This window comes from Acidobacteriota bacterium (assembly GCA_035471785.1).
Lineage (GTDB): Bacteria > Acidobacteriota > UBA6911 > RPQK01 > DATIPO01 > JANQFM01.
On record DATIPQ010000093.1, the window covers coordinates 1 to 47838 of the forward strand.

The following is a 47838-nucleotide window of genomic DNA, read 5'->3' on the forward strand; positions in this document are numbered from 1 at the left end:
GACGGCACTCCCCGGCCATCTCCGGCGCCTCCACGGCCAGCAGATAATTCTCGTTCCCATAACCTTCAGCGCCCACCACCGCCGCCACGCAATTCCCGCTCATCGCGCCGAGAATAGCACACCCCCGCGACCCGCCCGAAGCACGTGGGCAATTCTCCCCAAGAGGCTGCAGATCAAAAGCTCTTTGATGTTCAGTGCGTTGGGGTAGAGTGGCAGGATGAGGTTTTTGCATACCGGGGACTGGCATGTGGGGAAGATGCTGCGAGGGAGGTCGCGGATTTGGGAGCAGGAGGCGGTGCTCAACGAGATTTTGGAGATTGCTTCCTCGCGTCAAGTCGACCTGGTGTTGGTGGCGGGGGATTTGTTCGAGTCGCATGCGCCTTCGCCCGAGGCCGAGCGGGTGGTTTACGGGTTCTTGGCCAGATTGGCCCAGCGGCATCTGCCCACCTTGGTGATCGGGGGGAATCATGATCATCCCAAGCGGTTAGCGGCGCTGAGCGCCTTGCTGCAGCCGCTGGGAATCTTTGTGCGCCCTGAGCCGGCGGCCGCCAATGAGGGAGGAGTCATCGAGTTGGAGGCGGGCGGAGAAAAGGTCAAGGTGGCCTGTCTGCCCTTCGTCAGCGAGCGGCGCGTGGTGGACGCCTGCCAGCTCATGGGTCCGGAAGAAGAGTGGTTTCAGGAATACAAGGACCGGGTAGGCCAGATGTGCCGGATGCTGGCCGAATCGTTCCAGGAAGATACGGTCAACATCCTGATGGCCCACCTGCATGTCTTCGGAGCCGAGACCTCGGGGTCGGAGCGGGCCATCCACGTGGCCCACCCCTACGCCGTGGACGCAGGCGAGTTCCCCGAGTCGGCTCAGTACGTCGCTCTGGGACACCTGCACCGTCCACAACAGATCCACTGCCCCGTGCCTTGCCACTACTGCGGATCAACCTTGCAGCTCGACTTCGGCGAACAGATGCAGGAAAAGCGGGTGGTGGTGGGGACGGCCGAGCCGGGGCGGCCAGCCGAGTTGGAAAGCGTGCCGCTCAAGGCCGGACGTCCGCTGCGAGACGTCTCAGGCACGCTGGACGAACTGAAGAAGCAGTCCGAGGAATGGGCCGACTCCTACCTGCGGGTCACGGTCAAGTTGGAGGAGCCGGTCCCCGGCATCGCCGACCAGGTGCGCGAAGCCTTCCCCAATGCCATCGACGTGCGGGCCCGTTATCCCCGCACCGAGGAGCCCGTGCGCCATCGCAGCGTTTCCAGCCTGGCTCCGGCTGACCTCTTTCAGCATTTCTACCGCAAGCAGCACGGCGCCGAGCCGCCGCCCGCCGTGGCCGCGCTCTTCAGCCAGCTCTACGAGGAGGTCCTCGATGCGTCCGATTCGGCTTGAGCTGGAAGGCTTCACCTGCTTCAAGAGAAAAGTCGAGATCGATTTCAGCAAGCTCGATCTCTTCGCCATCACCGGACCCACCGGCTCGGGAAAGACCTCGCTGCTCGACGCCGTCATCTTCGCCCTCTACGGACGCACGCCGCGTCTGGGTCCGGGCCAGGCCTCCGACCTCATCAGCCAGGGTCTGCTGCGCCTCTCGGTGTTGCTGGAATTCCAGGCCTCTGGACGCCGCTGGCGCATCGCCCGCACCCTGCGCCACACCGCCCGCGCCACCGTCAGCAAACCCCGGTTGGAAGCGTGGAAAGAAGAAGAGTGGGAACCGCGCTCCTCCAGCGTAAGCCAGATCAAGGACCTGGTGGAGAAAATCGTAGGACTCGACTTCGACGGCTTCACTAAGTCGGTGGTGCTGCCCCAGGGCGAGTTCGACCGCTTTCTCAAGGGATCTCCCACCGAGCGCCGAAAGATCCTCACCGAGTTGCTGGGCCTGCACATCTACGAGCTGATGGGCAAGCGGGCCCGGGAACTGGCTGAGATCGCCCGCAATACCGCCGATGTCAAGCAAGAGCAGCTCGAAAAGTCCTATGCCGAGGCCACCCCCGAAGCCCGCAGGGACCTGAAAAAGCAGCTCGCCCGGCTGAAGGGCGAAGCGGAAGACCTTGAAAAGCGTCTCAAGGCCGTTCAGGAGGCCGAGCCGCTGGCCGCTGCCCTGCGTCTGCACAAGTCCAAGCTGAAGGAAATCAGCCAGGACATCGAGGAGATCTCGGATCGCCGCCAGGAGAACCAGAATGACCTCGAGAAGGCCGAGAAAGACCTGCAAGAGCAACAGTCCAAGATCGCCGAAAGGGAAAAACAGCTTGAAGAAAGCGGCTATGAAGAGGAGCGATTCCTGCAACTGGCCCAACTGAAGTCCGAGGCCGAGGAATGGGAGCGGCTGGGAGAACGGGAGACGGCGCGCAGCCGGGAGTTGAGGGAATTGGAGGAGCGGAGGGAAAAACTCGACGAGGAGCGCCTGCAGGCCGAGAAGTCCCTCAAAGCGGCTGAAGAATCGCTGCAGCAGGCCCGCCGGCAGGAGGAACGCCGCCGGCAGCAACTCGCTCAGGCCGTCGAGCTTCACGGATCGGCTGAAGCGGTGGGGCAAACCTTGCAACGCGCCGCTGAGCTGGGGCGGCTGCGCAGCGATCTGGAAGAACGCAGCGTCCAGCTCGATCAGGCCGTCAAGCGGAAGACCCAGACCCAAGAGAAACTGAAGTCGGCCGAGCGAGAGATGGCGCGCGCCGAACAGGCTCTCAAAGAGGCCGACAGGGAGTATGAGCGTTTGCGCAGGTTGCACAGCGCCGAAGATCTGCGCAGGCATCTGCAAGAAGGAGAACCCTGTCCAGTCTGCCTCCAGGAGGTGGGACGCCTGCCGGGCCAGGTCGAACACCAGGCTCTGGAGGAAGCCCAACAAGCCCGGCAGCAGGCCTCCCAGGCCGAGCGCCGAGCCCGTGAGCAGGTGAGCAGCCTGAAAGGCGACCTGCAGTCGCTTCCCCGCCAGATCGAAACCCTGGAGCAGTCCGTGGGCGACCACCGGCGCAGCTTGCAGGGCATCGAGAAGCAGGTGGAAAGCGCGCTGGGAAGCCGTCCGGAAACCGATCCCGCACCCAGGCTGAAAGAACTGTTGCAACGCCTGCAGGACCTGCACAAGAAAGTCGATGAAGCCGCCCAAGAAGGCACTCGTCAAGAGCGCCGGACGGCTCAAGAACGGGAGTCCGCGCAGCAAGCCGCACACCGGCTTGAATTGGTCGCCGGAGAGATCAACGCCAGGCAGTCGCAGCAGGCCGACGATCGGCGACGCCGGCAGCACCTTCAGTCCGCCCTCAAGGAGTGGCTGGACGGGAGCGGTTCGATCCAAGCCTTTCGCCGTCAGTTGCAGGCTCAGCAGAAAGCCCGCGCCTTGAGCCGCAGGTTGCAAGCGGAACTCGCCGCCCTCAAGGAAAAGCAGCGGGAAATACACAGTTTGCTGCAACGGCTGGGGGATCGCCTGGAAAACGATGCCCAGCAACTCGACAAGCAAAGGCAGCGGCTCAGGGACGAAGAAGAGTCGCGTGACCAAGTCGAAAAGAAGCTGAAAAAGGCGTTGCGGGCGCTCTTCGAAGAATTGCCCCTCTTTGAAGAGGGAACCGATCAGGAAGCGGTCGAGGAAGATCCCGCCGCTCAATTGGAAAAGGAGCGGTCACAAGTGGAAGAGCGCCTCAAGGCCTCGCGTTCTCAATCGGCCCGCGGCGAGGAGCGGCTTGAGCAGCTTCAGCAGCGCATCGAGCAGGCAGGCCAACTGCGCAAGGAGATCCAGGAAGAGCGGGAAAACGCCTCGGTGGCCCATGAGTTGGGATTGGCCCTCAGGGCCAACCAGCTCATCTCCTTCATCCAGGAAGAAGCCTTCCGGCGCCTGGCCGAGGACGGCACGCGCCACCTGCGAGAACTGAGCTCCCAGCGCTATTCCTTCGAGGTGGAAGGCGACCGCTTCGCCGTCCTCGACCACTGGAACGCCGACGAGGCTCGCCCCGTCAACACCCTCAGCGGGGGAGAGAGCTTTTTGGCCTCCCTCTCGCTGGCTTTGGCCTTGGCCGAGAGCCTCTCCGAATTCGTGGGCCAGCGCCGGCAACTCAGCCTCGACTCGCTCTTTCTCGACGAGGGTTTTTCCACCCTCGATCAGGAAACACTCGACGTTGTGGTTCAAAGCGTAGAGACGCTGGCGGGAGGCGAACGCCTGATCGGCGTCATCTCCCACGTGCCTGAACTGGCGGAACGCTTTCCCTCCCGTATCGTTGTCAGCAAATCCATCGCCGGAAGCTCTATCGAAGTGGAATGAGCGGGGGCGCGGCGCGCCCCCAGGTACCACATTCCGACCTCAGACCTCCCGCAGCTTCCAGCCTCCGCGCCGAAACATTTGCAGGAAGACCACCGCCAGGGTGGCCTGGGCCAGTGCGATGGCGTAGAAGACGCCGTTCTCGCCCAGTCCCAGCGGCACCGCGAAGAGGTAGGCCAGCGGGACCTGCAGCAGCCAGTAGCCCAGGAAGTTGATCCAGGTGGGCGTCCAGGTGTCTCCGGCCCCGTTGAAAGCCTGCGAGAAGACAATGGTGGCGGCCAAAAAGACATAGCTGCTGGAAAAGATCCTCAGGCTATAGCTTCCGATGGCGATGACCTGGGGATTATCCGTGAAGAGGCGGATCATCCAGCCGGCCCCCACCAGATAGACCGCGGCCGTCAGGGCCAAAAAGCACACCGACCAGACCGAGGTGATCCAGACCGATTTTTCGGCCCTGTCAGGTTGTTTGGCTCCCAGGTTTTGTCCCACCAGGGTGGCGGCGGCGTTGCCCAGGCCCCAGGAGGGCAGGATGGCGAAGATGACCAGCCGCACGGCGATGGTGTAGCCGGCCACCGCCTGGGAACCGAAGATGGCCACGATGCGGACCATGGCCAGCCAGCTCGCGGTGGAGACCAGGTACTGGAGAATGCCGGTCCCCGCCAGCCGCATCATGCGCCGCATCAGTGCGGGCTGGATGCGCAGATAGGCGCCGTTCAGCCCCACGCGGCCATGGCCCCGCCAGAGCAGGATGAGCTGAATGACGATGGCCGTGGAACGTCCCACCAGCGTGGCCGCTGCGGCGCCCGTGACTCCCCAACCCAATCCCCAATCGAAGATAAAGATGGGATCGAGGATGATGTTGAGCAGATTGGCCAGCCATAGAATGCGCATGGCCACTGCCGCGTCTCCGGCGCCGCGGAAGACGGCGTTGAGGACGAAGAGCAGGATCACCGAGGCGCTTCCGCCCAGCGTCAAGGCGCAGAATCCCATGCCCAGCTCTGCCACCTGGGGCGTGGCGCCCATCAGCAGCAGCAACTGGCGTGGAAATAGGATTCCCGCCAGGGTGAAGGGCAGGGAGGCCAGCAGGGCCAGCAGCAGTCCCTGGCCCGCGGCACGGCTGGCTTCCTCGCCCTTGCGTTCGCCGATGCGCCGCGAAACCACGGCGGTGGTGGCCATGCTCAATCCGGTGGCGGCGGCATAGATCAGGGCCAGCAACCCCTGCGTCAGTCCGGCGGCGGCAACCGCTTCGGCACCCAGGCGGCCCACGAAGAAAATGTCGACCACCTCGAAGACCGCCTGCATGGAGACTTCTAACACCATGGGGATGGCCAGAAGGGCCACGGCCCACCCCAGGCGTCCGCTGGTGTAGTCGCGTTCCTCCCCCCGCAGCCCGGCGCGCAGGGAGGACCAGAAAGAGGGTTCCTTGTTGTTCATCGCTCACATCTCCATGCGTTGGCAGAGGAGCCTGCGGATCAAAGGCGCCGGCGAGTCCCCGAAGGAAGAAGGAAGGACATCCTCGTCACGCACTGGCTCCGCGTGAGAGTTGTCGGGGACCGAAAAGAGGGAATGAAGGGAAGGCTTGAGAGCGGCCCGACCGGTTACAACGGCAAAGTCCGTCGCCCGGCTATTCCAGGGATTCGTCCCCGAAAGCTAGCAATTATCTACCATGGTCGGTCGCATAAAACTCACCTCGAAAAAAGCAGTATGCCCGATGGAATCTGAGAAGGCAAGAACTATTTCGGAAAAGGACCGCCTGCGGCTTATCGGCAGTGCTCACGGGGGCATTAGCTCGGAAATCTGCTTTTCACCTAGTCTTAATTCTCCCTTCACATTGTCGGAATAGGTTTGCCGCGTTCTCGCAGCCGGACTGTGCGGGGACGGCCTATGCCGGGTCTTCCAATGAATCGATTAAGGAGAATCCAAATGAACCGAGTTTCGAAGCTGTTGATGGGAGGAGTGCTGTTGCTGGCATGTCTGGCGCCCGCCCTCGGCCGGGAGAATTCCGACGTGACCGTGTGGGTGCTCCACGGCGCCACCGGCGACCTGATGGCCGACGTGAGGGTAACGGTGACGCCGGGAGACATCGTCAAGAAAACCGACTTGGACGGAATGGTCCAGTTTTCCCTGCCGCCGGGCACTTATCAACTCCGATTCGTCAAAGAGGGCTTCATCGACAAGGTGCTGCAGGACGTCGCGGCCGAAGATGGCAATCCCGTCGACGAAACCCTGACACTCAATCCGCAAGGACTGGAAGTCGAACTTGAAGAAAACGAGATCGTAGTCACCGCTCAGAGTGACCGGTCATCGGTGGAATCCATGCTGGTCGAGCGACGATCGGCGGCCACTTTGAGCGACAGCATCGGTCGCCAGGAAATGTCCCTCAACAGCGGCTCGGACGCTTCCGACGTCATGCAGCGGGTGACGGGCGTCTCCATCGTCGACGACAAGTTCGTGTACGTGCGCGGACTGGGCGAGCGCTACAGCGCTACCCAATTGAACGGTTCGGTACTGCCTTCGACCCAGCCGGACAAGAAGGTGGTTCCCATGGACCTCTTTCCGGCCAGCCTGCTGGAGAACATCCAAACCGACAAGTCCTACAGCCCTGACAAGCCCGGCGAGTTCGCGGGCGGCGTGGTCAAGGTCAACACCATCGACTTTCCCACGGCGGCGACCTTCAAGCTGACCTATGGCAATAGTTTTGCTACCAATACCACCTTCAAGTCCTTCAAAGACTATCCAGGCGGCGATTATGAGTTTTGGGGGTTCGACGACGGCACGCGCGACCTGCCTGACATCATTCCTTCCCAGCGGATTGTCCCGGCCACCCGTTTTTCGCCGGGCTTCACACCCGAGGAATTGCAGCAGTTCGGACGGGCGTTCTCCAATGTCTGGAGCTTTGATTCCAGCAACGACGCCATCCCCAACCAGAAGTTCAACGTCATTGGGGGCAACACCTTCGGCCGGCTTGGCGTAGTCGTGGCTTTGAGCCACAACACCGATTACCACTCTCAGGAGGAGGTGCGCAGGGTGTTCGCTCAGCGGGGCGAGGAGCTGGCTGCCGCAAACGACTACGATTTCGAGTTGAGCACTCAAACGAACACGACAGCCGCCACGGCCAACCTCGCCTACCGGCTTACCGACGCCAACCGCATCCTTTTCCGCAACTTCTACACCCACAACTCCAGCGACGAGGCGCGCCGGTTCGAGGGATTCAACGCCGATTTCACGGTTCCCCTGCGCAACTTCCGCCTGCGCTTCGAGGAAGAGTCCATCTACAGCGGACAGTTGGTGGGAGAACACTTCTTCAGCCTCTTCGGAGACAACCTGTTGGAGTGGTCGGTCACCCGGGCCCGCTCGACCCTGGAGCAGCCCGATCTCAGGGAAACGCTCTACGAGTTCGACCGCAGCAGCCAGCAGTTTTTGCTCTCGGATGAGAGCCAGAGCGGATTCAGGCAATTCAACAACTTGGCTGAAGTGATTTGGGAGCCCAAGATCGACCTCTCGACCTTTCTCTACGGCAACGGCTACACCCTGACGATCAAGGTCGGTGCGCTGTATCGAGACCGTGAACGCGACTTCAGTTCACGCCGCTTCCGCTTGGTTCCGCTGAACGTTTCCGGCATTGATTTGTCGGCTGATGCTGAAGACATCTTCATCCCCGAGAACATTCGTCCCAACGGCTTCCAGTTGCGCGAAGAGACCCGAAACACGGACACCTATGAGGCCTTCCAGATCAACCGGGCGGCTTACGGCATGGCCGACTTCACCGTGGGACGCTGGCGCTTCGTGGGCGGTCTTCGGGTTGAGAACGATGACCAAGAAGTGCAAACCTTCGATCTCTTTAATCCTGAGCGCATCCAGGAAACCACGCGCCTCAGCAACACCGACATCTTGCCCAGCGCCAACGTCATCTTCAAGCTGAGCGGGAACATGAACTTGCGGGGATCGTTCAGCCAGACCCTCAACCGCCCCGAGTTCCGCGAATTGTCGCCTTTCGACTTCACCGATGTAGTGGGCGGACGCTCGGTGGTGGGCAATCCCGACCTGTTGCGGGCTAAGATCCGCAACTATGATGTGCGCTGGGAGTGGTTCCCAGGCACTGTGGATTTGGTTTCGGCCAGCTTTTTCTATAAGACTTTCGAAGATCCCATCGAGCGCGTTGTGCGCGCTCAGGCCCAGTTGCTGACTTCATTCGCCAATGCCGAGAGTGCCCGCAACTTCGGGTTCGAGTTGGATTTTCGGCGCAACCTGAAGTTTCTCACCTCAAAGTTGGAAAATTTCAGCGTCAACGTGAACTACACTTTCGTCGATTCCGACGTGGAGATCATCGATGACGCCAATTTGGCTTTGACCTCTTTGTCGCGGCCTCTGCAAGGCCAGTCGCGGCACATCCTCAACACCATCTTCGAGTATGCCAACCCCGATTGGGGAACTTCGGCGAGGCTGCTGCTGAATTATCAGGGCGACCGTATTAGCGACGTCGGGTCCTTCGGAATCCCCGACATCCTCGAAGAGGGGCGTCCAACGCTGGACGCGGTGCTGATTCAGCCCCTGGGTTCCTCCCGCAAGTGGGGTCTCAAGTTCAGCGCCGAAAACCTACTTGACCGAGCTGTCGAATTCACCCAGGGCGGCCTCATACAGCGCGCTTATTCGCTGGGGCGCAAGTTCGGCATCTCGCTCTCTTACTCGTTCTTCGACGAGTAATTGTCTTCGAACTGCATCCAGAAAGGAGCTTTCAAGCCGTGAAGAAAATCATCATCGCATTCGCTCTCGTCACCCTCTTTTGCGCGGGAGCCTTTGCCAATAGCGGACGCATCGACCTGCGCAGCCAGCGCACCGTGGCCGATGGACCGCATCCGCGCGTCTTCGTCTATTCAAACGCCGTCGTCTTCGGAGCCCCCGGCAATCCCGACAACCTCTTGACCGACATCGAACTCCGGGTCAGCATCGACCCCAACGGGAACTCGGCGGCGCGCGTCTTCATGCTTTCTCTACGCGATCAGGAGACCGGGGAAACCCGTTTCATCGACGACAGCGGACTGCTGGACCCCGGCCTGATCCGAGCCGTTGACGGAAGCGGACCGGACAACTTCAATTCCCTCGCCGTAACTCCCCTCCAGGACGACCTTTTCATCGGCCCGGGAGGCAGATTCACGGAAGCTATCAGCGCCGGCGATTTGGGCACGGGCAACTACCAGTTGTGCCTGGACCTGCGCGAAGGCTCCGGACAGCGCACCATTACCAAGGGATGCTTCGGATTCGCCGTCGTCGACGCCGTCGTCGAGGTGATGGGCAACATCACGGGCGAAGATACCTGGACCAGCAACAACGCTTACTTCATCAATAACCGAGCTATCTTTGTAGAGGATGGCGGGGTCCTTAATATCGAACCCGGCACTCATGTCTTAGGAACCGGTCAAAATTCCGCTCTGGTCGTGGACCGCGGCGCCCAGATCTTCGCCAGGGGAACCCAGGCTCGTCCCATCGTGATGACCTCGGCTGACGACGTGGGCTCCCGCGGACGCGCCCAGTGGGGAGGGCTCATCCTCAACGGACGTGCTCCCATCAATACCGGCGAGCAGGCCGGCGAAGGCGGAACCGGACTCTTCGGCGGCAACGATCCTGACGACAACAGCGGCGTGCTGTGCTATGTACGGGTCGAGTTTGCCGGTATCGAATTCAGCCCCATGAACGAATTGAACGGCATTGCTTTTCAAGGCATAGGGCGGGGCACTGAAGTCCATCACATTCAAGTCCATTTCAATTTTGATGACGGAGTGGAGTTCTTCGGGGGCACCGTCGATGCCAAGTACGTCCTCACCACGGGAATCGGCGACGACAACCTGGACTGGGTCTTGGGATGGCAAGGACGCGTGCAGTTCTTCATCGCCTCGCAGAGGCCCGACGACGGCGACCAGGGCATTGAGGCCGACAACAACGAAGACAACAACAACCTGATGCCCATCTCCAATCCCACCATCTACAACATCACCTTGGTGGGGGTGCCTACCTCAGGCACCAGTGACATCGGAATGCTGCTGCGCGAGGGTACCGCAGGCACCTTGCGAAACGGAATCGTAACCGGGTTCAACGAGTTGGCGGTTGATGTCGACCACGTCCCCACCACCGACCGCATTGCGGCCGGGGACCTGACGGTCGCCAACTTCATCTTCTGGAACAACAACGGCGCCAACGACGACACCCAGTTCTCGGATGAAGCTGACGACGATTCCGGCATCAACCCGGCCAACTTCACGACCAGGGAGTTCATCACTTCGGAGCCCAGCAACCGGTTGGTGAACCCGGCTCTGCGCGATGCCTTCTTCAACGATGCGCCCGACTTCCGGCCGCAGTTGAACTCGGCCGCTTTGAACAAGAACTTCGTGGCCACGCCGCCTGACGACGGTTTCTTCGATACCACCGTCACTTACCTGGGCGGCATGGATCCGACCAAGGACTGGACCAAGGGGTGGACTTACTTTGGCCAGTTCTAAATCATCACGGGACTCCCTTCGGGCCGGGGCGCCCAAGCGCCCCGGTCGGCGAGTACTGTGGATTTCGCTCTTGATGGCTTTGCCGCTCTTGGTTGGTTCTCTATGGCTCATAGGGGACGCACTCCGAATCGATTCACCCGGCATTACGGATGAGCGGCAATTGACCGGGTCTAGGGACTCAATCGAGTCCCTGGCCCGGCACTTTCTGGACGTCCTCCGAGAAGGGGACCGTGGCCAGATCAAGGCTCTCGCCCTGACCCGCGAGGAGTTCGAGAAGTTCATCTATCCGGCACTGCCGGCCAGCCAGCCGGGAAGCGGACTAAGCGCCGACTTTCTCTACAACCAGTCGCTGCTGCGCAGCCTGGGAGGTTTGCAGAAAGTCATGGCTTGGCATGCCCGACGCAAGTACGAGTTCCGAGGAATCCGTTTCCAAGACGGAGTGAAGGAATACAAGGGGTTCACCATCCACAAGAGCGCGATGTTGTCTATCGAGGATGAACGCGGAAATGTACGTGAGGTACAGCTTTTCGACGGCGTACTGGAGATGGACGGTGAATTCAAGATCTATGGTTTCAATCTTGATTAGGAGTGATCAAAGTGGCACAGCGACTGATACTGATACTCAGCTTCTTCTACTCGGCCGCCATGGCCCAGACGGAAGTTTACATACCACAATTCGCCCATGGCGGTGGGTTCACCAACATCTCAACCACCGTCACCATCGTCAACCAGGATGACGGCATCCTCAATCCCGCCCGCGTCACGGTGCAGGCTTTCGATGCCGACGGCAATCCCGCCGACCTGCTGCTGCAATCGGCCATCACCGGAGACACCGCCGTCAGCGAAGTGCAAGTCGAAATCCCCGGCCGCGGAACGGCGCTGGTGGAGAGCTTCTCCAACGACCCCGGCCAACTGAGCCTAGGATATGTGAAGGTCTCCAGCGAAACCGCCGTTTCAGTGGAAGTCATCTTCAAGATCTTTGCCGGCATGGCGCTGCAGACTACCACCAGCATTCTGCCTTCGGATCCGACCGATGCGGCCACCTTGCTGGTCAACGTAGACTCCTCCGAGAACATCGTTTCGTCGGTGGCCGTGGTCAATTCTCCTGATGCCGGCGAGACGGCCACCATCAGCGCCACCATCTACGACCAGTTCGGCCAGGAAGTCGGGAGCGGCAGCTTCGACCTCGATCCGGGCCAGCGCGTGGCGGCCAACTGGGCCGAATTGGTTCCCGCGTTGGAGGGACTGGTGGGTTTCGTGGGAACGGCCGAGGTGACCGTCAATGTTCCTGTGGCCATGCTCCCCTTGCGTCAAGACAACATCGAGTTGACCACGCAAGGGATCCTTCCAGCCCGCTAGCCCGCATTATGCATAAATTTTCTACTGCGGCGACGCTATCATCCGCCCTGACTGCGTTGCGCTCGGTCGGCCTGCTCGCAGTACCAGTACAGTACGACTGCGCGGGCCTCGGTCGCGACGCCTTGTCAGGACGGCGCGATTCGCCGCCTCGCTACGAAAAACCGATGCATAACGGGGCTAGAACGGCCTCAGCCTTGCTTCCATGCCTCCGGACGTCGCGGTCTCCTTATCGCGACGTCCGGTGCGGCGCATCCCCTCATTCCTGCGAGCGACGGATTGGAAAGGAGAGGTCTGGCGCCCAAGATCTCGTCCCGTACCATCGACACCCACGTCTACCGCCTGCGCCGCAAACTGCCCATCGAGGAGGCCTACCTCCGAACCGTGCGGGGAGTCGGCTACCGACTATTCCACAAGACTGACGGCTGAAGGCGGCGGTCTGCTACCATCAGCCGATGATCCAAGGCTCGCTCAAATCGTCCTTCACTCTCGACTACGTGCTTCACACGCCTGCCGCCGAGCCGCCCTGGCCGGTCTTCATCGTCCTTCACGGCTTCGGGCAGACCGCGCTGGACTTCTCGCGAAGCTTCTTGCCGCTCGTGGAGAAGGGAATCATGGTGGCCGCGCCTCAGGCTCCACACCCCACTTACCTCAACCGCGAGCGGGAGCTGGGATTCAGTTGGCTGACGCGTTACCAGCGCGACCGGGCCGTGGAGGAACTGGCCGATTACCTGACCTCTTTTTACCGGCTGCTCAAGGGCCGGAACGACATCGACCCGGAGCAGGTGGGACTCTTCGGCTTCTCCCAAGGCAGCTCCATCGCCTACCGTCTCTGGATTCGCCGCGCCTTTCCCGTCTCTCGGCTCTTCTCCTGCGGCGGAGATCTGCCGCCCGATGTCGAAGATCGACTCGAGGAGGCCGATCCTCTTCCCGTGTTCGTCATGCATGGGGCTCACGATCATCTGGTGCCTGCGTCCAAGCCCATCCATGCCCACCACCGCCTCAAAGCTCACGGCATTCCCGCAACCCGGCTCGAATACTCCTGCGGGCATGAGGTCGCACCCGAAATGGTAAGAGATGTAGCCCGACAGTTCAGGGCCTTGAATTGAGACGGCCTTCGTCCTCCCACTGGCTCAGGCGGGCCTCGATGCGGCGCCGAAGGTCGGTCGAGACCAGACGCTTGTCGCTGCCCCGGAGGAATCCCCGAAAGTGCTCTGAGGCCAGATCGAAATCCCCCTGCTGAGCATGGCTGTTGGCCAGGAAGAAGCGGCTGAGGGGAAAGGCGTCGACGTGAGGTCCGTCCGCTACCTGTGAAAGGTGCAGTTCGGCAGCCTCCCAGTAGCCGCGGTAGTAGCAGACCAGTCCGTGATAGAAGCGTACCGCGGGATCATCCGGGGCCAGTTCCAGCAGACGGGTGGTGGCCAGGGAAGCTCGAAACCACTCCTGTTGGCGAATCTCCAGCATGGCCAGCGACCAATGGCCTGATGGGGCTGAGGGGTCGTGCTCGATGGCCTTGTGAAAGGCCGCCCTGGCGTCGTCCAACTGGCCTTTGCCAGCATAGACGGCTCCCCGCAGGTTCCAGGCGGCCGCGAATTGGGGATAGATCTCCAGGGCCTTGTCGAGTTTCTTTGCGGCTTTCTTGAGGTTGGGGCCGCCTTCCCGGGCCATGGCCTGCCGCGCTGCCTTGAAAGCCTTCAGGGCCTCTTCAGGCGCCTGCAGGGTATTGGCCCTCACCGTCCCGCCGCCATGACTGCGCTCGCGGCCGTAGAAGGTGATGCCGCCGTAGTCGGGTTGGTGGTGAGTGCGGGGAGCGCGTGAGGCGGCGTAGATGGTCATGACGGCGTGGCGCGATTCGGCGCTGGGGGGAGTCTGGCCCAGGCCTGGAGTGATACCCGCAAGCACCACGACCAAAGGAATCAGGACTGCCGGTCCAATTTTCAGCATACCTGGGAGGCGGAGCATGATGGGGGCAGCTTAGCGCATCCGTCGAGGGTCCATCAAGCGTCTCGCGATTTCGGATGTGGCGGGCGGTTTAACGCCGGCGATGGGGTTGGTAAGATATCTTGAATTTCAAAAACCGGGGAGGGTTTAGATGTTGCGACGTACAGTGGCAGTTTTCATGGGACTGGTTCTGGGTTCTCTTTCGACGCCGCTTTTGGCCGCCGGGCCTGGCGAAGGGACGGATGAGAGCGTGGAGCCGCGTTTCCAGCCGGCTTTGTTCTCGGCTTTGGAATACCGGCTGATCGGACCCTACCGGGGCGGACGCGTGACCGCCGTGGAGGGAATACCCGACGAGCCCCATACCTTCTACATGGGATCGACCGGAGGAGGCGTGTGGGAAACTCGCGACGCCGGACAGACTTGGCACAATATCAGCGACGGCCAGATCGGGGTGGGGTCGATCGGAGCTGTCGCCGTCGCTCCTTCCGACCGCAACGTCATCTACCTTGGCACCGGATCGTCCCAGCCGCGAGGCAATATTTCCATCGGGGACGGCATCTACAAGTCGCTGGACGCGGGCAAGAACTGGCACCACATCGGCTTGCCCGAAGCCGGACTGATCTCGCGCATCCGCATTCATCCCAAAGACCCCGACCGTCTCTACGCAGCGGTGATGGGCAACATCTTCGGGCCCAATCCCGAGCGGGGCGTCTATCGCAGCAGCGACGGCGGCGCCACCTGGGAGAAGGTTCTCTACATCGACGACAAGACCGGATGCGTCGACCTCTCCATGGACCCCTCCAATCCGCGCGTCCTCTACGCCGGCATGTGGCGGGCCGAGCGCAAGCCCTGGACTCTCATCGACGGCGCTGAAGAAGGCGGTGTCTACAAATCGGTGGACGGAGGCGATAGCTGGGAGAAGCTGAGCAAGGGATTGCCGGGCGGCGTGCTGGGACGGGTTGGGGTTGCCGTCTCGCCGGCCGATCCGCAGCGCCTCTGGGTCATTCAGGAAGTGGCCGAGGTGGGCGAAGGAGGCGTCTTCCGCTCCGACGACGGCGGCGAGTCCTTCAGCAGGGTCAACCGCGAGCGCAAATTGCTGCAACGACACTGGTACTACTCCCGCATCTACGCCGATCCCCAGGACGAGAACACCGTCTACGTGGTCAACACCGGCTTTTACAAGTCGGTGGACGCGGGCAAGACCTTCCAGCGCATCCGCACCCCCCATGGAGACAATCACGACCTGTGGATCAATCCCGCCAACACCCGCATCATGATCGAAAGCAACGACGGCGGAGCCAATGTCTCGCTCAACGGGGGCGAGACCTGGACCACCCAGTACAACCAGCCCACCGCCGAGATGTACCGGGTCACGGTCGATAACCAGTTTCCCTACCGTGTCTATGGGTGCCAGCAGGACAATTCCTCCATTTCGGTGCCTAGCTGGTCTCCGGGGGGCATCGATCCCAAACAGCACTGGAAAGAGGTGGGAGGCGGCGAAAGCGGACACATCGCCGTCGATCCCCGCGATCCGGACATCGTCTATGCCGGCAACTACATCGGACAGATCGACCGCTACGACATGCGGCGAGAGCACCGCCGCGACATCGTGGCCTATCCCCAAATGCACGACGGCCGGGCGGGACGCGACATCCGCTACCGCTTTCAGTGGAACGCCCCCATCCGTCTCTCGCCCCACAACCCCGACGTGCTCTATCACTGCTCGCAGTACGTTCACCGCTCGACCGACGGCGGACAGAGCTGGGAAGTCATCTCGCCCGACCTGACCACCGACAACGACGCCTACCAGGACATCCCGGGCGGGCCCGTCCAGCACGACCACACCGGCGTGGAGCTCTACACCACCATCTTCGCCTTCGAGGAATCGACCCATGAAGCGGGCGTGCTGTGGGCCGGCAGCGACGACGGCCTGGTGCACATCTCCCGCGACAACGGAGCCAACTGGAGCGAGATCACGCCGCCTGACATGCCCGAGGGCGGGACCGTCAACATGATCGACCTCTCGGCTCACGGCCCGGGACGGGCCTTCCTGGCCGTCTACCGCTACCGCGAGGCCGACTTCGCGCCCTATATCTTCCGCACCGACGACTACGGCGCCTCCTGGGAACTCATCAGCCAGGGACGCGGCATCCCCGACGACCACTTCGTGCGGGTGGTGCGCGAAGACCCCAAGCGCAAAGGACTGCTTTACGCCGGCACCGAGTTCGGCATGTACGTGTCCTTCGATGACGGAGGCTCCTGGCAGGAATTTCAACTCAACCTGCCTCGTACGCCCATCACCGACCTGGCCGTCCACCGCGACGACCTGGTGGTGGCCACCCAGGGACGCTCCTTCTGGATACTCGACGACCTCACTCCACTGCATGAGCTAAGCGACGAGACCGCCTCCAAGGACTTCCATCTTTATGGGCCCCGCACCGCCTACCGAACCCAGTTGCGGGGCTTTCGCGGCGGCGGCGCCTCTCCTGAGCCGCCGCCCCGGGGAGCGCTCATCCGCTACCACCTGGCCGGAGTTGAAAAAGACATGCAGGCAGCCGAGGACGGCGAATCTGAAGAACAGGACCAGCCTGAGGTGCGTCTGGAGATCCTCGACGACCAGGGCAACCTCATCCGCACTTTTACGGCCAAGCCGGAAGAGGACGAAGACTCCAAGCCTGCCGGTCCCGATCCTGAAGATCCCGAGGCCGTTCTGGAAGCCGAGCCGGGGATGAACGCCTTTACCTGGGACTTGCGCTACAAGCCTCCTCACCTGGTCAAAGGGACTGTCATGTCTCTTTCCTTCACGGGCGGACCCACGGCTCCGCCTGGCACCTACCAGGCCCGTCTGACGGTGGACGGACAGGAGCAGACCCGCACCTTCGAGGTCGAAAAAGATCCCCGCTGGGCGGTGACCGACGACGAACTGAGCGAGCAGTTCCGGCTCACCCTGGAGATCCGCGACTTGCTCACCTCATCTCACGACGCCCTGCGTACTCTGCGTTCTCTGCGCGAGCAGGCCGAGGCTCTGGCCCGGCGGGCCAGCGAAGCCGGCAAGGATGATGAGATCAAAGAGGCCGCCAAACAACTGGGCGAGAAATTGACCGCCGTCGAGGACGAACTGTTTCAAAGCAAGCACGAAAGCGGGCAGGACCCCATCAATTTTCCCTCCCGCATCGACAACCAGATCGCCTATCTCTACTCGGTGGTCAACGGACAGGACGCCCGTCCCACCGAGGGCTCCTACCAGCGCTTCGAAGACCTGCGGGCAGAGCTCGACCCCGTGCTGCAAAAGCTCAATGAGATCGTGGAAAACGACCTGCAGGCCTTCAACAGGCTGCTGGAAGAGAAAGGCGCCCAGGGCGTGATGCTGCCGAAGGACTGAGACTCTCGAGCCGCCCCGTGGCATTCCCTCCATCGCCAAGCCCTCCATAGCCTTGCCTGCCCTCCGTAGCCCTGGCGAAGGAAGGGCGAAGGAGGGCCGCAAGGAAGCGCCTGCCACGGGACTTTTCTTAGCTCTCTCCAGCATGGCTTGTCACTTCCCGGCACTCGACAAAGCGTCCCTGGCTCATGGAGGCGGATGCTACCCCCCTCCACCCATCTCCCCCACATCGCGGAAATGTCCCAAATCCGTCACAATAGGGAGGAGCGATGAAGAAACGGCTTCCCGTCTATATTGTCGTGGCCCTGGCTCTGCTCATTGCCTTCCTCTACCTGCCGCGAGAGGAGCGCCCGACCGACGGTCCGTCTCAGGAGAGAGCCAACGAGCAGGCGTTGCAGCAGGGAGGATCTGCATCGGACGGGAATGCAGCGACAGCCGGCGTCAGGGGGTCGAGGCTAGGGCGAGAAGGGCAAGAGGTAGGAGAGGCAGGCTTCAAGACCGACCGGGCACGTCTTGGAGAGCCCCGCTACTCCCTCGAGTTCAGCGGTAACGAGGTCTTTTCAGATCGGATTCTGAGGTCGGCTGTCCGGTTGCCGGCGGTGGCCCAGGACCGGGAAACACTGGGTGCAGTCGTCGAGCGGGACTTGACGGACTTTTATCGCAACCGTGGCTACATGGCGATTGCAATCCGCCGGATTGAGATCTCTATGGGCCAGCCCATCGAGATCGTGTGCGAATTGAGCGAGGGGGATCTGTTCACCTACGGCGAGGTCACCGTCCTTTCTCCCGATGCGGAACTGGCCGAGGCCTTGAAGCGGGCAGCCCCCAAGGGTGCGCCGCTCAACAACCTCGAGTTCAGAGAGTTCGTCAATCAGATCACCCTGCAAAAGCAGAGCGCAGGATACCTTGACTTCGAGGTGCGCACCCACATCTTCGTCGGCCAATCCCCCACCGTTCCCGACCTCGAGATAGAGGTTATTCCCAGTGAACGCTACACCGTCGGCGAGATCACCTACTCCCAAGGGGTGCCTCCCATCGAGGGAATCGAGCAGCTCTCCGGCCTCCCCTACTCGCGGTCCGCTCTGGAACGCTTCCTGCAAAGGGCCGGTCTCCCCTGGGAAGTGGTTTGGCTGCGCAAGAACCGGTCAACCGCCGTCGTCGACATCCGCATCCGCAAGCTTCTTCCCGGAGAAGGTCAGGAGTGAAAGCGAGAGCCTGATCCTTTCAGCGTTGAATTGTTTTCTATTCTCGCCGCATTAACATTCAAGATCGACTCGCATATCAAATCTTGTCAGACGTCCAGACAGTCAAGGTTCTTCGTAGGTGGACTCATTACGAGTGAGGTTAACCGCCTGAGCCGGCTCTGACCGGCACAGGAAATCTGACCCCTCTCGTTCGCTGCTCGCTTTAATCTTCAAGAGGCTGGTTGGCGGGGACTTAAGTCCACTCGTCCCAATGTCGTCCGGGCCTCGCTCACTCCTCCCGCAGGCTCGAGATGGGGTCGCGGCGGAGGAGGCGGAGGGCTGGGATCAGGCTGGCCAGGGCGGCCACCGACAGGAGCAGGGCGGTGACCAGGCCGAAGGTCAGCGGGTCCTGGCTGGTGACGCCGTAGATCTGTTGCTGCATGAAGCGGGTCAGGACCAGTCCGGCGGCGATTCCTATCACGGCCCCCGCGGCGGCTAAGACCAGTCCTTGTCGGACGATGGAGCCGAGGACTCGCTGGGAGGTGGCCCCCAGCGCCATACGGATGCCGATTTCGCGCGTCCGCTGGTGGACGGTGTAGGAGATGAGTCCGTAGATGCCCGAGATGGCCATGGCCAGGGCGATGGCGGCAAAGGCGGTGAGCAGCAGTCCGCGGTAGCGGGTGTCGCTGAGCGAGCCGGTGATGACTTCCTCCATGGTGAGAAAGCGCGAGAAAGGCTGCAAAGGGTCGATCTCGCGCACGATCTGCTCCACGCGCTCGGGCGCCACTTGCCCGCTGGCCCGGGTGCGGATGATCCAGTGAGCGGGAAAGAAGCGGTTGACGATGCTGAAGGTCCCCGCGTCGAGTTGGTCGAAATTGACCAGCATGGTGGGCTGCGAGCCGCTGGTCAGCCCGCGCGTGCGCACGTCGCCCACAACCCCCACGATTCGCCAGGGACTGGTATCGATGTCAGGCGTGAAAGGATGGATGAAGACCTGCTGGCCGACCACGCCTCCATTGGGAAAATAGCGGCGCTGGAAGGATTCGTTGACGAGCGCCGTTCGCGGCGCCCCGGCGCTGTCTTCTTCGCCCAGCGGACGCCCCTCGACCAACGGTATCCGCAGAGCCTGCAGGTAACCCGGAGTGATGAACCTGAAGTCGGCGCTCTGAGCCTGGTCCTCTTCCAGTTCAGCGCTGCCGGGGATGCGCAGGGGCAGATTGAGTCCCCGTTCCACCGGAATGTTGTTGGCCACGGCCGCCGCTTCGACCTCGGGCAGGCTGCGGATGCGGTCCAAAGCCCGCTGGAAAAAGGCACTGGTGCGTGCCGTGTTGGAGTACTGAGAGCCCTTCAGCGACATCTCGGCGGTGAGCACGTTGTCAGGATCGAATCCCAGGTCGACGCCCTTCATGTTGACATAGGTGCGGATGAGCAATCCCGCTCCAACCAGCAGCACCAGGCAAAGGGCCACTTCAGCCACCACCAGCAGCCGGCGGGGCCACACGCTCTGTCCGCCGCCCGAGCGGGTGTCGGATTGACGCAAGGCCACCGAGACATCGCTGCGTGAGGCCTGCAGGGCGGGGAGCAATCCGAAGAGCAGCCCGGTGAGCAAGGAGGCGGCGGCCGTCGCCGCCAGGACGGTGAAGTCGATTTCCACCCGCTCCAGCGTGCGGCCGATGCCCAGCTTGACCAGCAGGTCGGCTCCCCAGCGGGCCAGGCTCAGCCCCAGCAGTCCCCCGATGAAGGCCAAGATCAAGCTCTCGGTCAGGAGTTGCCGCAAGAGACGGCGGCGCGCCCCGCCCAAGGCGGCTCGGATGGCCAGTTCGCGCTGGCGCGCCGAGTTGCGCGCCAATTGCAGTCCGGCAGTGTTGGCGCAGGCGATGAGGAGAAGCACCAGCACCGCCCCCTGCAGCATCAGCAGCATGGGACGCTGGAAGGCGGTGATGTCTCTCTGCAAGCCGACCGCCCCCAGCCTTTGGCGTTCATTCATTCCCGGCACCGGCTCTTCACTGAGACGGTTCAACTCCTGGTCGGCAGCCTCGATGCTGGTGCCGTCGGCCAGACGGCCCACTACGATGTAATTCTGCCCGCCTCCTTCGGGATCGTCGACCTTGAGCGGCACGAAGACCTCGGTCGAGGGAAGGGGGACAAAGCCCTCGGGGGCGATACCCGTTACCGGATAGGCCTCGCCTCCCAGGCGCACGGTCGAACCTACGATCTCATCCCGGCCCCCCAGCAGCCGTTGCCAGGCCTGGTAGGTCAGGATGACTCCCTTGGGTCCCGCGTAGCTCTCTTCATTAGAGGTGAACTCGCGGCCTCGGATCAAGGGGACGCCCAGCGTGCTGAAGTAGTCTGAAGTGATCGGCAGCACCTGCACATATTGGGCCCGGTTGCCCAGGGACAGGTTCATGCCCGAGGAACTGCTGGTGGCGGCGATGCTCTTGAAAGAGCGCGAGTTTCGGCGCACGTAATCGAAGGTCGAAACGTTGTGGTTGGAGACTGCGCCGTAGTCCGGGATGGACCTTTGAAGACGAACCAGCCGCTCGGGTTCGTGATAGGGCAGCGGACGCAGAAAAACGGCGTTGACGACGCTGAAGATGGCGCTGCTGGCGCCGATTCCAAGCGCCAACGTCAGCAGAGCTACCAGCGTAAACCCCTTGCGCCGAAGCATGGAGCGGAAGGCGTAGCGGAAATCCTGGATGAACTGGTTGAAGGTCGTCATGTTGTCTCCCGAAATCGAAGAACCCCAACGACCCCCTGGCGATGGCGAAATTTATATCGCAACCGGTTTCCCCTTGTCCAGTAGAGATTGTCACTCCTGGCCGTGAGTCAACCAAAAAACGGCGTAAGGGGGAAGAAAGACATATCCGCTGCGGATGTCGACGGCCTCCAGGGCAATGCGGTCATAGGGGGACTGGATGTCGAAGTCCCGCGGGACCTCGGCGCGCACGAACTGGTTGTACTCGGTGAAGTTGTAAAGCTGAAGCAAAGGTCCCAGGGGATGGCGGCGCAGGCAGGCGAAAACGTGGCGGTTGCCGCAGTCGACGGCTTCGGTGGCAATGGCGGCGTGCAGATGAGGCAGGCGTTTGCGGGCCTCGATGAGGCGGCAGGTACCCTGGAAGAGGCGTCCCTCGATGCTCTCCCCGTCATGGCGACGGCCGGCCTTCTCCCAGTCCATGAAAGGACGGTGCATCCAGCGGTTGTCGTCAGCATGGCCCTTGCGGCGCCGGTAGTCGTGGTCGTTGAGCAGTCCGATCTCGTCGCCCATGTAGAGCAGGGGAACGCCCGAGTAGCCCAGGATCAAGGCATGTCCCAGCAGAATGCGCTGGATGGCCTGGCTGGTCAGCGTCTCATCCTTCTCCTCCAGCGCCTGTTCCAGTCCGTTGAGGGAGGCCGTGCTGCCCGAGCTGCGGGCGTCGCCCGTTCTGGGATTGACTTGAAAGTAGTCTCCCGTGGCGCAGGAAGTGGGAAAGTCTCCGGCATAGTACTCAGCCAGGAACTTGCGGTGGGAGGGCCCGTCCCATCCGGCCGCCCGAGCGTCGGCGTCGGAGACGGCCCATCCGATGTCGTCGTGGCAGCGGATGTAGGTTCCCCAGGCGGTTGAGGGCGGCTTTTGGGGAAAGCGCCGCAAGGCCTCGGTCATGACGCGGGTGTCGCGGGCGGCCAGCGACGACCAGTACTGCACCATCAGCGAATTGTGGTAGGCCAGGTCGCTGACCTTGCCGAAGTGGGCCTTCTTGCCCAGGTACTGGATGAGCAATTCGGGGGCGATGATGGCTTCGGCCTTGAAGACTACCGCCGGTGCTACGATGCGCGCCAGGCTGCGCAGCGACTGGGTCAGCCAGTGCACCTCGGGCTGATTCTGGCAATCGCTGCCCAGACGCTTCCAGATGAAGGCGATGGCGTCCAGCCGCAGCACCTCCACCCCTCGGTTGGCCAGCCCCAGCAGCAGGTCGGCGTATGCCAGAAAGACCTCGGGATTGCTCCAGTTGACGTCCCACTGGTAGTCGTTGAAGGTGGTCCAGACCCAGCTTTTCAGCTTGGGCTCCCAGGTGAAGTTGCCGGGGGCGAAGTCGGGGAAGACCTCGGGCAGCGAGGCCTCCCAACGTTCCACTTGGCTGCGCCCCTCCATCAGGTAGAAGAAATCGCGGTACTTTTTGACACCCCGTCGCGCCTTGGCGGCCCACTGGTGCTCGCGGGCCACGTGGTTGAGGACCAGGTCGATGCACAGACTGATGCCTCTCCGGCGCAACTGGCGAGCCAGGTCTTCGAGATCGTCCATGGTCCCCAGGGAGGGCTTGACCTTGGTGTAGTCCTGCACGGCGTATCCGCCGTCGGAGGCCCCGCGGCGAGGCTTGAGCAAAGGCATCAGGTGCAGGTAGGTGACGCCCAACTCCTGCAGGTAGTCGAGATGATGGGGGATCTGGTCGAGCCGTCCGGCAAAACGGTCCACGTAGCAGACATAGCCGATGGCCTCGGGCTGCTGGAACCAGTCGGGCCGTACCAGGCGTTTCAGGTCGAGCCGCTTCAAATCAGGAGGCCGCTGCAGGTAGCGCCCGGCCATGGTGGCGATGAGGCGCTTAAGGAAGGACTGGTAACGGGGATGCCGGCCGTAGACTTCCTTCAGTCCGGCCAGGAAGTCGTCCCGGTAGCGCTCCAGGCGGATCAAAAAAAGGTCCTGGTCGCGCTCGTCCATCTCCTTGAGGTGTTTGCGCGCCTGGCGCACGAGAGTGAGGTGGTTCATCGCGCAAGAGTATAGGAGATGAGCGGGATTTTTGAAGGGCTGGTGGCGGCAGCGGCTCCTGCCACATTGGCTAAGTCTATTTCTATCAGCGGGTTATATCCTCACCTGCAATTCGCTTGAGAGGTTGGAGAGCAGCCGGTAGCATGATGCTCATGAAGAGTCTACGTGTCTTACGGGTTTTGATTTTCACAACGGTGCTGGTGAGTTCGGTGTGGGCGGCTTCGCCTCAGGAGGATGGTAAGTGCTCCGATGCCGAGAAGGCCCATCAGTTCGATTTTTGGATCGGTGAATGGGAGGTGACCTCCGGGGGCAAGCTGGCGGGCCACAATTCCATTCAGCCGGTCAACTCCGGGTGCGCCTTGCTGGAGCGCTGGAAAGGAGCTCGGGGCGGGGAGGGAAGCAGCTTCAATTTCTACAACCCGCGCAAGCAGAAGTGGCAGCAGTTCTGGGTGTGGCAGAACGGGACGACTCTGGAGTTGGAAGGGGGCTTCGGAGACGGCAAGATGATCCTCAGCGGGACCGGCCGTACGCCTGACGGCAAGACCGTCACCGAGCGCGTGACCTGGCACGATAATGAGGATGGAAGCGTCCGCCAGCACTGGGAGCGTTCTTCGGATGACGGGGAAACCTGGACCACCGTTTTTGACGGGCTCTACCGCAAGAAGGACAAGTAGGTAAGCGGATAAGCTCGGCTGGGCGCCGGAGGATGCCTGGGGCACTCTCAGGATGGCCGCAAGGATGCGCCTCCCACCAGTCCTGGGGCATTAAGCTGAAATCTGGTAGGAGGCGCAATCCTTGCGGCGATGTCAGGAAAATGTTCCAACCAGCGACATCGGGGCCGGCTGGAAATCGCAGATCGTCCCAAAACCGCCCCCCACCAGCACAAAGTCGCGGCTTCCCACCATAGCTCCCGGCCTGGTGGGAGGCGCATCCTTGCGGCGATCCTGGAAATGGACCCGTTCACCACCGAGGCTGGAAGCGTCCACTCACGGTGGGGGGGCGAGCTTAGCTTAGCTCAGCCATTGAGCAGGTGGCGCAGGGTGGCTGTGAAGCGGCCGACTTCTTCTCCCGTGTTGTAGTAATGGGGGGAGATGCGCAGGGCCCAGTCGGACTCGGCGCGGAATTCGACCCGGGCGTATTCGCGGTAGCTGACGGAAACGTTGATCCCCTCTTGGAAGAGGGCTTCCTGCAGGGGCTCGGGCCGGGCGGCGGGGATCTCGGCCATCACGGTGGAGGAGAGGCGCGGCGCCTGCATGTCCATGACCCGGACTCCTGCCAGGTGGGTCAGCTCTTCGCGGAGCAGCTCTGAGAGATGGGCGTTGCGTTGGGCGATGGCCTCGATTCCTACGCGCTGGGCATAGGCTGCGGCTTCCCCGGTGGCCAGCAGCAGGGCGAAGGCGAATTCCCAGTTCTCGAAGCGCTTGGCGTCGTCGACGGGGCGGTAGACGTTTTCCTCCACCCAACGGCCTCCATGAAGGTCGATGAAAAGGGGCTGGTATCCGTCATCCAGCACCTGGTCCGAGGCGTAAAGAAAGCCGACGCCGCGCGGCCCCCGCAGGTACTTGCGCGAGGTGGCGCTGAGGAAGCCGCAGTGAATGCGCCCGACGTCCAGCGGCAGTTGTCCTACCGATTGACAGGCGTCGAGCAGGAAGAGCACGTCCAGATCGCGGCACAGCCGTCCCACCTCTTCGACCGGCTGCACCACGCCCGAGTTGGTGGGGACGTGATGCATGGCCACCAGCCGGGGACGGCGGCGGCGCAGGCGAAGCTCGAAGTCTTCCAGGTCGAGTCCGCCGCCGGGAAGGGAGCGGGCCCGGTCTACCTCCAAGCCCAGGCGGCGAGCCAGCGAAAGATACTGCATCTGGTTGGAGACGTAGTCGTCGGCGCTGGTCAGGATCAGGTCTCCGGGATGGAATTCCACGGAGGAGAGGGCCTGGGCGAAGGCCGCCGTGGCGTTCTCGGTAAAGGCGATGTTGCGGGCTCGGGCTCCTATCAGCGAAGCCACCTGGCTGCGCGCCTCCTCGACCTGTTGCGAGCGCAAGTCGGCGGCCTGGTAGCCGCCGGTCCTGGCCTCCAAGTCGATGTGGGCGTGGATGGCTTCGATGACGGGACGCGGCATCAGTGCCGCGCCGGCGTTGTCGAAATGCAGGCGCTGGCGCGTGCCCGGTGTGTCTTCTCGCAGCCGCTCGACGGCTTCGGCGTCCAACCTCATGCCCTTCATGTTAAGGGCAGTCCGCCTCCGGGAGCAAAGGCTTGTCCAACCAAAAGGGCCCGAGGACGGCTGCCGGGCGAAGATCAGAGCCTTTCGCGTTACAATTGACGGCCTATGGCCGGTAATTCCTTCGGACAACTGTTTCGCGTAACCACCGCCGGGGAGTCTCACGGACCCGCCAACCTGGTGATCGTGGACGGCTGTCCTCCGGGGATGCCGCTGGGGCCTGAAGACCTGCAGCCCGATCTCGACCGCCGCCGGCCCGGCCAGTCCAGGGTCACCACTCAGCGCCAGGAATCAGATCGTCCCCGCATCCTCTCGGGCCTTTTCGAAGGACGCACCACGGGGACTCCCATCGCCATCCTCTTCGAGAACAAGGACCAGCGTTCGCGCGACTACAGCGACATCAAGGACAAGTACCGTCCCGGGCATGCCGACTACACCTTTCAAGCCAAGTTCGGCTTCCGCGACTACCGGGGCGGAGGACGGGCCTCGGCGCGCGAAACCGTCTCGCGGGTGGCGGCTGCCGCCATCGCCCGCAAGCTGCTCAAAGCCTACGGCATCGAGGTGGTGGGATACGTCAAGCAGGTGGGCGATGTGGTGGCGCAGGTTCCCGACCCCTCGGCAGTGACCCGTTCCCAGGTCGAGTCCAACATCGTCCGCTGTCCCGACCCTGATGCGGCCAGGCGGATGGAGGAGCTGATCACCGAGGTGCGGAAAGACCTGGATTCCATCGGAGGCGTGGCCGAGATGGTGGCCACGGGCCTTGCGGCCGGATTGGGCGAACCGGTGTTCGACAAGCTGAAAGCCGAGATGGGCCGCGCCATCTGTTCCATTCCGGCGGTGCTGGGCTTCGAATACGGAGCGGGATTCGCCGTGGCCACCTCGCGAGGCTCAGAGAACAACGACCCCTTTGTCATGCGGGAGGGGCGGGTCAGTACGCAGGGCAACCGCCACGGAGGCATGCTGGGGGGCATCAGCAGCGGACGTCCTCTCTTGCTGCGCGCCGCCGTCAAGCCCACCAGCTCCATCGCCCGTCCTCAGGAGACGGTGGACCGCCACGGCAACCCCACCACCATCCGCACCAAGGGGCGCCACGATCCCTGCCTGCTGCCGCGTTTCGTGCCCATCGGGGAAGCCATGGTGTTGCTGGTGCTGATCGATCACTTCTTGCGCTGGCGCGCCCAGTGTCCCGAGCAGGTTGCCGAGGCGCTGCCCTTTCTTGGATTCGCCGACTAGGAGCCTGCCGTGGTGGAGTCCTCCAGCCAGCCTCAAGCCGCCCGCACGCCCGCCTTCCCTCTGCTGGCCGGACGTCCAGGTCTCTTCCTGCTGCTGGTGGGCGGGCTGCTGTCGGTTCACCTGCTCTGGTTCTGGCTCGACGGCTCGCCGCCCATTTGGGACATGGCCCACCATCAGTGGCGCGGCTGGACGGCCTTCGACACCTGGTTTCGGGAGGGTCTGCTCAAGGGCTTCCCGGCCATCTCCGACTACTATCCGCCCCTCTACTATCTGCAGGAAGGCTTTCTCTACGCCCTGCTGGGACCGGTCGATTGGATCGCCCTGGCGGCCAATCTGCCCGCCTTGCTCATGACCGCCTTCTTCACCTGGCGCCTGGCCTTGCGCTTCATGCCCTCTCCGGCTGCAGAGGCGGCCTCGGTCCTGCCTCTACTCATGCCCTTGGTGGCCTGGACCAGCCGCGAAAGCCTGCTCGACCTGCCCCTCACCGGATGGGTGCTTTTCGCTCTCTACCTGCTGGTGCGAAGCAACTGGCTGCAGACCTCCGGATGGTCGCTTCTCTTTGGAGGCGTGGCGGCGGCCGGAATGCTGACCAAGTGGAGTTTCCTCTTTTTCCTGGCCGTCCCCGTCCTGTGGGCGCTTTACCAGTCGCCCCAGCGCCGCCGCAGCTTGCGCAACCTGCTGGATGCCGCCCTCATCGCCATGCCGGCGGTCTTCTGGTGGTATCTCCCCAATGCCCGGGGACTGCTCGACCGCCTGGCCTCCACCAATCAGGCCGCCCTGTGGGAACTGGATCCTACCTGGAGGCAACTGGCCGGATGGCTTTATTACCCCCGCGCGCTGGCCTCCTACTATCTCTACTTGCCCCTGCTGCTGGCGCTGCTGGTGGGCGGACTGTTGTGGTGGAGGGGCCTCCGCAATGGTTCTCGTCACTGGATGGAGGCCCATCGCCGCCCCTGCGGACCGACCGTGGTCCTCTTTCTGGCCGTGACCCTGGCGGGCGGCGGCGCGATTTTGAGCTGGACGGCGGCCAAGGACCCCCGCTACATCATGCCCCTGGTGCCGCTGGTGGCCTTGCTGCTGGTCTTCTTCTGGAGCGACCGCAGACGCGCCGTGTGGGTCCTGCTGGCTGTGGCCGGATTGCAGTTCCTTTCCGTCTCCTTCAGCCTTCCCGGCGGACCCTACAAGCTGGCCCTCTTCGAGTTCGATCCCCCCGAGGACTACCGCACCCTCTCCCAGGAGTGGGTGCTTTACCAGTCCCAGTACTTCGACGTGGCCGGTCCTCCTTCGCGCCAGGACTGGGGGTATCAGGCCCTGTTGGAACGTCTGCCCGAAGGGGCGACGGTGGGATTCATTCCCGACGCGCCGCGCCTTCACGCCAACGGACTGATCCTGAGGGCGGCTCAGCAGAGGCGGGGCCTGCGCGTCCGCAACCTGGGATCGAGTCCGCTCTCCATGCAGCAGCTCTCGCGTTACAGCCACGTGGTGGGCAAGACGGGCGATCAGGGACTGGAGCCGTTGACGCCGAGCGCCGCTCAAATCTACCGCTTGCTGGCGGCGCTGGGCTGGCGTGCCCAATGGCGCTACCCGTTGCCCGACGGCACTGATCTGCAATTGTGGCGTCCGCCGAGCGATTGATGAGCCGTCGGGTGGGTTATCCTAGAGGAATGGCGAAGACGGCGGCATGGCTGCGGGAAGAGGAGCGCCTGGCCCGCGAGTTCCCCATTTCGGTAGTGATTCCCGCTTATGGGCGTCCGCGCTTGTTGGCCCGCTGCCTGAAAGCGCTGCTGGGCGGGGGACTGAGCAACGCCGAGGTGATCGTGGTGGACGACGCCTCTCCTCAAGACCTGCGCAGCCGCCTGCAGGACGATCTCCCTGAGGACGCCCCTCTGCGCTGGCTCAGGCTGGGGCGCAACAGCGGACCTGCCCAGGCCCGCAACCGGGGACTGGAAGCGGCCCGCCATCCCTGGATCTTCTTCCTCGACGCCGACGTTCAATTGCTGCCCGGCGCGCTGCCGCGCATTCGCCAGAGCCTCGATCTCTACCGCCACCGCTCCGAAGTGGCGGGGGTGCTGGGCGTCTATCACGAGAAGCTGCCCTGGGACGACTTCTGGAGCAACTACAAGAATCTCTCGGTGTGTTTTCTCTACGCCGTCACCGACACCCTCAGTCCCTACCTGCATACGCCGCTCTTCACCGTCCGCCGCCGGGTGCTGGTAGAGGCGGGGGGATTCGACGCCCGGTTCGCCACCGCCGAGGACTTCCGCCTGGGCGTCCTGCTGGGAAGCCGGGGACAGCGTTTCGTCATCGACCGCAATCTCAAGGGCGTCCACCTGAAGCGTTACGACTTGGGCGCCATCCTGGCTGAGGACCGCCGAAGGCTCAACGACCTGCGCCAGCTCGACCTGCCGCCTCAAAGCCGCCTCTTCGCCCTGCGCGCCCACCGCCTCTCGCGCCTCCTCTCGGCTCTGCTGCCGGCCCCCTCGCTGCTGGCCCTGCCGGCTGCGCTCTGGTGGCCCCCCCTGTTGGCGGTCTCGGCGCTGATGCTGGTGCTCTTCGGGCTGGCCAACCTGCGTTTTTTCAACTACATGCGCCGGCAGCGCGGCTGGGGATTCGCTTTGCGTTCGCTGGGATTCCTCTTCCTGGAGATGCTGTGGGCCCAATGGTGCATCCTGCCCGGACTTTTAGGAAAGATCCTGCGCAAGTTGAGCCGCCTGGCCACGGGCCGTCCTCTCTCCAAACAAGCCCGCTCGCGCTGATGCCGGCAAGGTCTGTCGCACCAACACCGCACTAACCCCTTGACAGGTGAAACAAAGGTGAGTAAGATAGTATGTCTACACCATTTATGCGCTTCGGCTTGTTCCGTTGGCAAGCCGGATGCCGGGCCTGGAAGTCGAAGGGAATGAGAGGCAGGCTCGGGCTTTCTAAGCGGGGTGAACCGCAAGCGGAATTCAACGATTCAAGGAGGTCGTTATGTCCGCTGCACAACACTCATCCCCTGCGCCGCAGGATCCATCGTCTTCGCCTTTGCCGGGAACCCAGTCGTCCCCGGCGGGGGGAGGAGATGGGGAAGACGGGAGGCTCTACTGCCTCACCGAAGAAGAATGGAGGGAATTGCATGAGGTGGCCATGTCGTTTCATGGCGTCATGAGCTTGCTCAAGCAGCACGGTTTCGACAATTCCACGGGAGCCGAGGAGTTGCTGGGCATGTCCCACCGCCGCTTTGAAAGCCTGCTGGCCTCCATTCGCCGCCGGCTGGAAGACGACTGATAGCGGGCTTCGCCAACTCTTTGGCCTTCAAGACTCACTTGGAAGTTGGTCACTTGGAGGCTGGGAGTTGGCGCGTTCAGCGCCCAAGCCTTGTCCGGTGGAGGTGGGATTGCGTCTCTCCACCGGGCAGGCGGACTCGGATGAGCCAGTCGATGGCGCTGCCTTCGGGCAGGCCGCGCAGTTGACTCTCGGGAACGGTGTGGAAGGGCCGGCTGATATCCTGGGCTTGACTGAGGACCCGAAAGTCGCCTTGGCCCAGCCGCACGGAGACGTCGTAGCGGGCCTCCTCCACCGCCACTTGCCACCTCAGCGTGAAGTCGTCGGCGGGCAACGCCGCCTCTTCCTGCACGGAGAACTCGATGGCCGGTTGTCCGCGTCCGCGCAGGGCCGGAGTTTGGCCTTCCGTCCACAGGCCCTGCCAGAGCGTCAGCCCCAGCGCCCCCGCCAGCAGTCCGGCGGCGATGCCCATCCAGGGCCGTCGCAGCAGGGATGATCTGACTTGAGAGGGCAAGGACTGCTGTAAGCCGGCCTGCATCTGCAGGGCCAGGCCGTATTCCAGCCGGCATTGGGGACACTCGGCCAAGTGGTCGACCAGCTTGCTCGTCCGCGAAGGCGAAAGCTGGCCGGCTGCCCCTTCCCACAGCCGCTCCGCCGACGGGCAATCGTGGGAGGGCAGGGAAGGCGGCTGAGAGCGGGCGCAGCTTTCCTGGATACGCTGCAGGAATTCATCCAGGCTGCGTCCGTCCTCGCTGCTTTCGTCTAGGGCTTCAGGCCCTTCGACTTCAGGCATTCTCTCAAGTTCTCCAATCCCCGATAGACCAAGTTCTCGGTGCGCTTGACTTCCCAGCCCAGGCGCTCGGCCGCTTCAGGAACCGTGTGCCCCAACAGCCTCATCACAACGGCTCGCCGCCGCGGACGAATCAAGGTCTTCAGACACTCCTGCAATCCCCGGCTGATCTCCACCGAACGGGTGGACTGTTCGGGTGAAATCACCGCTGCGGGAAGAGGCATGGCGGTGCCTTCTTCATTTTCCAGCGGGACCTCTTGGCGCCGCCGCAGTTTGCGGATCTTGTCGACCATGGCGCTGTGAGCGACCTTAGAGAGGTAAGCGGGCCTGAACTCGCGCTGTCCCTCGCTGCGGCGTTGGATGTCCATAACGCGCATGAGCGCGGCTTGAATGATGTCGTCGCTCTTGTCCAAAAGCCAGGTCGGGCACACGCGCAGAACGGCCCGCCGCAGGCTTTCTCGCAGTTCTGCGTATTCTTCTTCCTCGTGTTCTCGGGGTATACGGCGGCCCGAATTGGTCAAGGGGAGATTCTCCTAGCTGAGCGAATTGCAGGGAAACCGGCTTCTCCTCAATAAACCCGCAGCATTCTAGCACAGTAACAAATAGCCCCTCCAAGGCGATGCGTCACTTGTCCGATGAAGGCGCAGGGGACGGTTGATCCGCCGGCTGGAACACGCTTTCGGCGACTGGCAGGGGGGCCAGAGTGGCCACGTCGTCGGGAAACTCGACCCCCGGCCGGTCGTTTTGACGCAGTCCCAAGACGGCCACCGGTCGATCGGAACGGATGAGCAGAAGTCCCTGTAGATTTTCAGCCGGAGAAGGCGTGGACTGGTCGAAGAGTTCCTCCAGAAAAGCGGCCCGTTGTTCTCCGTCGGCCAAGGCAAGGGTGGTCTGCGCCAGCAGTTGAAAGTCGAGGCCGCGCAGCTCCAGCGACACCTCGGCGGCCAGGGACGGCACCTGCGGCGTGGAGAAGCTGTCGCCCTGGCTGGCGATGACCTCAGGCGGGTTGAGGATGGCGACTCCGGTTTGGCGCCCACCCAGCGAGTCGACAAAGAGGGTGGCCTCTTGCAAGGAGCGGGTGGCGGGTATGCCAGCCTCGTAGAGAATGACCTCCTGTCGGGCGTCGCTGCGGCGAAAGACCAGGACCGTTTCAACCGAGGGAAGCGCTACCAGGCGCGCGTAGCCGGTCTGCAGGGAAGAATCTCGGGCGTCACCCGAGCCGTCGCTTTGGACGGTAAAAGTGCCTCCCTCGGCCAAGGCGATGTCGAGCTGCGACTCTCGACCGATCTCCTGAAGCAGCAAGGGCATGGCCTCCGACGAGGCTTGGCGCAGATCCAGCCGCGCTGTTTGCTGGCCGCCCGTGTTGAGCAGGTTGATTTCGGTTTGAAAGCGGATGGGATGAGGCGTCCCGTCGCCGACCTGGGGAAAGAAACGTATCCGGGGAGCGTCGTCGGCCCTTCCCGATGCCAGGTCTTGGACGGTGATCACTCCGTTTTGTCGGGAGTCGGCGTCGAATGTTCCCCCGTCGATCAGCGCCAGGAAGATGCTGTGGGTTCCGATCTCGGCTCCCTCCTGTCCGGCGGGACGGGGAAAGGGAAGTTGCGTCCGCGGTCCGCCATCCTGGCTGAAGAGGAAGGCCTGATTGCCCAGGTTGCGGTCGCTGATGACAAAAACGCCGCTTTGCCCGGCTCCTCCGACACTGGCCGGCGGGTCCAAATCGACGAGGGAAAAGTCGAAGGACCCCATTGGGCTGTCCACCCCGTTGAGTTGCCGCAGGTCCAACTGGGAATCATCTTGCGCCGCCACCAGGGCCAGGGCGGCACCCTGGGTGACCAGGGTGACCGGGATGTCCTCCGCCGTGCGCAGCGAGGCCACCCGAGATTGCAGGCGGTCGGCCACGGCGTCGCCGTTGCCGTCGCCCTGGGGCCAGGCGGCGTCCTCTTGCGAGTCGGGCACTCCGTCTCCGTCCCCGTCGTCCGGCTGGGCCACGGCGACCGCTTGCAGGCTCTCGTTGTCGGGCAGGAAGGCGTCGAAATCGGCCTCCAGCAGAACTCGGTTGAGCAATAGGCCTGAGGCCTGGGGCGAGACCTGCAGCGTCAGATCGAGCCGCTCGGGTTCTTGCGGGTCGGGGGCGTCGATAGACTGTGAACTCTGGCACAGCACGGGATTGTTCGGGGTGCAGGACCACCCGCCGCTCTGAGTGGAGACGAATTCCAGTCCCGGAGGAAGTTCGGCCGTGACCAGGGCCACCACGTCCCGGGCTGTCTGGCCGCTCAGCCTTATGGCCAGTTGGGTCTGCTGGCCGGGCCTCAGCGGATGCTCGAGGCGAGCCTGCACCGAGAGATTGACGGGCTCCTGCACTGGCGTCTGCAAAGTCAGGGAGTCGTTGTCGGGATTGTCGTCTTCAGGAGAGTCGAGGAGGAAAGAGGCTTCCACCGGGGAGAGGACTTCGGGCTCCAGCATCACGCTCAGCTTCAAAGTCCTTTCAGCGTCGGGAATCAGAGGCGGCCCCAACGAGCACTGGGCCGAGGAGGCGCTCAGTTGGCACGCCCAGTTGACGCCGTCGGCCGCCAGCGGCGTGACGCCCTCTGTGAACTCGGCCGTCAGAGCCACAGGCTGCAGAGTGGCGGCTTGGCCGTGATTGCGCACGACGAGCAAGTAGGCCGCCTCGATCCCCGGCAGAAAGGGCAAGTCGGCCTCTCCCGCCAGCGACAGGTCCACTTGGCCCAGGACGCTAGCGGTATCGCTGTCGCTGTTGTTGGCAGGATTGACGTCGTCATCCGTGTCCACGCTGGCTCTATTGATTACTCGAGGAATGGCCGAGAGCTGGACGTCGACGAAGATCCGGACCAGCGAGGTTTCGCCGGGCCCCAAGGCAAGCTGGCGGGTGCAGGAAACGTCCTGTCCCTGATTGCTGCAAGTCCAGGAAGGCGCTTGGATGCGGTTGAGCGTCACTCCCTCGGGCAAGCTGTCCTCGAGCGTGATGGGACTCCGGGTCGATACGACGCCCTGATTCACAACCAGCACGCGGAATTCTCCGGTTTCTCCTACCCTGAAGGTGCCGGAATGGCTCTTTTCCACCGTCAGGTCGGGTCCGTCCTCGGCCAGTTGAAAGATGCGTCCTGTCAGGTCGACGACGTAGAGTTCGCCGGCTTCGTCTTCGGCGAAAGAAGCCAGCGCGATGTCGTCGCGGTTGAAAAGGGTGGTGCGGGTCCAGGTGCCGTTTTGTAACTCGCGCAAGGCCCAGATCCGGCCCGAGGTGAAGTCGCCGAAGATGTAGCGTCCTCGCAGGAAGGGGAAGCGCTGGCCGCGGTAGACGTAGCCTCCCGTTACGGAACGGCCGTCGTCGCGGGGATAGACGTGAATGGGAGGCGTCAGCCCGCTCATGTCGCAGCCGCTCATGGGCTCGAAGCAGGAGTCGCCCTCGACGATGTCCCATCCGTAATTCTGGCCTCTCTCGATGATGTCGACTTCTTCGAAGCGGTTTTGTCCCACATCGCCCAGGAAGAGGCGTCCGCTTTGACGGTCGAAGGAGAAGCGGAAGGGATTGCGCAGGCCGTAGGCCCAGATTTCTCCTCGTGCGCCGGGGGTGTTGATGAAGGGGTTGTCCGGCGGGATCAGTGAAGGACGGTCTACGTCCAGGCGCAGCATCGACCCCAAGATCTCGCTCAGATCCTGGGCGTTTTCGTCCGGGTCTCCGCCTCCGCCGCCGTCTCCCAGTCCCAGGTATAGCATGCCGTCGGGACCGAAGGCCAAGGTGCCGCCGTTGTGGTTGCGCTGGGGCTGCTCAATCGTCAGCAGCAAAGTCTCGGAGGGCGAGGCCCGGTCAGGACTGTTCGGCGAGCGGCCGTATTCGGCCAATACGGTCCGCTGAGATCCCGTCAAGGGGCTGTAGTAAACGAAAAACCGTCCGTTGTCCCGGTAATCGGGATGAAAGGCCAGACCCAGGAATCCGAATTCGCCATCGGTGCGAACCTGGTCGGAAATATCCAGGAAGGGCTGGCTCAAGACTTGTCCGGCCTTCCAGATACGGATGCGTCCACCCCTTTCCACGATGAAGAGCCGTTCCGATCCGTCGCCGGCGTGGGTCATGAATACAGGTTGATTCAAACCTTGGACGAGAGGGACCAGGTCCTGGGCCTGCAGCGGCAGCGAGAGGATGACGGCCACGGCTAGATAGGAAAAAATACGCATCGATCTCTATTCTTACATGAGTCGCGGCCGTGGCCTTAGGATTTCTTGGTTGTTCCTGGCGATGGACCCGGTCGCGGGCCTCTGCTAAGGTTTTGCAGATGTCCGACAAGCGAGAGGGCCTGCTGGTCTGGATGGACTTGGAGATGACGGGCCTGGATCCCGACAAGGAACGCATCATCGAAATGGTCACGCTGGTGACCGACGCTCAACTGAATATCGTGGCTCGAGGTCCCGAACTGGTGATCCATCAGTCCGACCGGCTGTTGGCGGCCATGGACGATTGGAATCAGAGGCACCACGCCCAATCGGGGTTGATCGAGCGGGTGCGCGCCTCAACCCTCAGCGAAGGGGAGGCCGAACGGCGCACGCTCGACTTCCTGACTCCTCTGTGCCAGCCCCGCAGCGCTCCGCTGGCCGGCAACTCGGTCCATCACGACCGCCGCTTCCTGGCCCGCTACATGCCCCGCCTGGAGCAATTCCTTCACTACCGCAACGTCGATGTCTCCACGGTCAAGGAACTGGCTGCCCGCTGGTACCCCGACATCTTCAGCCAGGCGCCCGAGAAGTCCAAGAACCATCGCGCCTTGGATGATCTTCTCGAATCGATCGAGGAACTCAAGTTTTATCGCCGCAATATTTTTGCCTGACACCGTCGGGTCTCCTGCCTGCCCTTATCAGGCCGCGATGATAATCTAAAAAGGTCGCGAAGAAGCACCCCGGCTTCTTCACGCAGGCACCCATTCACGCAGGATTAAGGGAGTTGGCCGTGCGGCAGTATCTTGACTTCATGCAGCAGGTGCTCGATGAGGGCGTCCGCAAGGACGACCGCACCGGAACCGGTACCCTCAGCATCTTCGGCCACCAGATGCGCTTCGACCTGCAGCAGGGATTTCCCTTGCTGACCACCAAGACGGTTCATCTCAAGTCCATCATCCATGAGCTGTTGTGGTTTCTGCGGGGAGATACCAATATCCGCTACCTCGCCGACAACGGCGTCACCATCTGGAACGAATGGGCCGACGAGGCGGGCGAGTTAGGACCGGTATACGGAGCCCAGTGGCGCTCCTGGCCGGCCCCCGGCGGAGGCACCATCGACCAGATCAGCCAGGTCGTCGAGCAGGTCCGCGACAACCCCGATTCGCGCCGCATCATCGTCAGCGCCTGGAACGTGGCGGAGTTGGAGAAGATGGCCCTGCCGCCCTGCCACCTGCTCTTTCAGTTCTATGTCGCCCAAGGACGCCTTTCTTGCCTGCTCTACCAGCGCAGCGCCGACATATTTCTGGGGGTGCCGTTCAATATCGCCTCTTATTCCTTGCTGACCCTGATGGTGGCTCAGGTCTGCGGACTGCGTCCCGGCGAGTTCATCCATTCTCTGGGCGACTGCCACCTTTACCTCAATCACCTGGAGCAAGCCCGCACCCAGCTTTCCCGCACGCCCCGTCCCCTGCCTCGCATGGAACTCAATCCCGACGTGAAGTCCATATTCGACTTCCGCTACTCCGACTTCACCCTCCACGACTATCATCCACACCCGCGCATCAAAGCCCCGGTGGCGGTTTGAACATGACCATTTCCATCATTTCAGCCATGGCCCGCAACCGCGTCATCGGAGTCGACAACGATCTCCCCTGGACTCTGCCCCGCGACATGCGCCGTTTCAAGCAAAAGACGCTGGGCCACCATCTCATCATGGGACGCAAGACCTATGAATCGCTTCAGGTTCCCCTGCCCAACCGCCCCCTTATCGTCCTCACCCGCAACCCCGATTACCGGCCCCGAAACGCCCGCGTGGCCCATTCGATGGACGAGGCGTTGCAACTGGTCGAGAACGACGACGAAGTCTTTATCGCGGGCGGCGAGAACATCTATCGCGAGGGCCTGAAGGTAGCCGACCGCCTCTACCTGACCCTGGTAGAGGGCGATTTCGAGGGCGATGCCTACTTTCCCGAGTTCGATCTCTCGCGCTGGAAGCTGGTCAACGAGGAACGATACGACGACCCCGAGGCCACCTGCCCTTTCCGTTTCCTCGACTACCTGCGGCTGCGGGCCGATCAGGTTTGAGTCCGCCGGCGCTCTCGATGCCCGCCCGACTGCGCGTTACAATGCCGCCATGTCGAGAGAACTGGGGACGCGCATACCTTCCGATCTGGCAGGACGGATCAGCAGTCCAGAACCGGCTGCCAAAGCTGTGCCCCTGATCAGTCTTGATGGACAGGGGTTTCCGCACGTGGCCTTGCTTTCTTATTTCGAGATTTTTCTGCTGCGCGAGCAGGTTTACTTCTTCATCCAGTCGGCCAGCCGCACTGCCAGGAATCTGGAAAGAGCCCAGAAATGCACCCTCATTTTCGCCCACCGGGACTTCATCTACTACCTCAAGGGGCGGGTGCGCCGAGTGGGTGTGCGCCTGCCCCAGACGCTCTACAGGATTGAAACGGCAAGCATCAGCGAAGATTTTCCCGCCGCCGACGAGAGCGAGGCGGTGCTGACTTCGGGAATCCGCTTCCATTCCGATGCCGAAGACACCCGGCGGCGCCTTCGGCTGCGTTCCGATATGGTGGAATTTGCCACCGAAGAGGAAAGGCAGAAAGGAAAGAAGCCTTGAGCCAGGACAGCGCACCCTCCCGCCTGCGCATCGCCGTGGTGCTCAGCTTCGGCCTGTTGGCGATTTCATCGGGCTCGATTCTGGTCCGCTTTTCCCAGGAGGCTCCCACCTTGACCATAGCCTTCTATCGCCTGGCGCTGGCTGTGCTGATCTTGAGCCCCTTTTACTGGCACGCCCGCCGAAAAGGTTCCAGCCAGCAGGGCATCAGGGACTCAAGGGTTTTGATCGTGGTGGCCGGACTGGCACTGGCCCTGCACTTCGCCTTTTGGTTCGCCTCCCTGCGCTATACCTCGGTGGCGGTTTCGATACTTTTGGTCTACACGGCGCCCATCCCGGTGGCAGTCATTTCCTACTTCTGGTTCGGCGAGCGCCTGACTGCCCTGGGTGGGGTCGGATTCGGCCTCACCTTCTTGGGCAGCGGCCTGCTGGTCTTCCACGACCTGGAGGCTCAAGGGGGGTGGACCGGAGCCCTGCTGGCCCTGGCCGGCGGAGCCGCCTTCGCCGCCTACCTGGTGCTGGGCAGGCGCCTGCGCCAGGGACGCGCCCTGCTTGAGTACGTGCTTCCCACCTACGCCTCCGCCGCCCTTTTCTTGGCCCTGGGGGTGGTGCTGGCCGGACTGCCTGTGAGCGGATTCGAGCCTTCGACCTATGCCGCCATGGCCCTGTTGGCCCTCTTTCCTCAGTGCCTCGGCCATACCTCTTATAACTGGTCCCTGCGCTTCCTTTCCGCCACCCTGGTTTCGCTGCTGGTGCTGGCCGAACCGGTGGTGGCCTCGGCCCTGGCCTATTGGATTCTCGATGAGCCGGTGACCGAGTTGATTTGGCTGGGCGGCCTCCTGGTGGGGACGGGTATCTGGTTGGTGGCCACTCGGGGGACGCAAACCCAGGAGGTCACTCTTGAAACGCTCTGAATTTTCCACGGAGGCAGGCCGGGAAAGCGTGCAGGTGGCGGTTGCGGTCCTGCTCCACGGCAGCAATGTGTGGGTGCACAAGCGCCGCCGGACCGGGCATCTGGACGGGCTGTGGGAGTTTCCCGGAGGCAAGATCGAGGAGGGCGAGAGTCCCCTGCAGGCCTTGCTGCGTGAAGTCCGCGAAGAAACGGGGATTGAACTGCAGGGTGATGCCTGCCGGCCTCTGCGGGTCGTCCGCCATGACTACCCCCAGCGGCGGGTGGAGCTGCACTTCTTTCTCTGCCCCTTGCGGACTGCCGGCGCCGCCGGGGGCGGACCAGGGAACTCCGCCCGTGAAGGCGAGGGTCGATGGGTGGGGATCGATGACCTGACAGGCTTGTCTCTTCCCCGGGCCAACCATCCGGTGGTGGACGACCTGCAGCGTCTCTTCACACGCTAGGGCCACCGGGTGCCAACAAGTTCACACACGAATCAAGTTTCAGCGACCGCGCTGAAGGCTCGATTGCTCTCGGCGGTCTGAGGTTGCTCGCTACTGCAGTTCGTCAGGAGTTTTGAGCCACCCTGTCGCGTTATTCCACGCTTTCAGAAGATTCGACCGCAGGTCGCCCTAGCCCCACCACCCCCGCAGCCCGGCCAGGACCACCAGGACCAGGGCCATCACCAGGACCAGCAGAATTCCGTAGCGGAAGCGCGACTGTTCGGCCAGCTTGTCGAGCTTCTCGTCCCAGTCCTCGTCGTTGAGGGGATCGTTCTTGAGCACGCCTTCGGGAGCACCGACCTCGGTGGGGATGGGGCGCAGGTCGATGAGGCGCGGGAAGTACCAGAGCAAGGCGCCCAGAGCGACCACGAAAGCCACCACCCAGACCGCTCGGGGCGGCAAAAACACGATGATGGCCGTGGCCAGGATCACCACCAGCAGAACCATGAAGCGAAAATATCCCCAATGCACTGTGGGCTGGAATTCGTTGCCGCAGCGGGGACATTGAAAACTGCCCCGGCTGAACCAGGGATCGGTCCACAAACGGGTCTTGCAGAAGGGACATCTTTGGGCCATAAGTCGTCACCCGAGGCCATGCCGCCGCCGGTTTTCAGGCTTGCTCCGAGGCGTCAAGGCAAGTCGCGCAAGGAAGCCGCAACCACAGAGGCTACCTTCTTGCGAAGCGAAACCACGCTGCCTTTTCCGTCGGGATGGAGGCGGCTCGTCAACAGGATAACAAAGGTCCGGCTGGAAGGATCAATCCACAGCGAAGTTCCCGTGAATCCGCTATGGCCGAAGGACCCCTTGGGAAACAGGTCGCCGCGAACGGTGGCATAAGGGCTGTCGATGTCGAATCCCAGTCCGCGCAAGTGGGGCTGGCCCGGGGGCGTCTGGGCGGTGGTCATGGCCCGTACCGACAAAGGCGAGAGCACCCTGGCTCCGTCCAGGCTGCCCTGGTTGAGGATCATGGAGGCGAAACGGGCTACGTCGGCGGCGGTGGAGAAGAGTCCGGCGTGCCCGGCCACGCCCCCCATCCGGCGGGTGGTGGGGTCGTGAACCGTTCCCCTCAGCATTTGCCCTTCAAAAGGCTCGCTGGGCGCGATGCGGGCCAGCTTGTCGGCGCTCGGGTTGAAACCGGTATCCGTCATGCCCAGAGGCTCGAAAATCCGCTCCCGGCAGAAGTCCTGGAAGGGCAAGCCGCTGACCCGGCGCACGATCTCAGCCAGGAGAAAGAAATTAATGTCGCTGTAGATGAAGCGCTCTCCCGGCTCGGCCACCGGACGCTCGTCCAGACCCAGCCGTATGGCGGTCTCGTAGCCCTCCCAGGGCTCGTCCAGATCGACGTCGGGCCGCAAGCCCGAGTAGTGGGTGAGGAGGTGAATGAGACGGATGGAATCTTTGCCATGAGCCTCGAATCCGGGCAGGTAATCCCTGACACGGTCGCTAAGGGCGATTTTGCCCTCCTCCACCAGCATCATGACGGCCGGGGCGGTGGCCATGACCTTGGTCAGGGAAGCCATGTCGAAGATGGTGTCCCGCGTCATCTCTTCTTGCTGCGGCTGCAGCGCCCGCACACCGTAGGCTTTTTCGAAGACGGTCTGGCCCCGCCAGGAAACCAGCACCACCGCTCCCCGCGCCTGCCCTTCGCCGAGGGCCTTTTCGATGACCTCGTCCAAGTGCCGCAAATGGCCGCGGGAAAGGGTGTAGTGGCCGTCTTGAGAGGGTGGCTGGGTGGCCGGAGTGCAGGCCGAGAGAAAGGCAACCAGGAGGAGTCGCGTCCACAAGCGCTTCTTTTTGGCCAGAGCCCGCATCGATGGCAAGTATGGTGCGTGGGGTGAGAAATTTCAACATTTGATGACAGCTAGCTTGTCTATCCTGCATCCGGAGACCTGGCAACCGAGTGCTATCGATGGTTTTTTCCATTTGCGATTGGAAGTTTGTTGCGCTACCATTTGCGATCAACGGATGAGTTCAGCCGAAATCGTGTAGCTGAGCGCCTTCGGTGCGTTTCGCTTCGCTGAAGACTTCGGAGGCCAGGGACTGCACTCGTGGCGGTCTGTGGCTTTCCTGAGGGAGCAAGGGTGGATTGCTCCCGTCGGGCCGGGCCCAGTGGGGAAGGATGACCTTGAAAAATTTAGCCACGACTTTATCTCTTTCTCTCGCTCTTACATTAGCAATTGCCTCGTTAAGCGCCTCAGAGCCGGGTTCGGACAAGAAGATCAAGCCTCGCGGCGCCGCTCCGGGCGTTGTTCTGCAGGTCAACGGCGGCAACGGTTTTGTGGGCGGCACGGTAGACTACCAGGTAGTCGCCATGGGACTGCCGTCGGGCGCCACGCCCGCGCTGGGCGCCTATGACCTTCAGTTGGGCTTCGATCCCTTGCAGCTGGCCTTTCAGTCCATCTCCTTCGCGGACTCGCTGGGAGACGAGGGCCTGGGCGAAGCCTTCAGCTTGAGCGCCGACGGCGCCGGCACGGTCGATGCGGCGACGGTTTCCCTGCTGGTTCCGGCCACCTTGGTTACCCAGCAGCAAGGCGATCCCATTCCGCTCTTTACGGTCACCTTTCAAGCGCTGGCGGCGGGCACGCTTCCCGTCAGCCTGGCGCTGAACGCACCCGCCGGAGACCAGAACGGCGATCCCCTCGCGTCGCAGCAAGTGGGAGGAGAGGCCAATGTGTCGGCCGAGGCCCCCGTCACCCAGATTCCCACCCTTTCCCAGTGGGGGCTGATCCTTTTCTCGGCCTTGCTGATGGGGGCCGGCCTCAAGCTCATGCAACGCATACGCAGCCGCGCCGAGGAGGTCCGATGAGCCGCCGCATCCCTCCTTTTGCCGTCCGCTTGACCTGGCTCCTGGCGCTGCTGTTGGCGGCCCCATTCCTTTGGGCCCAGTCGGCTGATCTGGACAACGACGGAGACGTCGACCGCGACGACATCCTGATCATCCTGATGGCCCTCAACGAGCCGGCCATGGCCATGGACCCGCGCGATCTGGACAACGACGGGACCATCACCATACTGGACGCGCGCAAAGCGGTGATTCAGTGCGACCGCAACCTTTGCGCCACGGAAGACCAGCAGCCTCCCCAGATCGACCTCAACGGTCCTCCGCCCGACACCGGAACCGGCTTTGCCGCCACCTTCACCGAGAATGGCGGGCCTGTCTCCGTAGCCGACAGCGACGCCACGGTTGAAGACAACGACATGAGCCAGTTGGAATCGGCAACGGTCACCATCCGCACCCTTTTCGACGCTGCTGACGAAGTGCTGGCCGCCGACACTACGGGGACTTCCATCGCAGCCGCTTATAACCCGGCCACCGGCGTCCTGACGCTGACCGGGCCTGACAGCGTGGCCAACTTCCAGCAAGTCGTGCGGACCGTCACCTACGACAACCTTTCCGACACTCCCGACACGACAACCCGCAATATCGACTTCCAGGTCATGGGACCAGCCGCCGGCGAGGTCAGCAATACGGCCACGACCGTGGTCACAGTCGTGTCGGTTAACGACGATCCTGTTGTTGACCTCAACGGAGGCGCTGCAGGAGTCGACTTCGCCGCGACCTTCACAGAGGGCGACGGCCCGGTATCGATCGTCGACCCGACGGCCACCGTGACCGATTCTGACAACTCCACACTGGTCTCGGCTTCCGTAACCATTACCAATCCCCAAGACGGCGCCTCCGAGGTTTTGGCGGTTTCGGGCTGTCCGGTCGGCCTGACAGTGACTCCCGGCCTCAACAGTCTTGACATCTCAGGGATGCAGCCCCTGGCGGATTACCAGACCTGCTTAGCGTCGGTCACCTACGACAATATGGCCTCGCCTGCCACCCTGAGTCCCGCCCGTCTCGTTGAGTTCGTCGTCGATGACCCCGACGGCGGCACGGGGTCGGCCACCAGCACAGTCACCGTCCTTGAGCCGGCCCAGGGGATGATCAACATCGTCAAAGACACCGTTCCTGACGACCCGCAAGACTTCGCCTTCTCCACGACCGGCGGCCTGACTCCTTCTAATTTCAGTCTCGATGACGATGCAGACGGAACTTTGCCGAACACCCAGAGCTTTATGGTGGATGCCGGCAGCTACACCGTCACCGAAGCGGCAGCGGCGGGATTCGATCTGACGGCCCTCGACTGTGTGGACAGCGACGGGGGCGGAACGGCTTCCAGCGGCGATCCCGGTACGGGCGTGGCCACCATCAATCTGGAGGCGGGCGAAACGGTCACCTGCACCTTCACCAACACCAAGCGCGGCACCATCAGCATCGTCAAGGACACGGTGCCCGATGACCCCCAGGACTTTGACTACACGGCTACCGGAGGCCTGAGTCCCTCCAACTTCAGCCTCGACGACGATGCCGACGGAACGCTCTCCAACACTCAGACTTTCCTCGATATCGTGCCCGGCAGCTACACGGTCAGCGAAGCGGCCGCTGCGGGATTCGACCTGACCTCGCTGAGCTGCGTGGACAGCGACGGAGGCGGAACGGCCTCCAGCGGCGATCCCGGTACGGGCGTGGCCACCATCAATCTGGACGCGGGCGAAACGGTCACCTGCACCTTCACCAACACCAAGCTGGGCACCATCAACATCGTCAAGGACACGGTTCCCGACGACCCCCAGGACTTTGACTACACGGCTACGGGAGGCCTGAGTCCCTCCAACTTCAGTCTCGACGACGACGCTGACGGAATGCTCTCCAACACTCAGACCTTCAACAACGTCGCTCCCGGCGGCTACACGGTCAGCGAAGCGGCCACTGCGGGCTTTGACCTGACAGCTCTCGACTGTGTGGACAGCGACGGAGGCGGCACGGCTTCCAGCGGCGATCCCGCAACGGGCGTGGCCACCATCAATCTGGACGCGGGGGAAACGGTCACCTGCACCTTCACCAACACCAAGCTGGGCACCATCAACATCGTCAAGGACACGGTTCCCGACGACGCCCAGGATTTTGACTACACGGCTACGGGAGGCTTGAGTCCCTCCAACTTCAGTCTCGACGACGACGCTGACGGAATGCTCTCCAACACTCAGACCTTCAACGACGTCAGTCCCGGCGCCTACACGGTCACCGAAGCCGCGGCACCTGCCGGATTCTTTCTTTCAGAGATTGACTGCACTGACAGCGATGCCGGCGGAACGGCTTCCAGCGGCGATCCGGGAACCGGCGTGGCAACCATCAACCTGGAGGCGGGCGAAACCGTCACCTGCACCTTCACTAATGTGGCGACCGAGCCTCCCACGGCGGTTGATGACACGGTGGCAGGGGCGAGTTCTCCGGGCGACACCTACCACACAGCTCTCAACACTCCGCTTGCCGTGCCGGATGGGGCAGACGATCTCTTGAACAATGACACTCTGGGCACTCCCGAGGCGGCGTTGGTTTCCTTCGGAGGCGGAGACGCGGGCGGAACCGTGGACAGCAACGCCGCTGGCGGCACCGCCAACTTCGGAACGGGTTCTCTGCAGGTCAACGCCGACGGCAGCTTCGACTTCACGCCCGACAACAACTTTACGGGCCTGTTCACCTTCGACTACAAGATCGAAAACGTCGCCGGCAGTTCTACGGCCACCGTCACGCTGGCTGTTGGATTCCGCCCGGTTGCGGTAGCCGACTCACGCACCGCTACCGGAAACGTCAGCATCGACACCTCGACGATTCCATTCAGCGTCTTGAGCAATGATACCGGAGACCTGATCAGCTTCACCGCCATCGACGCGGCCAGCACCAATGGAGGCCAGGTGGCCCATCTGGGCTCGGGACAGTTCAGCTACAACCCGCCGCCGGGCTTCGAGGGCAACGATACCTTCGACTACAGCATGGGCAATGGCTTCGGAAACGTTTCCGCCACGGTCACCGTCACCGTCAGCGACATGATCTGGTTCGTGGACGCAACGGCCATGTGCCCCTGCGACGGACGCCTGAGTAATCCTTTCAACGAACTGGCTGGCGCGGGCGGCAGCGCCTTCGATACAAATGCCGCCGATGACCCTGGCGACAACATCTTTTTGGCCGACGGCTCCTACACCGGAGGATTGACCCTGCTGGCCAGCCAGCGATTGATCGGCGACGGCTCCACGGGGACTCTGGCCGGTCTGACCGGCATCACTTTGGCGCCGGGAAGCGCGTCCCTGCCCACCTTCTCGGGCACCGATCCCACTATCACAACCACCAACGTCAACGCCCTCACGCTGGGCAGCAACAATACCGTTCGCGGTCTGACCATCGGCAACACGGGCACCGGCACCGGGATCATCGGCAACTTCGGCACGCTGGTGGTCCGTGAGGCGACGATCTCGGGGACGGGACAGGCGCTGGATTTGAGCAACGGCACCTTGGACGCCATTTTCGACGCCGTCTCCTCCACCAGCGGCACCCATGGGGTCGACCTCGACACGGTTTCGGGTTCCATCGACATGAACGGCGGGGCGCTCTCCGGCTCCACCTCCAGTGCCTTCGTGGTCAACAACAGCAGTGCCACGGTCGAATACAACGGCACCATCACCAACACTTCGGGCCGATCGGTGGACGTGCAGGGAAGCACCAGTACAGTGACCTTCACAGCGCTGATCAACGACGACGGCAGCGGCGTGTTTCTCAACAACAACACGAATGGAACGATCAACTTCCAGGGCGGCATGAATCTCGACACGGGCGCGAATACCGCCTTTACGGCCACCGGGGGCGGGACGGTCAACGCCACCGGCGTCAACACCATCGGCTCTGCCGGAACGCCTATTACGGGGCAGGCCGTCAATATCGCCAACACTACCATCGGGGCCGGCGATGTGACCTTCCGGTCGGTCTTCGTCAATGGCGGAACCACCGCCATCAACCTCAACACGACCGGCACCATGGGCAGTTTCATCATTACCGGCGTGGACGGACCCTGCGGCAATACGGCCATGGCCAAGGACTGTGACGGCGGCATCATTCAGAACACGACCGGAAACTCGATTGTCCTCAACAGCACTTCAGCCCCGTCCTTCTCGAACCTGCGTGTCACTGGCAGCGGAGCCAACGGCATCAGCGGCACCAGCGTGACCGGCTTCACGCTCAACGACTGCGACATCACCATGAACGGTGATGCCGTCAATGAAGGCGGGCTGCGCTTTGACGCCAATCTCCTGGGTACGGCGACGATCTCCAACAGTCTCATCAGCGGTTCGGCTGAACACAACATCGAGATCGTCAACAACACCGGCGTCCTGACGCTGTTGACCATCTCGGGCAGCGAAATTGCCGACAACAGCGCCGCTCTGGGCGCGGACGGCCTGTTGCTGGAGACTCAGGGAACGGCTCAGGCGACTGTAAGCGTCTCCAACAGCCGTTTTGACGACAATCAGAGCGACGGGATCCAGATCAGCGCCATTGGCAGTTCCAGTGCCTCGCTGACGGTCATCGACAGCACCTTTACGTCCTCTCTGGAGGCTTCTCCAGGGGGCAGCGTGGCCGCCCGCGCCATCGTTTTGAGCGCTTTCACCAATGCTGACCTGACCTTCGATATCGGAGGTCCAGGCGACGCCAACACCTTTACCAACTTCTCCCCCAACATCGGAGAAGAAGCCATCAACGTGGCCCTGGGGTCGACCTCGACGACTTCTTCGATCACCAACGGCAAAATCAGGAACAATACCTTTACCAACAGCGGCGGCGCTGTCGGCATCGACGTCCGCGGTGACGGTTTATTGAGAATGTTGATTGACGCCAATATCGCCAACACGACCGCCCGTCAGGCCATCGACATCATTACCGGGGATGCGGTGGGCGATGCGGCTGACGTCGATCTGACCATTACCAACAACGACCTGACGGTCAGCGGAACGGCTGCCAATCCCAACAATGAGGCCATCGCATTCCTGGGTGATCGCGATACCAACAGCTGCCTCAACGTCCGCGGCAATACCGGGGTGGCTTCCGGTACGCGTGAAGACATTGCCATTGAGGACTTTACGACCGCGTCGGGAACGGTGCGTCTGGAAAGTGGAGCCACGGATTGCGGCGGCAGTCCCTGCGCTGACGGTGAAGCTCATTTGCTTGCAAACAACACGATTACCGACGCATTCACCGACCCGCTGGTCCTGGTTGCGCCGGGAACATGTGATACCCCCCCCTAATCGGACACCCTCTAGTCAAACTAGAACTTGAAAGGAGTCAGCGTGTCAGAACCCTTTTTAGCCGAAGTCAGGATGGTCGGATTCAACTTCGCCCCGCGGGGGTGGGCCTTTTGCGACGGCCAGATTCTGCCCATTAATCAAAACCAGTCTCTTTACTCGCTGCTGGGCACCACCTATGGTGGCGACGGACGGACCTCGTTTGCGCTTCCCGATCTGCGGGGACGCACACCCATACATGTGGGGAGCAGCAACGGGGGGGGCGACCACCGCGAAGGGCAGAAGTCCGGCGAAGAGACCCACACCCTGGCCGCCAACGAAATGCCACAGCACAACCATATCGTGAAGGCCTCTTCCAGCGATGCCGACTCGGGTCCGCCGACTAACCACGTCTTGGCCCGCAGCACAACGCCCGAGGCTTACCGGGCCGCCGGCAACCTCGGCAACATGTCCACTCAAAGCGTCCTCAACGTCGGAGGCGGACAAGCTCACGAGAACATGCAGCCCTACTTGACTGTCAATTTCTGCATTGCGCTTCAAGGGCTTTTTCCTTCTCGCAACTAGGAGGTCTTTCCATGTCAGAACCATTTGTTGGAGAAATCCGCATGTTCGCGGGCAATTTCGCGCCCCGCGGCTGGGCCTTCTGCGACGGGCAATTGCTGGCTGTCTCACAGAACGATGCTCTCTTCTCTCTTCTCGGGACCATTTACGGCGG

General features: G+C 62.6%; 35 protein-coding genes and 1 pseudogene. 26 read left to right on the forward strand and 10 right to left on the reverse strand.

Going from position 1 to position 47838, the window contains the following annotated elements; genetic code table 11:
- The first annotated feature begins 217 nt into the window (after window positions 1-217).
- Together VLU25_12900 and VLU25_12905 are read left to right on the forward strand one after the other, a co-directional pair.
- Entirely contained in the window at window positions 218-1378 is a 1161-nt protein-coding gene (locus VLU25_12900) for an exonuclease SbcCD subunit D (protein ID HSR68829.1), read from the forward strand.
- Complete coding sequence (locus tag VLU25_12905) at window positions 1359-4226, forward strand: SMC family ATPase (GenBank protein HSR68830.1); 2868 nt, start codon at window positions 1359-1361, stop codon at window positions 4224-4226. The genes VLU25_12900 and VLU25_12905 overlap by 20 nt, the downstream gene beginning before the upstream one ends.
- A 39-nt stretch (window positions 4227-4265) precedes the next feature.
- On the opposite strand, the gene VLU25_12910 is transcribed toward VLU25_12905, so the two are convergent.
- Window positions 4266-5657: an MATE family efflux transporter gene (locus tag VLU25_12910; protein ID HSR68831.1), complete on the reverse strand. Its 1392-nt coding sequence runs from the start codon at window positions 5655-5657 to the stop codon at window positions 4266-4268.
- A 489-nt stretch (window positions 5658-6146) separates the two neighbouring features.
- Here VLU25_12910 and VLU25_12915 point away from each other — a divergent pair, with 489 nt between their 5' ends.
- The 6 genes from VLU25_12915 (at window position 6147) to VLU25_12940 (ending at window position 13182) form a co-directional block, all read left to right on the forward strand.
- Window positions 6147-8927: a TonB-dependent receptor gene (locus VLU25_12915; protein ID HSR68832.1), complete on the forward strand. Its 2781-nt coding sequence runs from the start codon at window positions 6147-6149 to the stop codon at window positions 8925-8927.
- A gap of 38 nt (window positions 8928-8965) precedes the next feature.
- A complete protein-coding gene (locus tag VLU25_12920; GenBank protein HSR68833.1) occupies window positions 8966-10717 on the forward strand; it encodes a hypothetical protein in 1752 nt (583 codons plus the stop codon).
- A 160-nt stretch (window positions 10718-10877) separates the two neighbouring features.
- The gene (locus tag VLU25_12925) at window positions 10878-11303 is read left to right on the forward strand and encodes a hypothetical protein (protein ID HSR68834.1); all 426 of its coding nucleotides are present in this window, start codon (window positions 10878-10880) and stop codon (window positions 11301-11303) included.
- An 11-nt stretch (window positions 11304-11314) separates the two neighbouring features.
- Window positions 11315-12076 carry a hypothetical protein gene (locus VLU25_12930; GenBank protein HSR68835.1) on the forward strand — a complete coding sequence of 254 codons (762 nt, stop codon included), beginning with the start codon at window positions 11315-11317 and terminating at the stop codon, window positions 12074-12076.
- A 276-nt stretch (window positions 12077-12352) separates the two neighbouring features.
- The gene (locus VLU25_12935; GenBank protein ID HSR68836.1) at window positions 12353-12502 is read left to right on the forward strand and encodes a helix-turn-helix domain-containing protein; all 150 of its coding nucleotides are present in this window, start codon (window positions 12353-12355) and stop codon (window positions 12500-12502) included.
- A 26-nt stretch (window positions 12503-12528) separates the two neighbouring features.
- On the forward strand, window positions 12529-13182 hold the full coding sequence (locus VLU25_12940) for a dienelactone hydrolase family protein (GenBank protein ID HSR68837.1): 654 nt from the start codon (window positions 12529-12531) through the stop codon (window positions 13180-13182).
- Here the strand turns inward: VLU25_12940 and VLU25_12945 are convergent.
- Entirely contained in the window at window positions 13166-14017 is an 852-nt protein-coding gene (locus tag VLU25_12945) for a tetratricopeptide repeat protein (GenBank protein HSR68838.1), read from the reverse strand. The two genes, VLU25_12940 and VLU25_12945, sit on opposite strands and share 17 nt — an antisense overlap.
- A 148-nt stretch (window positions 14018-14165) precedes the next feature.
- Between VLU25_12945 and VLU25_12950 the strand changes: the two genes are divergently transcribed.
- The 3 genes and pseudogenes from VLU25_12950 to VLU25_12960 all read left to right on the forward strand — a co-directional run bounded on the left by VLU25_12950 (window position 14166) and on the right by VLU25_12960 (window position 18735).
- Window positions 14166-17396 (forward strand): glycosyl hydrolase, encoded by a 3231-nt coding sequence (locus VLU25_12950; GenBank protein HSR68839.1) that lies wholly within the window; start codon window positions 14166-14168, stop codon window positions 17394-17396.
- 266 nt (window positions 17397-17662) lie between these two features.
- Window positions 17663-18598: a hypothetical protein gene (locus VLU25_12955; GenBank protein ID HSR68840.1), complete on the forward strand. Its 936-nt coding sequence runs from the start codon at window positions 17663-17665 to the stop codon at window positions 18596-18598.
- Between the two features lie 38 nt (window positions 18599-18636).
- Window positions 18637-18735 (forward strand): annotated as a pseudogene (locus VLU25_12960) (type II toxin-antitoxin system mRNA interferase toxin, RelE/StbE family).
- A gap of 131 nt (window positions 18736-18866) precedes the next feature.
- On the opposite strand, the gene VLU25_12965 reads toward VLU25_12960, so the two are convergent.
- Window positions 18867-21296, reverse strand: coding sequence for an ABC transporter permease (locus VLU25_12965; GenBank protein ID HSR68841.1), 2430 nt, complete (start codon window positions 21294-21296; stop codon window positions 18867-18869).
- A 90-nt stretch (window positions 21297-21386) separates the two neighbouring features.
- Complete coding sequence (locus VLU25_12970) at window positions 21387-23318, reverse strand: alpha-amylase family protein (GenBank protein HSR68842.1); 1932 nt, start codon at window positions 23316-23318, stop codon at window positions 21387-21389.
- A gap of 152 nt (window positions 23319-23470) precedes the next feature.
- On the opposite strand from VLU25_12970, the gene VLU25_12975 reads away from it, so the two are divergent.
- Window positions 23471-23992: a hypothetical protein gene (locus VLU25_12975; protein ID HSR68843.1), complete on the forward strand. Its 522-nt coding sequence runs from the start codon at window positions 23471-23473 to the stop codon at window positions 23990-23992.
- 341 nt (window positions 23993-24333) lie between these two features.
- Here the strand turns inward: VLU25_12975 and VLU25_12980 are convergent, their stop codons facing one another.
- On the reverse strand, window positions 24334-25530 hold the full coding sequence (locus tag VLU25_12980) for an aminotransferase class V-fold PLP-dependent enzyme (protein ID HSR68844.1): 1197 nt from the start codon (window positions 25528-25530) through the stop codon (window positions 24334-24336).
- 114 nt (window positions 25531-25644) lie between these two features.
- Between VLU25_12980 and aroC the strand changes: the two genes are divergently transcribed.
- From aroC to VLU25_13000, 4 genes are all read left to right on the forward strand, one after another.
- Window positions 25645-26769 carry a chorismate synthase gene (aroC, locus tag VLU25_12985; GenBank protein ID HSR68845.1) on the forward strand — a complete coding sequence of 375 codons (1125 nt, stop codon included), beginning with the start codon at window positions 25645-25647 and terminating at the stop codon, window positions 26767-26769.
- 9 nt (window positions 26770-26778) lie between these two features.
- Window positions 26779-28404, forward strand: coding sequence for a glycosyltransferase family 39 protein (locus VLU25_12990; GenBank protein HSR68846.1), 1626 nt, complete (start codon window positions 26779-26781; stop codon window positions 28402-28404).
- A 29-nt stretch (window positions 28405-28433) separates the two neighbouring features.
- Window positions 28434-29525 carry a glycosyltransferase family 2 protein gene (locus VLU25_12995; GenBank protein ID HSR68847.1) on the forward strand — a complete coding sequence of 364 codons (1092 nt, stop codon included), beginning with the start codon at window positions 28434-28436 and terminating at the stop codon, window positions 29523-29525.
- A gap of 214 nt (window positions 29526-29739) precedes the next feature.
- Entirely contained in the window at window positions 29740-30036 is a 297-nt protein-coding gene (locus VLU25_13000) for a hypothetical protein (protein HSR68848.1), read from the forward strand.
- A gap of 76 nt (window positions 30037-30112) precedes the next feature.
- Here the strand turns inward: VLU25_13000 and VLU25_13005 are convergent, their stop codons facing one another.
- The 3 genes from VLU25_13005 to VLU25_13015 form a co-directional block, all read right to left on the reverse strand.
- Entirely contained in the window at window positions 30113-30826 is a 714-nt protein-coding gene (locus VLU25_13005) for a zf-HC2 domain-containing protein (protein ID HSR68849.1), read from the reverse strand.
- Window positions 30796-31344, reverse strand: a complete 549-nt coding sequence (locus VLU25_13010; protein ID HSR68850.1) for a sigma-70 family RNA polymerase sigma factor — start codon at window positions 31342-31344, stop codon at window positions 30796-30798. Before VLU25_13010 ends, VLU25_13005 begins: the two co-directional genes overlap by 31 nt.
- Before the next feature lie 103 nt (window positions 31345-31447).
- Window positions 31448-35017, reverse strand: coding sequence for a PQQ-dependent sugar dehydrogenase (locus tag VLU25_13015; GenBank protein HSR68851.1), 3570 nt, complete (start codon window positions 35015-35017; stop codon window positions 31448-31450).
- Between the two features lie 98 nt (window positions 35018-35115).
- Here VLU25_13015 and orn point away from each other — a divergent pair, with 98 nt between their 5' ends.
- From orn to VLU25_13045, 6 genes are all read left to right on the forward strand, one after another.
- Window positions 35116-35664, forward strand: coding sequence for an oligoribonuclease (orn, locus tag VLU25_13020; protein HSR68852.1), 549 nt, complete (start codon window positions 35116-35118; stop codon window positions 35662-35664).
- A 119-nt stretch (window positions 35665-35783) separates the two neighbouring features.
- Entirely contained in the window at window positions 35784-36578 is a 795-nt protein-coding gene (locus tag VLU25_13025; protein ID HSR68853.1) for a thymidylate synthase, read from the forward strand.
- Window positions 36579-36580: 2 nt separating this feature from the next.
- Window positions 36581-37078 (forward strand): dihydrofolate reductase, encoded by a 498-nt coding sequence (locus VLU25_13030; protein ID HSR68854.1) that lies wholly within the window; start codon window positions 36581-36583, stop codon window positions 37076-37078.
- A gap of 49 nt (window positions 37079-37127) precedes the next feature.
- Window positions 37128-37619, forward strand: coding sequence for a pyridoxamine 5'-phosphate oxidase family protein (locus VLU25_13035; protein ID HSR68855.1), 492 nt, complete (start codon window positions 37128-37130; stop codon window positions 37617-37619).
- Window positions 37616-38530 carry a DMT family transporter gene (locus VLU25_13040; protein HSR68856.1) on the forward strand — a complete coding sequence of 305 codons (915 nt, stop codon included), beginning with the start codon at window positions 37616-37618 and terminating at the stop codon, window positions 38528-38530. Before VLU25_13035 ends, VLU25_13040 begins: the two co-directional genes overlap by 4 nt.
- Window positions 38517-38969, forward strand: a complete 453-nt coding sequence (locus tag VLU25_13045) for a (deoxy)nucleoside triphosphate pyrophosphohydrolase (protein HSR68857.1) — start codon at window positions 38517-38519, stop codon at window positions 38967-38969. Before VLU25_13040 ends, VLU25_13045 begins: the two co-directional genes overlap by 14 nt.
- 168 nt (window positions 38970-39137) lie before the next feature.
- Here VLU25_13045 and VLU25_13050 read toward each other — a convergent pair whose 3' ends face one another.
- Both VLU25_13050 and VLU25_13055 read right to left on the reverse strand, forming a co-directional pair.
- Window positions 39138-39584, reverse strand: coding sequence for a hypothetical protein (locus tag VLU25_13050; GenBank protein ID HSR68858.1), 447 nt, complete (start codon window positions 39582-39584; stop codon window positions 39138-39140).
- Window positions 39585-39637: 53 nt separating this feature from the next.
- Window positions 39638-40792 (reverse strand): serine hydrolase domain-containing protein, encoded by a 1155-nt coding sequence (locus VLU25_13055; protein HSR68859.1) that lies wholly within the window; start codon window positions 40790-40792, stop codon window positions 39638-39640.
- Window positions 40793-41133: 341 nt separating this feature from the next.
- On the opposite strand from VLU25_13055, the gene VLU25_13060 reads away from it, so the two are divergent.
- The 4 genes from VLU25_13060 to VLU25_13075 all read left to right on the forward strand — a co-directional run.
- The gene (locus tag VLU25_13060; protein HSR68860.1) at window positions 41134-41814 is read left to right on the forward strand and encodes an IPTL-CTERM sorting domain-containing protein; all 681 of its coding nucleotides are present in this window, start codon (window positions 41134-41136) and stop codon (window positions 41812-41814) included.
- Entirely contained in the window at window positions 41811-47126 is a 5316-nt protein-coding gene (locus VLU25_13065) for an Ig-like domain-containing protein (GenBank protein ID HSR68861.1), read from the forward strand. The genes VLU25_13060 and VLU25_13065 overlap by 4 nt, the downstream gene beginning before the upstream one ends.
- 42 nt (window positions 47127-47168) lie before the next feature.
- Entirely contained in the window at window positions 47169-47687 is a 519-nt protein-coding gene (locus tag VLU25_13070) for a tail fiber protein (protein HSR68862.1), read from the forward strand.
- A gap of 11 nt (window positions 47688-47698) precedes the next feature.
- Window positions 47699-47838: tail fiber protein (locus VLU25_13075; protein ID HSR68863.1), on the forward strand; the 140-nt coding region annotated here is incomplete at its 3' end.

Bases quoted from the DNA above. Each gene is read 5' to 3' on its own strand.
- VLU25_13000 (HSR68848.1), top strand. From the start codon at position 29,740: ATGTCCGCTGCACAACACTCATCCCCTGCGCCGCAGGATCCATCGTCT.
- VLU25_13015 (HSR68851.1), bottom strand. From the start codon at position 35,017: ATGCGTATTTTTTCCTATCTAGCCGTGGCCGTCATCCTCTCGCTGCCG.
- VLU25_12965 (HSR68841.1), bottom strand. From the start codon at position 21,296: ATGACGACCTTCAACCAGTTCATCCAGGATTTCCGCTACGCCTTCCGC.
- VLU25_12915 (HSR68832.1), top strand. From the start codon at position 6,147: ATGAACCGAGTTTCGAAGCTGTTGATGGGAGGAGTGCTGTTGCTGGCA.
- VLU25_13065 (HSR68861.1), top strand. From the start codon at position 41,811: ATGAGCCGCCGCATCCCTCCTTTTGCCGTCCGCTTGACCTGGCTCCTG.
- VLU25_12950 (HSR68839.1), top strand. From the start codon at position 14,166: ATGTTGCGACGTACAGTGGCAGTTTTCATGGGACTGGTTCTGGGTTCT.
- VLU25_12940 (HSR68837.1), top strand. From the start codon at position 12,529: ATGATCCAAGGCTCGCTCAAATCGTCCTTCACTCTCGACTACGTGCTT.
- VLU25_12945 (HSR68838.1), bottom strand. From the start codon at position 14,017: ATGCTGAAAATTGGACCGGCAGTCCTGATTCCTTTGGTCGTGGTGCTT.
- orn (HSR68852.1), top strand. From the start codon at position 35,116: ATGTCCGACAAGCGAGAGGGCCTGCTGGTCTGGATGGACTTGGAGATG.
- VLU25_12980 (HSR68844.1), bottom strand. From the start codon at position 25,530: ATGAGGTTGGACGCCGAAGCCGTCGAGCGGCTGCGAGAAGACACACCG.
- VLU25_12955 (HSR68840.1), top strand. From the start codon at position 17,663: ATGAAGAAACGGCTTCCCGTCTATATTGTCGTGGCCCTGGCTCTGCTC.
- VLU25_13005 (HSR68849.1), bottom strand. From the start codon at position 30,826: ATGCCTGAAGTCGAAGGGCCTGAAGCCCTAGACGAAAGCAGCGAGGAC.
- VLU25_12995 (HSR68847.1), top strand. From the start codon at position 28,434: ATGGCGAAGACGGCGGCATGGCTGCGGGAAGAGGAGCGCCTGGCCCGC.
- VLU25_12975 (HSR68843.1), top strand. From the start codon at position 23,471: ATGAAGAGTCTACGTGTCTTACGGGTTTTGATTTTCACAACGGTGCTG.
- VLU25_12900 (HSR68829.1), top strand. From the start codon at position 218: ATGAGGTTTTTGCATACCGGGGACTGGCATGTGGGGAAGATGCTGCGA.
- aroC (HSR68845.1), top strand. From the start codon at position 25,645: ATGGCCGGTAATTCCTTCGGACAACTGTTTCGCGTAACCACCGCCGGG.
- VLU25_13050 (HSR68858.1), bottom strand. From the start codon at position 39,584: ATGGCCCAAAGATGTCCCTTCTGCAAGACCCGTTTGTGGACCGATCCC.
- VLU25_12970 (HSR68842.1), bottom strand. From the start codon at position 23,318: ATGAACCACCTCACTCTCGTGCGCCAGGCGCGCAAACACCTCAAGGAG.
- VLU25_12910 (HSR68831.1), bottom strand. From the start codon at position 5,657: ATGAACAACAAGGAACCCTCTTTCTGGTCCTCCCTGCGCGCCGGGCTG.
- VLU25_12905 (HSR68830.1), top strand. From the start codon at position 1,359: ATGCGTCCGATTCGGCTTGAGCTGGAAGGCTTCACCTGCTTCAAGAGA.
- VLU25_13030 (HSR68854.1), top strand. From the start codon at position 36,581: ATGACCATTTCCATCATTTCAGCCATGGCCCGCAACCGCGTCATCGGA.
- VLU25_13035 (HSR68855.1), top strand. From the start codon at position 37,128: ATGTCGAGAGAACTGGGGACGCGCATACCTTCCGATCTGGCAGGACGG.